The organism is Pseudomonas sp. SWRI111 (genome assembly GCF_014268555.1).
Taxonomy (GTDB): Bacteria; Pseudomonadota; Gammaproteobacteria; order Pseudomonadales; family Pseudomonadaceae; genus Aquipseudomonas; species Aquipseudomonas hamedanensis.
Genome location: NZ_JABWQQ010000009.1, coordinates 1 through 55,192, shown reverse-complemented (window position 1 = coordinate 55,192; position 55,192 = coordinate 1). Strand labels below are relative to the sequence as shown.

Annotated in this window: 56 protein-coding genes (1 of these 56 cut by a window edge); 33 read left to right on the top strand and 23 right to left on the bottom strand. The window is 60.4% G+C overall.

Annotation, left to right across the window (positions count from 1 at the left end):
* Window positions 1–250 carry the 5' portion of a hypothetical protein gene (locus tag HU755_RS12780; protein WP_238349990.1) on the bottom strand. The gene continues 1,346 nt to the left of window position 1, outside the view, so only the first 250 of its 1,596 coding nucleotides appear in the window; its start codon is at window positions 248–250; the stop codon falls past the left edge of the window.
* A gap of 424 nt (window positions 251–674) precedes the next feature.
* Here HU755_RS12780 and HU755_RS12775 point away from each other — a divergent pair, with 424 nt between their 5' ends.
* From HU755_RS12775 to fabF, 5 genes are all read left to right on the top strand, one after another.
* Window positions 675–1,646, top strand: coding sequence for an acyltransferase (locus HU755_RS12775; protein ID WP_186633069.1), 972 nt, complete (start codon window positions 675–677; stop codon window positions 1,644–1,646).
* 234 nt (window positions 1,647–1,880) lie between these two features.
* Window positions 1,881–2,909, top strand: a complete 1,029-nt coding sequence (locus tag HU755_RS12770) for a glycosyltransferase family 4 protein (RefSeq protein WP_186633066.1) — start codon at window positions 1,881–1,883, stop codon at window positions 2,907–2,909.
* An 82-nt stretch (window positions 2,910–2,991) separates the two neighbouring features.
* Window positions 2,992–4,989, top strand: a complete 1,998-nt coding sequence (locus HU755_RS12765; protein WP_186633348.1) for a polysaccharide biosynthesis protein — start codon at window positions 2,992–2,994, stop codon at window positions 4,987–4,989.
* 110 nt (window positions 4,990–5,099) lie between these two features.
* On the top strand, window positions 5,100–5,435 hold the full coding sequence (locus HU755_RS12760; RefSeq protein WP_186633063.1) for a ComEA family DNA-binding protein: 336 nt from the start codon (window positions 5,100–5,102) through the stop codon (window positions 5,433–5,435).
* Between the two features lie 282 nt (window positions 5,436–5,717).
* On the top strand, window positions 5,718–6,992 hold the full coding sequence (gene fabF, locus HU755_RS12755) for a beta-ketoacyl-ACP synthase II (protein WP_186633060.1): 1,275 nt from the start codon (window positions 5,718–5,720) through the stop codon (window positions 6,990–6,992).
* On the opposite strand, the gene HU755_RS12750 is transcribed toward fabF, so the two are convergent.
* From HU755_RS12750 to eat, 3 genes are all read right to left on the bottom strand, one after another.
* Window positions 6,989–7,546, bottom strand: coding sequence for a TetR/AcrR family transcriptional regulator (locus HU755_RS12750; protein WP_186633057.1), 558 nt, complete (start codon window positions 7,544–7,546; stop codon window positions 6,989–6,991). The genes fabF and HU755_RS12750 overlap by 4 nt on opposite strands.
* A 137-nt stretch (window positions 7,547–7,683) precedes the next feature.
* A complete protein-coding gene (locus tag HU755_RS12745) occupies window positions 7,684–7,851 on the bottom strand; it encodes a DUF2897 family protein (protein WP_016770901.1) in 168 nt (55 codons plus the stop codon).
* 129 nt (window positions 7,852–7,980) lie between these two features.
* Window positions 7,981–9,345 (bottom strand): ethanolamine permease, encoded by a 1,365-nt coding sequence (gene eat / locus HU755_RS12740; RefSeq protein WP_186633055.1) that lies wholly within the window; start codon window positions 9,343–9,345, stop codon window positions 7,981–7,983.
* Between the two features lie 394 nt (window positions 9,346–9,739).
* Between eat and kdpF the strand changes: the two genes are divergently transcribed.
* The 6 genes from kdpF to HU755_RS12710 all read left to right on the top strand — a co-directional run bounded on the left by kdpF (window position 9,740) and on the right by HU755_RS12710 (window position 17,899).
* Entirely contained in the window at window positions 9,740–9,829 is a 90-nt protein-coding gene (gene kdpF / locus HU755_RS12735) for a K(+)-transporting ATPase subunit F (RefSeq protein ID WP_032830911.1), read from the top strand.
* Between the two features lie 8 nt (window positions 9,830–9,837).
* Window positions 9,838–11,532, top strand: coding sequence for a potassium-transporting ATPase subunit KdpA (kdpA, locus tag HU755_RS12730; RefSeq protein WP_186633052.1), 1,695 nt, complete (start codon window positions 9,838–9,840; stop codon window positions 11,530–11,532).
* Between the two features lie 10 nt (window positions 11,533–11,542).
* Window positions 11,543–13,600 carry a potassium-transporting ATPase subunit KdpB gene (gene kdpB / locus HU755_RS12725; RefSeq protein ID WP_186633049.1) on the top strand — a complete coding sequence of 686 codons (2,058 nt, stop codon included), beginning with the start codon at window positions 11,543–11,545 and terminating at the stop codon, window positions 13,598–13,600.
* Window positions 13,601–13,802: 202 nt separating this feature from the next.
* Window positions 13,803–14,348, top strand: coding sequence for a potassium-transporting ATPase subunit KdpC (kdpC, locus tag HU755_RS12720; protein ID WP_186633046.1), 546 nt, complete (start codon window positions 13,803–13,805; stop codon window positions 14,346–14,348).
* A gap of 152 nt (window positions 14,349–14,500) precedes the next feature.
* Window positions 14,501–17,152, top strand: coding sequence for a sensor histidine kinase KdpD (locus HU755_RS12715; protein WP_186633043.1), 2,652 nt, complete (start codon window positions 14,501–14,503; stop codon window positions 17,150–17,152).
* Window positions 17,153–17,200: 48 nt separating this feature from the next.
* Window positions 17,201–17,899, top strand: a complete 699-nt coding sequence (locus tag HU755_RS12710; protein WP_186633040.1) for a response regulator — start codon at window positions 17,201–17,203, stop codon at window positions 17,897–17,899.
* A gap of 125 nt (window positions 17,900–18,024) precedes the next feature.
* Here the strand turns inward: HU755_RS12710 and HU755_RS12705 are convergent, their stop codons facing one another.
* A complete protein-coding gene (locus HU755_RS12705; RefSeq protein WP_186621586.1) occupies window positions 18,025–19,062 on the bottom strand; it encodes a patatin-like phospholipase family protein in 1,038 nt (345 codons plus the stop codon).
* 216 nt (window positions 19,063–19,278) lie between these two features.
* Between HU755_RS12705 and HU755_RS12700 the strand changes: the two genes are divergently transcribed.
* From HU755_RS12700 to HU755_RS12690, 3 genes are all read left to right on the top strand, one after another.
* Window positions 19,279–19,557 carry a hypothetical protein gene (locus HU755_RS12700; RefSeq protein ID WP_016770894.1) on the top strand — a complete coding sequence of 93 codons (279 nt, stop codon included), beginning with the start codon at window positions 19,279–19,281 and terminating at the stop codon, window positions 19,555–19,557.
* 103 nt (window positions 19,558–19,660) lie between these two features.
* Window positions 19,661–20,419 (top strand): CHAD domain-containing protein, encoded by a 759-nt coding sequence (locus tag HU755_RS12695; RefSeq protein ID WP_186633037.1) that lies wholly within the window; start codon window positions 19,661–19,663, stop codon window positions 20,417–20,419.
* A 233-nt stretch (window positions 20,420–20,652) separates the two neighbouring features.
* Window positions 20,653–21,447, top strand: a complete 795-nt coding sequence (locus HU755_RS12690; protein WP_186633034.1) for an acyl-CoA thioesterase II — start codon at window positions 20,653–20,655, stop codon at window positions 21,445–21,447.
* Window position 21,448: 1 nt separating this feature from the next.
* Here HU755_RS12690 and HU755_RS12685 read toward each other — a convergent pair whose 3' ends face one another.
* The 3 genes from HU755_RS12685 to HU755_RS12675 all read right to left on the bottom strand — a co-directional run bounded on the left by HU755_RS12685 (window position 21,449) and on the right by HU755_RS12675 (window position 24,523).
* Window positions 21,449–21,814 (bottom strand): Mpo1-like protein, encoded by a 366-nt coding sequence (locus tag HU755_RS12685; RefSeq protein ID WP_186547075.1) that lies wholly within the window; start codon window positions 21,812–21,814, stop codon window positions 21,449–21,451.
* 204 nt (window positions 21,815–22,018) lie between these two features.
* Window positions 22,019–23,500, bottom strand: a complete 1,482-nt coding sequence (locus HU755_RS12680) for a methyl-accepting chemotaxis protein (protein ID WP_186633031.1) — start codon at window positions 23,498–23,500, stop codon at window positions 22,019–22,021.
* Between the two features lie 216 nt (window positions 23,501–23,716).
* On the bottom strand, window positions 23,717–24,523 hold the full coding sequence (locus HU755_RS12675; RefSeq protein ID WP_186619144.1) for a TatD family hydrolase: 807 nt from the start codon (window positions 24,521–24,523) through the stop codon (window positions 23,717–23,719).
* Window positions 24,524–24,758: 235 nt separating this feature from the next.
* Here HU755_RS12675 and HU755_RS12670 point away from each other — a divergent pair, with 235 nt between their 5' ends.
* The 3 genes from HU755_RS12670 (at window position 24,759) to HU755_RS12660 (ending at window position 27,284) form a co-directional block, all read left to right on the top strand.
* Entirely contained in the window at window positions 24,759–26,180 is a 1,422-nt protein-coding gene (locus HU755_RS12670; RefSeq protein ID WP_186547078.1) for a transglycosylase SLT domain-containing protein, read from the top strand.
* 112 nt (window positions 26,181–26,292) lie between these two features.
* Window positions 26,293–26,727 carry a DoxX family protein gene (locus HU755_RS12665; protein WP_186547079.1) on the top strand — a complete coding sequence of 145 codons (435 nt, stop codon included), beginning with the start codon at window positions 26,293–26,295 and terminating at the stop codon, window positions 26,725–26,727.
* 248 nt (window positions 26,728–26,975) lie between these two features.
* Window positions 26,976–27,284, top strand: coding sequence for a class I SAM-dependent methyltransferase (locus HU755_RS12660; RefSeq protein ID WP_186547080.1), 309 nt, complete (start codon window positions 26,976–26,978; stop codon window positions 27,282–27,284).
* A gap of 6 nt (window positions 27,285–27,290) precedes the next feature.
* Here the strand turns inward: HU755_RS12660 and greB are convergent, their stop codons facing one another.
* The 3 genes from greB to HU755_RS12645 are packed head-to-tail and all read right to left on the bottom strand — an operon-like array spanning window position 27,291 to window position 31,011.
* Window positions 27,291–27,788, bottom strand: a complete 498-nt coding sequence (gene greB / locus HU755_RS12655) for a transcription elongation factor GreB (protein WP_071173132.1) — start codon at window positions 27,786–27,788, stop codon at window positions 27,291–27,293.
* A gap of 35 nt (window positions 27,789–27,823) precedes the next feature.
* Window positions 27,824–30,328 carry an ABC transporter permease gene (locus tag HU755_RS12650; protein ID WP_186633029.1) on the bottom strand — a complete coding sequence of 835 codons (2,505 nt, stop codon included), beginning with the start codon at window positions 30,326–30,328 and terminating at the stop codon, window positions 27,824–27,826.
* On the bottom strand, window positions 30,328–31,011 hold the full coding sequence (locus tag HU755_RS12645) for an ABC transporter ATP-binding protein (RefSeq protein ID WP_016770883.1): 684 nt from the start codon (window positions 31,009–31,011) through the stop codon (window positions 30,328–30,330). Before HU755_RS12645 ends, HU755_RS12650 begins: the two co-directional genes overlap by 1 nt.
* Window positions 31,012–31,021: 10 nt before the next feature.
* On the opposite strand from HU755_RS12645, the gene HU755_RS12640 reads away from it, so the two are divergent.
* From HU755_RS12640 to HU755_RS12630, 3 genes are all read left to right on the top strand, one after another.
* The gene (locus HU755_RS12640) at window positions 31,022–31,627 is read left to right on the top strand and encodes an arylesterase (RefSeq protein WP_186633026.1); all 606 of its coding nucleotides are present in this window, start codon (window positions 31,022–31,024) and stop codon (window positions 31,625–31,627) included.
* A 57-nt stretch (window positions 31,628–31,684) separates the two neighbouring features.
* The gene (locus HU755_RS12635; RefSeq protein ID WP_003226812.1) at window positions 31,685–31,978 is read left to right on the top strand and encodes a hypothetical protein; all 294 of its coding nucleotides are present in this window, start codon (window positions 31,685–31,687) and stop codon (window positions 31,976–31,978) included.
* A 222-nt stretch (window positions 31,979–32,200) separates the two neighbouring features.
* The gene (locus tag HU755_RS12630) at window positions 32,201–33,169 is read left to right on the top strand and encodes a L,D-transpeptidase family protein (protein WP_186547084.1); all 969 of its coding nucleotides are present in this window, start codon (window positions 32,201–32,203) and stop codon (window positions 33,167–33,169) included.
* A gap of 127 nt (window positions 33,170–33,296) precedes the next feature.
* Here HU755_RS12630 and oprI read toward each other — a convergent pair whose 3' ends face one another.
* Window positions 33,297–33,548, bottom strand: coding sequence for an outer membrane lipoprotei OprI (oprI, locus tag HU755_RS12625; protein WP_003199355.1), 252 nt, complete (start codon window positions 33,546–33,548; stop codon window positions 33,297–33,299).
* Between the two features lie 637 nt (window positions 33,549–34,185).
* Between oprI and HU755_RS12620 the strand changes: the two genes are divergently transcribed.
* On the top strand, window positions 34,186–34,467 hold the full coding sequence (locus HU755_RS12620) for a GNAT family N-acetyltransferase (protein WP_186547085.1): 282 nt from the start codon (window positions 34,186–34,188) through the stop codon (window positions 34,465–34,467).
* A 63-nt stretch (window positions 34,468–34,530) separates the two neighbouring features.
* Here the strand turns inward: HU755_RS12620 and HU755_RS12615 are convergent, their stop codons facing one another.
* Complete coding sequence (locus HU755_RS12615; RefSeq protein ID WP_186547086.1) at window positions 34,531–35,607, bottom strand: 3-deoxy-7-phosphoheptulonate synthase; 1,077 nt, start codon at window positions 35,605–35,607, stop codon at window positions 34,531–34,533.
* A gap of 129 nt (window positions 35,608–35,736) precedes the next feature.
* Window positions 35,737–36,180 carry a PilZ domain-containing protein gene (locus HU755_RS12610; protein WP_186547087.1) on the bottom strand — a complete coding sequence of 148 codons (444 nt, stop codon included), beginning with the start codon at window positions 36,178–36,180 and terminating at the stop codon, window positions 35,737–35,739.
* Between HU755_RS12610 and HU755_RS12605 the strand changes: the two genes are divergently transcribed.
* The 5 genes from HU755_RS12605 (at window position 36,179) to cysB (ending at window position 40,139) form a co-directional block, all read left to right on the top strand.
* Window positions 36,179–36,565 (top strand): co-chaperone YbbN, encoded by a 387-nt coding sequence (locus HU755_RS12605; protein ID WP_186633023.1) that lies wholly within the window; start codon window positions 36,179–36,181, stop codon window positions 36,563–36,565. The genes HU755_RS12610 and HU755_RS12605 overlap by 2 nt on opposite strands.
* Window positions 36,562–37,518, top strand: coding sequence for a putative 2-dehydropantoate 2-reductase (locus tag HU755_RS12600; protein WP_186633020.1), 957 nt, complete (start codon window positions 36,562–36,564; stop codon window positions 37,516–37,518). Before HU755_RS12605 ends, HU755_RS12600 begins: the two co-directional genes overlap by 4 nt.
* 27 nt (window positions 37,519–37,545) lie before the next feature.
* Complete coding sequence (locus HU755_RS12595; protein ID WP_186547090.1) at window positions 37,546–38,451, top strand: 5'-nucleotidase; 906 nt, start codon at window positions 37,546–37,548, stop codon at window positions 38,449–38,451.
* A gap of 97 nt (window positions 38,452–38,548) precedes the next feature.
* On the top strand, window positions 38,549–39,052 hold the full coding sequence (locus tag HU755_RS12590) for a universal stress protein (protein ID WP_186633017.1): 504 nt from the start codon (window positions 38,549–38,551) through the stop codon (window positions 39,050–39,052).
* Between the two features lie 112 nt (window positions 39,053–39,164).
* Window positions 39,165–40,139, top strand: a complete 975-nt coding sequence (gene cysB / locus HU755_RS12585) for an HTH-type transcriptional regulator CysB (protein WP_003183769.1) — start codon at window positions 39,165–39,167, stop codon at window positions 40,137–40,139.
* A gap of 9 nt (window positions 40,140–40,148) precedes the next feature.
* Here cysB and HU755_RS12580 read toward each other — a convergent pair whose 3' ends face one another.
* The gene (locus tag HU755_RS12580; protein ID WP_186547092.1) at window positions 40,149–40,631 is read right to left on the bottom strand and encodes a GreA/GreB family elongation factor; all 483 of its coding nucleotides are present in this window, start codon (window positions 40,629–40,631) and stop codon (window positions 40,149–40,151) included.
* 2 nt (window positions 40,632–40,633) lie between these two features.
* Window positions 40,634–41,056, bottom strand: coding sequence for a hypothetical protein (locus HU755_RS12575; protein WP_186619152.1), 423 nt, complete (start codon window positions 41,054–41,056; stop codon window positions 40,634–40,636).
* A gap of 126 nt (window positions 41,057–41,182) precedes the next feature.
* On the opposite strand from HU755_RS12575, the gene earP reads away from it, so the two are divergent.
* Window positions 41,183–42,325 carry an elongation factor P maturation arginine rhamnosyltransferase EarP gene (gene earP, locus HU755_RS12570; RefSeq protein WP_186633013.1) on the top strand — a complete coding sequence of 381 codons (1,143 nt, stop codon included), beginning with the start codon at window positions 41,183–41,185 and terminating at the stop codon, window positions 42,323–42,325.
* A 48-nt stretch (window positions 42,326–42,373) separates the two neighbouring features.
* Complete coding sequence (locus tag HU755_RS12565; protein ID WP_003226785.1) at window positions 42,374–42,943, top strand: elongation factor P; 570 nt, start codon at window positions 42,374–42,376, stop codon at window positions 42,941–42,943.
* A gap of 187 nt (window positions 42,944–43,130) precedes the next feature.
* Here the strand turns inward: HU755_RS12565 and HU755_RS12560 are convergent, their stop codons facing one another.
* The 4 genes from HU755_RS12560 to HU755_RS12545 all read right to left on the bottom strand — a co-directional run bounded on the left by HU755_RS12560 (window position 43,131) and on the right by HU755_RS12545 (window position 46,406).
* Complete coding sequence (locus HU755_RS12560) at window positions 43,131–44,141, bottom strand: alpha/beta hydrolase (protein ID WP_186547095.1); 1,011 nt, start codon at window positions 44,139–44,141, stop codon at window positions 43,131–43,133.
* A 36-nt stretch (window positions 44,142–44,177) separates the two neighbouring features.
* Window positions 44,178–44,597, bottom strand: coding sequence for an organic hydroperoxide resistance protein (locus HU755_RS12555; RefSeq protein ID WP_007940002.1), 420 nt, complete (start codon window positions 44,595–44,597; stop codon window positions 44,178–44,180).
* Window positions 44,598–44,920: 323 nt separating this feature from the next.
* A complete protein-coding gene (locus HU755_RS12550; protein WP_186547096.1) occupies window positions 44,921–45,376 on the bottom strand; it encodes a MarR family winged helix-turn-helix transcriptional regulator in 456 nt (151 codons plus the stop codon).
* A 73-nt stretch (window positions 45,377–45,449) separates the two neighbouring features.
* Window positions 45,450–46,406: a LysR substrate-binding domain-containing protein gene (locus HU755_RS12545; RefSeq protein ID WP_186633345.1), complete on the bottom strand. Its 957-nt coding sequence runs from the start codon at window positions 46,404–46,406 to the stop codon at window positions 45,450–45,452.
* Window positions 46,407–46,516: 110 nt separating this feature from the next.
* Here HU755_RS12545 and HU755_RS12540 point away from each other — a divergent pair, with 110 nt between their 5' ends.
* A complete protein-coding gene (locus HU755_RS12540; protein WP_186633010.1) occupies window positions 46,517–47,266 on the top strand; it encodes a TSUP family transporter in 750 nt (249 codons plus the stop codon).
* Here the strand turns inward: HU755_RS12540 and HU755_RS12535 are convergent.
* Window positions 47,256–48,110 (bottom strand): LysR substrate-binding domain-containing protein, encoded by an 855-nt coding sequence (locus HU755_RS12535; RefSeq protein WP_186633342.1) that lies wholly within the window; start codon window positions 48,108–48,110, stop codon window positions 47,256–47,258. The genes HU755_RS12540 and HU755_RS12535 overlap by 11 nt on opposite strands.
* A gap of 97 nt (window positions 48,111–48,207) precedes the next feature.
* Between HU755_RS12535 and HU755_RS12530 the strand changes: the two genes are divergently transcribed.
* Together HU755_RS12530 and HU755_RS12525 are read left to right on the top strand one after the other, a co-directional pair.
* Complete coding sequence (locus HU755_RS12530; RefSeq protein WP_186547098.1) at window positions 48,208–48,429, top strand: DUF1127 domain-containing protein; 222 nt, start codon at window positions 48,208–48,210, stop codon at window positions 48,427–48,429.
* Between the two features lie 64 nt (window positions 48,430–48,493).
* Window positions 48,494–49,720 carry a winged helix-turn-helix domain-containing protein gene (locus HU755_RS12525; protein WP_186633007.1) on the top strand — a complete coding sequence of 409 codons (1,227 nt, stop codon included), beginning with the start codon at window positions 48,494–48,496 and terminating at the stop codon, window positions 49,718–49,720.
* Window positions 49,721–49,810: 90 nt separating this feature from the next.
* Here the strand turns inward: HU755_RS12525 and HU755_RS12520 are convergent, their stop codons facing one another.
* Window positions 49,811–51,157 (bottom strand): class II 3-deoxy-7-phosphoheptulonate synthase, encoded by a 1,347-nt coding sequence (locus HU755_RS12520; RefSeq protein WP_186633339.1) that lies wholly within the window; start codon window positions 51,155–51,157, stop codon window positions 49,811–49,813.
* 151 nt (window positions 51,158–51,308) lie between these two features.
* Between HU755_RS12520 and HU755_RS12515 the strand changes: the two genes are divergently transcribed.
* Complete coding sequence (locus HU755_RS12515) at window positions 51,309–52,064, top strand: spermidine synthase (RefSeq protein ID WP_186547100.1); 756 nt, start codon at window positions 51,309–51,311, stop codon at window positions 52,062–52,064.
* 111 nt (window positions 52,065–52,175) lie between these two features.
* Here HU755_RS12515 and HU755_RS12510 read toward each other — a convergent pair whose 3' ends face one another.
* A complete protein-coding gene (locus HU755_RS12510; protein ID WP_186633004.1) occupies window positions 52,176–52,967 on the bottom strand; it encodes a crotonase/enoyl-CoA hydratase family protein in 792 nt (263 codons plus the stop codon).
* A gap of 420 nt (window positions 52,968–53,387) precedes the next feature.
* Between HU755_RS12510 and HU755_RS12505 the strand changes: the two genes are divergently transcribed.
* Window positions 53,388–55,061 (top strand): DEAD/DEAH box helicase, encoded by a 1,674-nt coding sequence (locus tag HU755_RS12505; RefSeq protein ID WP_186547102.1) that lies wholly within the window; start codon window positions 53,388–53,390, stop codon window positions 55,059–55,061.
* Window positions 55,062–55,192 lie beyond the last annotated feature (131 nt).

Sequence of the window (55,192 nt, the reverse complement as noted above, 5' to 3'; positions counted from 1 at the left end):
CCGCTGCGGACCAGTAATACCGTCCGGGGTCGTAGGCCATGAAGTCCCTTAGAGGCACCTCACCTTGCATGACACGCTGTGCGCCATACCACAAAAAGCCTTCATCCCAAAGGTTGAAGCCGATCTTCCCCTGCCAAGCGGATGAAATGATTACGATAAATGTTGACATGGCGAATGCGCAGATCAGATCGAATCGGGTGCTTTTGTGCTGGGCAAATGTCATCAGTGTCGTCTGCGCAAAAATGCGCATTTTAATCGCAATTACCTTTTGGCTGTAATTTTTCCTACACCTTCATCCTACAGGGCACCGAAAAGCCTTCCATTGATACCCATTCCGCCGCCGCGAGGCATCTGCATGAGCTTTCAAAATTTTTTTGCAGTGGACTGTGAATCTCTCACCTGTCGCGCATGCGCAGCAAAGCGTTAGCTCGAAAATCGGCTGAGCATGGATCCCAAAGCCGTGCACCTCATTCAGGCAAGAGGGCGGGCGTTGATACGCCCGATCTTATTTTGTCGACGTTCGGCTGGTCAGTAGGTAAAATGCGCGATCCTTTGGGTACCGGGGGAGGCCTCGTGTGCGCATCTGAACACACGCAGAAGAACGGGTTTTTGCTATTTTCGTTTAGTTTCCATTATGGAAATGTGGAACGCTCATCCAGGTAACGTACTCGCTGATGAATATGAGATATCCGAATTTTGATCTGCTTCGTCTGCTGCTCGCGGTTGAGGTGGCCTTTGTCCATGGTTGGGCGATGACAGATACCGCTTTCAATTGGGCGGGTTTTATCATGGCCGTTCCGGCCTTCCTGGCGATAAGTGGGTTTCTGGTACTCAAAAGTTATGAGGAGTCCGGGACGTGGGGTGTGTTCATTCGGAAGAGAGCGTTACGCCTTTTGCCCGCACTTCTGGTTTCACTGATTCTCTGTTGGGTGCTGTTTGACTGGTTTGCAGTTTATAACTCTCTTCTTAACTGGGTCACTGGCGGCTTGTATACACTGCCTGGTGTAGCGAACGGGCCGCTGTGGTCATTAATGTGGGAAGAGATCGCCTACGTCTGCCTCGCGCTTCTCTGGATGGCGGGTGCCTATAAGCACCGAGCGATCATCTGGTTGTTGTTGGCAATGTCCTTTGCAATAGTGTACTGGGCACGTGTGCTTGATGGGCATACACAAATGATCCTCTTTCTATTGCCATCCTTCTTTATTGGAAACCTGGCCTATCTGCACCGTACCAGCCTCCTGAAAGTACACCCTGTCATTCCTTGGTGCCTGCTTTTTGCGGTCATTTTTTCTTATCGAATTCCGTACTTCGGTCAACTTGTGCAGCTCAGTCCGGTGGGCTTCCAGGCGTTTGCAGTTGTGTGGGTAGGCATGGCCGGTTTGAATGCTGCCCCCTTCCGGTTTCCGGACATCAGCTACAGTGTTTACATCTACCATATGCCTATTGTTATTTACTTGATTCGACACGACATCGCCACTACGACATCAAGCATGGCGCTTTGGCTACCCTTGCCGCTGCTCGCGATTTGCCTCGCTAGTTGGTATCTGGTAGAGAAACCAGCGCTCAAGCTCAAACCGCCGGGGAAAACGACTGCTGCCAAATCGGCAACATGTGATGGCGCGTTAATCAAAGAGGGCGCTGCCTGATCCGGGAATTCGTTTGGCCATAATCCGCTTAGTCAAATGCCGGGCGGGTTACGCGTATGCATCAGCGCATGTCGCACTTCTCATATATTGCGCTGAAGCATGCGTGAGCATGCTGACGCCCAACAATCAATAGTCCTCACCCTGTTCGTTTTGCTCTGTGGTTCAAGTCCCCGGCTGTACCGGCTGGGCACGGGAGCGTCATGAAACGAAATCCGTTATGGAGTGATTTATCCCATGGTTTTCTGTTGGCTCATACCGGTAGTCTGCGGCTCTTCTTTCGTTTTGACCGCAGTATTACGTCGCTATGCGCTGGCACGCAGCATGCTGGATATTCCTAATGACCGCAGTTCGCATACCGTACCGACTCCGCGGGGAGGAGGTGTGTCTATGGTTGTGGTTTTTCTGGCTTCGCTGGGCTTTTTGAAGACCACTGGCATGATCGACCTGAGTTTTTTCATCGGTACGGCAGGTGCGGGACTGCTAGTGGCGATCATAGGATTCATGGATGATCACGGCCATATCGCCCCAAAGTGGCGACTATTGGGTCATTTCGGTGGCGCAATATGGGTACTGTTCTGGGCAGCGGGGCTGGCACCGATCGAGATCGCCGGTCATAACGTAGATCTGAGCTGGCCCGGTAACATCGCTGCTGTGATCTACCTCGCATGGATGCTGAATCTTTATAACTTTATGGACGGCATTGATGGTATTGCCAGCGTTCAGGCAATAACCGTATGTCTGGGGGCCTGTGTCCTCTACTGGATGGGCGGGCATTACGATCTGGTGTGGGGCCCGTTGTTACTCGCAAGTGCGGCGCTGGGTTTCCTGTTCTGGAATTTCCCCCCGGCAAAAATCTTTATGGGCGACGCGGCCAGCGGTTTTCTAGGCATCATGTTGGGGGCGTTTTCGCTCCAGGCGGCTTGGGCAGAGCCAAACCTTTTGTGGAGTTGGATAATCTTGATGGGTGTTTTCATCGTTGACGCGACGTTCACCTTGCTGAACCGACTGTTGCGGGGCGATAAAATCTTCGAGGCTCACAGAAGTCACGCCTATCAGTATGCCGCTCGTCAGCATGGCAGGCACCTGCCCGTCACCCTCGCGACCTTGCTGATCAACGTCTTCTGGTTGTTTCCGATAGCGCTTTCAGTGAATATTCTCGGGCTCGATGGGGCGCTGGGTGTTGTAATTGCCTATCTTCCATTGATTGCATTGGCGATCAGGTATCGTGCCGGAAAGCCGGAGAGCACGATCGCCAAATGTTGAGTATTGAAAAGAATCGGGTTCAGTTCGCATTATTTCGTGCAAGTCTTGATGGTTAACCAAGCGGTCGGCCTGTAGGTTGAGGATTATGGATAATTTACGTGCCTTTTTGTTAGCTTTGCCGCGCAGACAGAAACGATTACTTCAACTGGCCACGGATGTGCTCCTTGTTTGGTTGTCGCTTTGGCTCGCGTTTATCGTCCGCCTCGGCATTGACGACATGTACAACCCGTTGAAAGCCCATTTTTGGCTTTTTATCTGTGCGCCAATAATCGCCATTCCTCTTTTCGTTCGCTTTGGTATGTATCGTGCGGTCATGCGTTATTTTGGCAATGACGCGCTGATTGCCATTGTGAAAGCTGTCAGTCTCTCCTCACTTATTCTTGCGCTTGTGGTCTATTGGTATAGCAACCATCAGGCTGTTGTACCGCGCTCGATCATTTTTAACTATTGGTGGCTCAGTCTTGTAATTATCGGCGGTCTGCGTTTGTGCATGCGCCAGTATTTTATGGGTGACTGGTTTACGGCCGCGCAACACGTGCCATTTGCCAATCGTGATGATGGCCTGACAAAAGTAGCGATCTACGGTGCTGGGGTGGCAGGTAATCAATTGGTCGCTGCGCTCCGAATGGGGCGCGTTATGAGGCCGGTAGCCTTCATCGATGACGATACGGGTATTTCCGATCGGGCGATTTCCGGCTTGCAAGTTTATAAACCGAAACACATTCAGCAAATGATCGACGTGACCGGCGCGCAGGAAATTCTTCTCGCGCTGCCGTCTTCAACGCGAGCCCGACGTCGGGAAATTCTCAATCTGCTGGAAGGTTTTCCGTTGCATGTGCGTAGCGTCCCGAATTTTACCGACCTGGCCAGCGGTCGGGTGAAAGTCGAGGATATTCAAGAGGTCGATATCGCCGACTTACTCGGGCGCGACGCCGTGCCTGCGCAGCCGGACTTGTTGGAGCGTTGTATCAAGGGTAAAACGGTGATGGTGACCGGAGCGGGAGGATCCATTGGTTCGGAACTCTGTCGACAGATCTTTTCCCTGCGTCCGGGTACGCTTTTATTGTTCGAGCACAGCGAGTTCAACCTCTACAGCATTCTCAGCGAGTTGGAGCAACGCGGTAGCCGGGAGTCGATACAAGTCAGGTTACTGCCGATACTTGGCTCGATACGACATCAGGATAAGCTGCTTGACGTGATGAAAGCCTGGAAGGTCGACACCGTTTATCACGCGGCGGCTTACAAGCATGTCCCAATGGTCGAACACAATATGGCCGAAGGCATACTCAACAACATCATAGGTACTCTCAATACGGCGCAGGCGGCATTGCAGTGCGGCGTGTCGAACTTCGTTCTGATATCCACTGACAAAGCTGTGCGTCCGACCAACGTCATGGGCAGCACAAAGCGTCTCGCAGAGTTGACTCTGCAGGCTCTGAGCCGCGAGGTCGCCCCGGTTCTGTTTGGTGACAAATCCAACGTTTCCCGCGTCAATAAAACCCGCTTCACCATGGTTCGTTTCGGCAATGTGCTGGGTTCTTCCGGCTCGGTTATCCCGTTGTTCCATAGCCAAATCAGATCCGGTGGTCCGCTGACGGTTACCCATCCAAAAATCACCCGCTACTTCATGACAATCCCTGAAGCTGCGCAATTGGTCATCCAGGCCGGCTCCATGGGGCAGGGTGGAGATGTATTCGTCCTTGATATGGGCGAGCCGGTAAAAATTGTTGAGTTGGCAGAGAAAATGATCCACCTCTCCGGCTTGAGCATCCGTTCCGAGCGCAACCCGCAAGGGGATATTTCCATTGAATTTACGGGTCTGCGACCAGGCGAAAAACTCTACGAGGAATTGCTGATCGGGGACAACGTGTCGGCGACACAACATCCGATGATCATGTCCGCCAATGAAGATCACATACCTTGGGATGTCCTCAAGGCCCGGTTGAACGAACTGCTGCAAGCCGTCGAAGCCGACGACTATACCCGCGTCCGCCAGCTCCTGCGCGAAACCGTCTCCGGCTACACCCCCGACGGCGAGATCGTTGACTGGATCTATCAGCAACGTCGTCTCGAACCCTGATTGTTTCACATCCTGTAACGCTCGCATTTTTGACTTCCCCCCACCATGACCTACGTTTGGAGAGCAGCTTCGGAAAAGCTGCTTTCTCAAACGATGATGGAGCGTCACTTATGCGTACCGGTTACTTCTATTCGCTGATCTTTGCTTTCCTCACCAGCGCCTCGATTGCTGCGATTGCTGCCCCTGTTTCGCCCTCAGAAACAACCAAGGCACCTTTGCTGATGGACGCAACGGCGCCCTCGCCGAGCGCGAAGGTCGATCTCAACGGCGCGGATGCGGCGACGTTGCAGAAGGAGTTGGCGGGTGTAGGGGAGGCCAAGGCGCAGGCGATTGTTGCGTATCGTGATATAAACGGGCCGTTCGCATCGGTGGATGAGTTGCTGGAGGTGAAAGGGATTGGCAAGGCGATTCTGGATCGCAACCGTGAAAAGCTGGAAGTGAACTAAGCTGACAGTTCAACGCCGAGAGGCCGGTCATTGACCGGCCTTTTTTATTGAACGCCGATCGCCCGGACGTCTCAAAGCTGAGAATTATGGGTGTCATATTGTTATGGGATTATGCCTATAATAAAGTCCGGGCGGGATTGGCTCAGCACTTGGAGTGACGCCGAAGCGGCTGCGCCAGAGTGTCTGCTTACGATTGCGTCGCTGCCCGTCGCTGATGAATTGGCGGGTTTGCAGCGCAACCTCAGATGTCGAATATATGAATTGATAAGGGGGCACCACGATATGAACCAACGTCGAGTCGTCGTCACGGGCATGGGCCTGGTTTCACCCTTGGGCAGTGATGTTGAAATCGTCTGGCAGCGTCTGCTCGCCGGGCGCTCCGGGTTGCGTAATCTGCCCGACGCAGTGGTGGCTGACCTGGCGACCCGGGTAGGCGGCAGTGTGCCAACGGTGGAGGAAGATGCCGAGGCCGGTTTCGATCCGGATCGCGCAACGCCGCCCAAAGAACAGAAGAAGATGGATCGCTTCATCATGTTCGCCATGGAAGCGGCGCGGCAGGCGCTGGAGCAGGCCGGTTGGCATCCAGTAGACGCTGAAAAACAGGAGCGTACTGCGACAATCATCGGCTCGGGCGTCGGCGGCTTCGGTGCGATTGCCGATGCGGTGCGTACCACCGACAGTCGTGGCCCTCGGCGTTTGTCGCCGTTCACCATTCCATCGTTTCTCGTCAATCTCGCCGCCGGCCACGTGTCGATCCAGCATGGCCTCAAGGGACCGCTGGGCGCACCGGTTACCGCATGTGCCGCCGGTGTTCAGGCAATCGGCGATGCGGCGCGGTTGATCAGGGCGGGGGAGGCCGACATCGCAGTATGTGGCGGTGCGGAAGCTTCGATCGATCGTGTCAGTCTCGCCGGTTTCGCGGCGGCACGGGCGTTGTCCAGCGGCTACAACGATACCCCTGAAAAAGCCTCACGTCCCTTCGACAGCGGGCGCGATGGTTTCGTAATGGGTGAGGGCGCCGGTCTGCTGGTCATCGAGTCGCTGGAGCATGCGCTGGCTCGTGGTGCGACGCCGTTGGCCGAACTGGTCGGTTACGGCACCACGGCCGATGCCTACCACCTGACCGCCGGGCCGGAAGACGGCGGTGGCGCGCGGCGGGCGATGCAACTGGCGCTGGCTCAGGGAGGGGTGACACCGGAGCAGGTGCAGCATCTCAACGCCCACGCGACTTCGACGCCGGTCGGTGACTTGGGCGAGTTGGCGGCGATCAAGGCGTTGTTTGGCACGCAGAACAAGATCGCCGTAACGTCGACCAAATCCGCCACCGGTCATTTGCTTGGCGCTGCCGGCGGGCTGGAGGCGATTTTCACGTTGCTGGCTATCCGTGACCAGAGGGTGCCGCCGACACTCAACTTCGAAAACCCGGACCCTGCGAGCGCAGGGGTCGACATCGTTCATGGCGAAGCGCGGTCGATGCCGATCGAATATGCCTTGTCCAACGGCTTCGGTTTTGGCGGGGTCAATGCCAGCGTGCTGTTCAAGCGGTGGGAAGGTTAATCGGCCGATTGCTTGAGATGATTGCGGGTGACGTCGAGGATGCGCTGGCCGAAATCGGCATCTGCGACACTGCGTGATAGCAGCAGTGCGCCCGCGAGCGTCGCCATAATGACAATGCTGCGGTCAGCGCTATTCTCGCCTGCGAGCGTCCCTTGAATCTGCTCCAGGCGAGCGTTGAGAACCTCATCGCTGGTGGGGCTTGGCTGGCCGCGCAGGCCCAGCTCCGATGAGATGGTCAGCAGCGGACAGCCTTCGTGGGGCGAAGTCTGATGCCACTGCGACAGGTAGGTGTCGATGAACACCTGCAACGGGTTTTCCTGAGCGAAAATTTCCTCGCAGAGACCCGCGACTTGCTCGCCGGCCTCTTGCAGCGCTTTTTCCACCAGTTCTTCCTTAGATTTGAAGTGCGAGTAGAAACCGCCATGGGTCAGCCCGAGTGCTTTCATCAGCGGTTGCAGCCCGGTCGCGCCGATACCGTCCTTACGAAAGCGCGCCGAGGCTTCCTTGATGATGCGCTGATGGGTCTGGGCTTTGTGATCTGGCGAGTAACGCATGTGAAGCTCTCCGCGACGATGCTGCCATCTTAACCACGGAAGATTAAATGGTGACTGTACTTCTAAAATCTAAAAAGCCTGCTGTTAAGTCCGATTGCGCCGGGAAAACAAACCCCGCCGTTGCGGCGGGGTTGGTATCAGCGGTCCTGTGCGTCCTTGGCATCCGCTTCGGCATTGCGCTGTGCGACGCGCTTGCGTTCTTCATCGGTCAGTTCGACCTTGTTGGCGGTGTCGCGCAACATCATCAATCCGCCAACAATCGAGCCGATCGCAACGACCAGAATCAACCAGGCATACCAGGGCATAACGGCTCTCCTTAATGGCAGATCGACGGGCGAGGACTTCGCCGTGCGATGCTGCATACCACGTTTGAGCGAAACGACTTCGCAGTGGTTCCATTCTAGGCCGCTTATGCCCGGCACACCCGAACGGCGTTAAAGACCGGTCAACATCGCATCCGCCGGCGCAGCGGCACGCAGTTGCCCGGTCAGCATGAAGTAAGCAAACCCGACCGCCATGAAGCCCAGGAAAATCAAGCCAATCAGCGTGTTGAACCACGCCATTGCCACCAGGCAAACCACCGCCAGCACCAGCGCGATCAGCGGAACCAGCGGATAGCACGGCGCGCGGAAGGTACGCTCCAGGTTCGGTTCGGATTTACGCAGTTTGAACAGGCTGAGCATGCTCATGATGTACATGACGATCGCGCCGAACACGGCCATGGTAATCATCGCTGCGGTCAGCGTCATGCCGCCCAGGTTGATCAGGCCGTCGCTGTAAATAGCCGCGATGCCGATGATGCCGCCTACGATGATCGCGCGATGCGGCGTCTGGAAACGCGAGAGTTTTGCCAGCGAGGCGGGCAAGTAACCGGCGCGGGCGAGGGCGAAGAACTGCCGTGAATATCCAAGAATGATGCCGTGGAAACTCGCCACCAGGCCGAACAGGCCGATCCACACCAGCATGTGCAGCCACCCGGAGTTGTCGCCGACCACGGTTTTCATCGCTTGCGGCAGTGGGTCGTTGATGTTCGCCAGGGTGCGCCAGTCACCGACACCTCCGGCGAAGAACATCACGCCCATCGCCAGTACGACCAGCGTAAGAATGCCGCTGATATAGGCCTTGGGAATCGTGCGCTTCGGATCCTTGGCTTCTTCGGCGGCCATCGCCGCACCTTCGATGGCGAGGAAGAACCAGATCGCGAAGGGGATTGCGGCGAACATTCCGGCAATCGCCGGCGCGCCAAATACATCCGAACCGGCCCAGCCATTGAGGGCGAAGTTGCTGAAGCTGAACGCCGGCGCGACCACACCCATGAACACCAGCAGTTCAGCCACCGCCAGCACGCAGACGATCAATTCGAACGTCGCCGCCAGTTTCACCCCGAGAATGTTCAGGCCCATGAAGACGATATAAGCACCCACCGCGGCGTGCTTCGGATCGAGTGCCGGAAACTGCACGTTGAGGTAAGCGCCAATCGCCAAGGCAATCGCGGGTGGCGCGAAAACGAATTCGATCAGCGTCGCCAGCCCGGCAATCAATCCGCCTTTTTCACCAAAGGCGCGGCGACTGTAGGCAAAGGGCCCGCCCGCATGGGGAATTGCGGTGGTCAGTTCGGTGAAGCTGAAGATGAAGCAGGTGTACATGGTCGCGACCATGAACGAAGTCACCAGGAAACCCAGCGTACCGGCGACGCCCCAGCCGTAACTCCAGCCGAAATATTCCCCGGAAATCACCAGCCCCACGGCAATGCCCCACAGGTGCAACGTGCCCAGCGTGGGTTTGAGTTGTGTGTTCATGCGATTGCTCCCGCAACGGTTGGAAAGCTCGGGAGAGGGCGTGTGCAGTGGGCGTGCCATTGCGCTGAAACAAGTCGTAATGAGTTCGAAGCTGTCGCTGCGGGGATGATTGGTGCTGGATGTGCATGAACAGTGCGCCAGTTGGGTGCGATGTTGCCGGTAATGCCGCTATCGCGAGCAGGCTCACCTACAGGGGAACGCATTCCAACTGTAGGAGTGAGCCTGCTCGCGATGGGGCCTGTACAAACGCCTGAAATCTCCCCGTAACGCCCGCATAAACCCACTCTTTACGCTTTCTTTATGCCCCGCTGCCTGCCTCGCTCTCGTTCCTTTACAGCCTCCTTCCCGACAATCCCTGCACACACGGCAATACGCCGTAACACGGAGATCTTCCATGAGCGTTCTGGACGGGGTGTCACTGCTGCTGGCAGTGGGGCTGTTCATTTATCTGTTGGTTGCGCTGTTGCGCGCGGATCGGAGCTAGGAGCGGCTATGCACAGTTATGACTATTGGCTGATCCTCGGGTTTTTTGCGCTGGTCCTGCTGCCGGCGCCGTTCCTCGGGCGTTTCTACTACAAAGTGATGGAAGGCCAGCGCACTTGGCTGACGCCGGTTCTCGGTCCGGTCGAGCGCGGTTGCTATCGCCTCGCCGGGGTCGATCCGCAAAGTGAACAGAGCTGGCAGAAATACACCCTGGCACTGCTGGCGTTCAACCTCGCCGGGTTTCTGCTGCTGTTCGCGATTCTGCTGTTCCAGGATCATCTGCCGCTGAACCCGCAGAATCTGCCGGGCCAGGAATGGACGCAGGCGTTCAACACCGCGGTCAGTTTCATGACTAACACCAACTGGCAGTCCTATAGCGGCGAAGCGTCCCTCAGCTACCTCAGCCAGATGGTCGGCCTCACCGTGCAGAACTTTGTCAGCGCCGCCACCGGGCTGGCCGTGCTGGTTGCGTTGTGCCGCGGGATCGGGCGCAAGTCAGCGCAGACACTCGGCAACTTCTGGGTCGACATGACCCGCGCCACCCTCTACGGCTTGCTGCCGCTGTGCTTGCTGCTGGCGCTGTATCTGGTCTGGCAGGGCGTGCCGCAGACCTTCGCGCAGTATGTCAATGCGGTGACGATGCAGGGCGTTGACCAGGTGATTGCGCTCGGCCCCGCCGCCAGCCAGATTGCGATCAAGCAACTGGGCACCAACGGTGGCGGCTTTTTCGGCGTCAACTCGGCGCATCCGTTCGAGAACCCGACCGCGTGGAGCAACCTGTTCGAAGTCGCCTCGATCATTCTGATCCCGGTGGCGCTGGTATTTACCTTCGGCCATTACGTCAAGGATCTGCGCCAGAGCCGCGCGATCATCGCCTGTATGCTGGCGTTGTTTTTGATCGGCGGCGCGACATCGCTGTGGGCCGAATATCAGCCGAATCCGACCCTGAACAACGCTGCCGTCGAACAGACCGCGCCGCTGGAAGGCAAGGAGTCGCGCTTCGGCACCACCGCGACGGTGTTGTGGTCGGTGACCACGACAGCGGCCTCGAACGGTTCGGTCAATGGCATGCATGACAGCCTCAACCCGCTGAGCGGCATGGTCGCGCTGGTCAACATGATGGTCGGCGAAGTGATCTTCGGCGGCGTCGGTGCCGGGCTTTACGGCATGTTGCTCAATGTGTTGATCGCGGTGTTCCTCGCCGGGTTGATGATTGGCCGCACGCCGGAATACCTCGGCAAGAAGCTTCAAGCGCGTGAAGTGCAATTGCTCGTCGTGACCTTGTTGGTGATGCCGGTCGGTGTGCTGGTGCTGGGCGCGATTGCCGCCACGGTTCCCAGTGCTGCGGCAACCATCAGCAACCCCGGCCCGCACGGTTTCAGTCAGTTGCTCTACGCCTACACCTCGGCCAGCGCCAACAACGGCTCGGCGTTCGGTGGCCTGAGCGCGAACACACCGTTCCACAACCTGATGCTCGGCCTGGGCATGTTGATCGGCCGCTTCGGCTACATCCTGCCGGTGCTGGCACTGGCCGGCAGTCTGGCGATGAAGAAAAGCGCACCGGTCGGCCAGAACAGCTTTCCGACTCACGGTCCGCTGTTCGTGACCCTGTTGACTGTGACCATTTTGCTGGTGGGCGGCCTGACCTTTCTGCCGACCCTGGCGCTCGGTCCTATCGCCGAACATTTAAGTATGGGCTTCTAAGGAATCCATCATGAATATGCCTGCAATCAAACCGGCTGCCATCAAGGCACCGGAATCAGCAAAAACCGCGATCTCGGCGCTGTGGCGTCCGGCGCTGGTGCAAGCTTTCGTTAAACTCGACCCTCGGCAACTGGCGCGTTCGCCAGTGATGTTGGTGGTCGAACTGACGGCGATTTTCACCACCGTGCTGTGCTTCATTCCGGACGCCGATGTGCCGACCTTCGTCGCCGCACAAATCGCCTTGTGGCTGTGGTTTACCGTGCTGTTCGCCAACTTCGCCGAGGCCTTGGCCGAAGGTCGTGGCAAGGCCCGCGCCGACAGCCTCAAGGCCGGCAGCGAAGGCCTCAGTGCTCGCTGCCGCCAAGCCGATGGCAGCTTCAAGATTGTGCCCGCTGCCAATCTGCGCAAGGGCGATGTGGTGCGCGTCGAAGCAGGGGAAATGATCCCCGGTGACGGCGAAGTCATCGAAGGCATCGCGGCGGTCAACGAAGCGGCGATTACCGGTGAATCGGCGCCGGTGATCCGCGAATCCGGTGGCGACCGTTCTGCGGTCACCGGCAACACGCGACTGGTGTCCGACTGGCTGCTGGTGCGGATCACCGCCAACCCCGGCGAGTCGACCCTCGACCGCATGATCGCGCTGGTCGAAGGCGCCAAACGCCAGAAGACTCCGAACGAAGTCGCGCTGGACATCCTGCTGATCGGCCTGACCCTGATCTTTCTGCTGGTGGTCGTCACCCTGCAACCGTTCGCCCACTTCGCCAACGGTAGCCTGCCGCTGGTGTTCCTCGTGGCGTTATTGGTCACGCTGATCCCGACCACCATTGGCGGCTTGCTCTCGGCGATCGGTATCGCCGGGATGGACCGGCTGGTGCGTCTGAACGTCATTGCCAAGTCCGGTCGCGCCGTCGAAGCGGCCGGTGACGTGCATGTGCTGTTGCTCGATAAGACCGGCACCATCACCTTCGGCAACCGTCGCTGCAGCGCGGTGTACGCGGTGCCGGGCGTGACAGGCCGTGAACTCGCCGAAGGCGCGTTGTTCGCCTCCCTGGCGGACGAAACCGCTGAAGGCAAATCGATCGTCGAGTTCCTGCGCGGCCTGCACCCACAACCGGAGCCGGCGCCAGAAACCTTGACGGCCGTGCCGTTCAGCGCCGAAACCCGTTTGTCCGGCGTTGATTATCATGGACGCGTGTATCGCAAGGGCGCGGTGGATTCGCTGCTGGCGTTTCTCGGTCAGCAGCGCTCGGATCTGGCCCCGGCACTGGCGCGGGAAATCGACAAGATCGCCCAGAGCGGTGGCACGCCGTTGCTGGTCTGCGCCGACGGCAAACTGCTCGGCGCGATTCACCTCAAGGACGTGGTCAAGCCGGGCATTCGCGAGCGTTTTGCCGAACTGCGCAAGCTGGGCATTCGCACGGTGATGGTTACCGGCGACAACCCACTGACCGCGGCAGCAATCGCGGCGGAGGCGGGCGTTGATGACGTGCTTGCCGAGGCGACCCCAGAGAAAAAACTCGCGCGTATTCGTCATGAGCAAAACGACGGTCGCCTGGTCGCGATGTGCGGCGACGGCGCCAACGATGCCCCGGCGCTGGCTCAGGCAGACGTCGGCATGGCGATGAACGACGGCACGCAAGCCGCCCGCGAAGCGGCGAACATGGTCGATCTCGACAGCGACCCGACCAAGCTGCTCGACGTGGTGCAGATCGGCAAGGAGTTGCTGGTGACCCGCGGCGCGCTGACGACCTTTTCCATCGCCAACGACATCGCCAAATACTTCGCGATCCTGCCGGCGCTGTTCGCTTCGATTTATCCGCAACTGGGCGTGCTGAACATCATGCAATTGACCAGCCCGCAGAGCGCGATTCTCTCGGCCATCGTCTTCAACGCGTTGATCATCGTCGTGCTGATTCCGCTGGCCCTGCGCGGCGTGCGGGTGCAGGCGGCGAGTGCGGCGGCGTTGTTGCGGCGCAATCTGCTGATCTACGGAGTGGGCGGGATCGTGGTGCCGTTTGTGGGGATCAAGCTGATCGACATGCTGCTCACGGCACTGCATCTGGTTTGACAAGATCTCGGCGGTGCGTGGCCCTGGTGGCAAGGGAGCAAGCTTCCTTTGTGGCCAGAGAGCTTGCTCCCGCCGGGCTGCGAAGCGGTCTCAATCCGATTGACCGAGTTGCCGGTTTTTACGACTGCTGCGCCGCCGAGCGGGAGCAAGCTCCCTCGCCACAGGTGTCGCAGTGTTGCCCATTTGCAAGAGGATTTTGAAAATGTCCACAATGATACGCCCAGCCCTGAGCCTGTTAGTGCTGATGACCCTGATCACCGGCGTCGCCTATCCACTGGTGGTCACCGGCATCGCCCAGGTCGCCTTCCCGGCCCAGGCCAACGGCAGCCTGATCCACGACGCCGATGGCAAAGTCCGCGGCTCATCGCTGATCGCCCAGGATTTTACCGGTGACGGCTGGTTCCACCCGCGTCCTTCGGCGGGCGCGTTCGCCACGGTCGCCAGCAGTGCGAGCAACCTCGCACCGAGCAATCCGGCCCTCGCCACACGGGTGATCGACGACGCCAACAAACTGCAGGTTCCCGGCCAGGGCCCGGTGCCGTTAGCCTTGCTGACCACCTCCGCCAGCGGCCTCGATCCGCACTTGCCACCGGCAGCGATTGCCTATCAACTGGCGCGTGTCGCGGCGGCGCGAAACCTGCCGTTGTCGACCTTGCAGCAGCTGCTCGATAAGCACATCGAACAACCGCTGGTGGGTCCGCCGGTGGTCAATGTGCTGGAGTTGAATCTGGCACTGCAAAACTTGTAATTCAGCTAACACCGATCGTTCCCACGCTCTGCGTGGGAATGCATCAATAGACGCTCTGCGTCGGCTTTTATGGGACGCAGAGCGTCCCGGGCTGCATTCCCACGCAGAGCGTGGGAACGATCAAAACATCAGAAGAAAGTGAGCACCCCAGCATGAGCGACTCCGGCCGCGCCGACGCACTGTTAGCAGACCTGCCCCGGGACGGCCGTGGCCGCCTGAAGGTTTTCCTCGGCGCCGCCCCCGGCGTCGGCAAAACCTACGCTATGCTCCAGGCCGCGCACACGCAGTTGCGCCAGGGCGTGAAAGTCCTCGCCGGTGTCGTCGAAACCCATGGCCGCGCCGAAACCGAAGCGTTGCTCGGCGGCTTGCCGCAGCAACCGCTGGTGCGCTCGGAATACCGTGGTGTGATGCTCGAAGAAATGGATCTCGACGGCCTGCTTGCCGCGAAGCCGAAACTGGTGCTGGTCGACGAACTGGCCCACAGCAACGCCCCCGGCAGCCGTCACGCGAAACGCTGGCAAGACATTCAGGAGTTGCTCGCCGCCGGCATCGACGTGTTCACCACCGTCAACGTCCAGCATCTGGAAAGCCTTAACGATCAGGTGCGCGGTATCACCGGCGTGCAGGTGCGCGAAACGCTGCCCGACTGGGTGCTGCAAGAAGCCTTTGAGCTGCTGCTGATCGACCTGCCGCCACGGGAACTGCTTGAGCGGCTGCGCGAAGGCAAGGTCTACGTGCCGGAGCAGGCGCGTGCCGCCATCGATGCTTTTTTTACCCAGACCAATCTCACCGCGCTGCGCGAGCTGGCGATGCAGACGGCGGCGGCGCAGGTCGACAACGATCTCGCCCAGGGCTATCGCCAGCTCGGTCAGGCCGCGCCGGCTGTGCGCGGGCGCCTGCTGGTCGGCGTCGATGGTGACGCGCAGGCTGAACGCCTGGTGCGGCATGCCAGCCGCGTCGCTCAGCGTCGGCATTTGCCGTGGAGTCTGGTCCATGTCGATAACGGCAGCGTGCGCGATGAACAATCGCGGCTGCGTCTGCAAAGCGCTCAGCAATTGGCCGAGCGCCTCGGTGGCGAAGTGGTGTTGCTGCGTGCCGGCGAAGTGGCGAAGACCTTGATTCAGCACGCCAGCGAACGCCGCGCGAGTCTGCTGTTGGTCGGCCAGTCGCGGCCACGATTGCGTCGGCGCTTGTTCGGCGGTGGATTGGCGGCGCGGCTGCTGCGTCAGGCCCACGGTCTGGAAATCAACGTGCTCGACAGTGACCACGAACAGCACCCACCGCGCCCGCGCAATCCGATCACGCTGGTATGGTTCGACTACGCGCTGGCGCTGGTTGCCACGGTATTGGCAACTGCCTTGGCGTGGGCGGTGTCGAGCGTATTGCCGCTGCCGAACATCTCGCTGGTGTTTCTCGCCGCGGTGTTGCTGGTCGCGGTGCGCAGTAGCCTCGGCCCGGCGCTGGCGTGTGCGGCGCTGTCGTTTCTGACTTACGACTTTTTATTCATCCCGCCGAATTTCTCCTTCAGCATTCAGCGCGAAGAAGACGTGCTGACGCTGTTGTTCTTCCTGCTGATGGCGGCGCTCACCGGTAATCTCGCCGCGCGTCAGCGCCGGCAATTGCAGGCCCTGCGCGACACCCAGGAAGAGACCAGCGAACTGCTTGACCTGTCGCGCAAACTCACCGCCGCGACAGATCGTCAGGCGGTGGTCAGTGCGGCGGCGCAGCACCTCAACGGCTGGCACGACCTGCAACTGTGTCTGCTCAATCGCGACGGTCAGGGCGGCTGGAAGGTCGAGACCGGCGGCCCGCTGCAATTCAGCGAGGCAGAGCGTGCCGCCGCCGACTGGGCCTGGCAACACGATCAACCGGCGGGCATGGGCACCGGCACGCTGCCGTCCGGGCGTTGGTGGTGGTGGCCGTTGTCGGTCGACGACGGGCCGCTGGCGCTGCTCGGGGTCTGCGCCAAGGAGGGCCAGACCCTGAGCGGCCAGCGCCGACGCTTGCTCACCGCGTTGAGCCAGCCGCTCGCACAGGCGCTGGCGCGGGCGCAGTTGGCCGACGATCTGGAAGCCGCGCGCTTGCACGGCGAAACCGAGCAGTTGCGCAGCGCCTTGCTGGCGTCGGTGTCCCACGATTTGCGCACGCCACTGACCGCCATGCGCGGCAGCATCGACAGCCTGCTGGCGCTGGGCGAAGCGATCCCGCTGGAGGACCGCCGCGAACTGCTCGAAGGCACCCGCGATGAAGCCGAGCGCCTCGACCGCTATATCCAGAATTTGCTCGACATGACCCGCCTCGGCCATGGTGCATTGAAGCTGGCGCGGGACTGGGTGTCGCCGGCCGACATCGTCGGCAGTTCGCTCAATCGTCTGCGTGCGGTGCTGGCGCCGTTGCAGGTCAGCACCGATGTGCCGGCTGAATTACCGCTGCTGTTTGTGCATGCGGCGTTGATCGAACAGGCACTGGTCAATGTCGTGGAGAACGCCGCACGCTTCTCGCCAGCCAATGGTCGTTTGCAACTGCGTGCCGGGGCTGACGATCGGGAGATCTTTTTCGCGGTCAGCGATGAGGGACCCGGCATCCCCGAAGACGAGCGGGCGAAGATTTTCGACATGTTCTATACCGCCGCGCGCGGTGATCGTGGAGGGCAGGGCACGGGCCTGGGCCTGGCGATCTGTCAGGGCATGGTAGGCGCGCACGGCGGACGGATCAGCGTCGCCGACGGCATCGACGGGCGCGGCACGTGCATCACCCTGCACCTGCCGTTGCAGACGCAACCGGGGATGGACAATGAACCCTGAGTCCGTCTGCGCTACTCTCTTGTCACTCTTTTATATCGACGTGAATTCATGAGCCAGACCGCGACCATTTTGGTCATCGATGACGAACCGCAGATCCGCAAGTTCCTGCGCATCAGCCTCGCGTCTCAGGGATATAAAGTGCTGGAAGCGGGGACGGGGGCCGAGGGCCTGGCACAGGCCGCGTTGAACAAGCCGGACCTGCTGGTGCTCGACCTCGGCCTGCCGGACATGGACGGTCAGCAAGTGCTGCGCGAATTTCGCGAATGGGCCACGGCGCCGGTGTTGGTGTTGTCGGTGCGCGCCAGCGAAGGGCAAAAAGTCGAGGCGCTGGATGGCGGCGCCAACGACTACGTGACCAAACCGTTCGGCATCCAGGAATTCCTCGCCCGGGTACGCGCATTGTTGCGTCAGGCACCGGCGGGCGAGGCGCCGCAAGCGGCGCTGAATTTCGGCCCGTTGACCGTGGATCTGGCTTATCGGCGGGTGCTGCTCGACGGCGCGGAAGTGGCCCTGACCCGCAAGGAATATGCAGTGCTGGCGCAACTGGCGCGGCATCCGGGCCGGGTGATTACCCAGCAGCAACTGCTCAAGGATATCTGGGGACCGACGCACACCGAGGACAGTCATTATCTGCGCATCGTGGTCGGGCACCTGCGCCAGAAGCTGGCGGATGATCCGACCCGGCCGCGGTTTATCGTGACGGAAGCGGGGGTGGGGTATCGGTTGTTGGGTGCTGATGGTCTGTAGTTTTGTGGTGTCTGGTCTGGCCTCTTCGCGAGCAGGCTCACTCCTACAATGGATTTATGCACGACGCAAAACCTCTGTAGGAGTGAGCCTGCTCGCGATGACGGCCTGACAGCCAGCGCAGATTTTCAACCCTGCTCGCTCTCATACCGATCCAGCGTATCGCTGGCAATCTCGCGCCCCAGTGCGATCAATTCCGGTGCCTTGTAAAACTCGAAAAACCGGCACACCCGTTTCGGCACATTGATCAGGATATCCGGCGGATAGCCGGCAATCTTGTACTGCGCCAGCGAGGTCTGCATGACCTCGAAACTCTGGTTGATCAGGTCGAGCAGCGACGCCGGGCCGACGTTATCGATAATGAAAGAACCAGTGGCGGACTTCGGCGCGCCTTCACGCTCGGGCGCGGCCGCCGGCTGCTGACTTTCCGGTTCGACGCCTTCAACCCAGGGATTGATGTCCGCCGCTTCGGCACGCAGCGCTTCCTGTTCCAGCCGCAACAACTGCTCGGCCTGCTTGCGCCTGAACGGCATCTTCGAACCCAGCGAATTGAGCAGGCTGTCGAAGCGTGAACGAAAGGCTGGCGGGCGTTCGATTACCGGTAGTTTGTAATGCCGCTGGTTGGTCGAGTTGAGATTGACCGCGATGATCAGATCGCAGTGGCTGGACACCACCGGCACGATCGGCAAAGGATTGAGGATGCCGCCATCGACCAGCATGCGATTGCCTTGCATCACCGGAGTGAACAGGCTGGGAATCGCCGCCGACGCGCGCATGGCCTGGTGCAGGCAACCTTCCTGGAACCAGATTTCCTGCTGGTTGGTGAGGTCGGCGGCGACGGCGGTGTAAGGGATGCGCAGGTCTTCGATATTGATTTCGCCGACGATCTTGCGGATCTGCCCGAAGACTTTTTCGCCGCGAATCGCGCCGAGGCGAAAACTCACGTCGACCAGCCGCAGCACGTCGAGGTAATCGAGGCTTTCGATCCAGCGGCGATACTCATCGAGCTTGCCGGCGGCATAAATCCCACCGACCACCGCGCCCATCGAACAACCGGCGATGCAGGCGATGTCGTAGCCGCGTCTTTCCAGTTCTTCGATAACGCCAATATGGGCGTAGCCCCGGGCCCCCCCGGAACCCAGCACCAGTGCGACACGCTTTTTCATCCAACGTCCTCCCGACAAGGTTTCACAATGCACCCATCGAGGCAGCGGCTCAATCGCCGACGTCGTTCAGCACGCCAATGACGTCGTTTTTTCGATACTGTGCGATGCTTCGAGACTATCCTTTTCGCCAATGCAGTTTGCTGGGCGGGCAAGGCACTTTTTCGCCGCCCGACCGTCTTACCTGCACGACTGTTGACCTACCTTGAGGTGTGAGTGATGAAAGCCTGGATCTGTGTGCCGTTGATGGCCCTGGTATTGGCCGGTTGTGCCGGCAAAACCGCGTATCGCGACAGCTGCGGCAGCCAGCTCGACGCGGCGTGGCATGAACTGGATCTGGCCAAGGCGGAAGGCTTCGCCGGCACGGTCAGCTATTCCAAGGCGCTGTCGCTGCTGACCGCAGCCAAGACCCAGCAGCAATTCGAAGGCTTCGAAGGCTGCAGCAAGAAAGCCGAAAAAGCGCGTTTCTACATTCGCGAATCCCGCGCAGGACGTTAACAGCAACTGCAAGTTTTGAGCTGCAAGCTGCAAGCTTAAGGCGACCGCCTTCAGCCTGAAGCCTGCAGCTTGAAACTCGCAGCTGCCCATGGAGTAGCCCCCTATGATCGACCGGTTGGTGGCTCATCTGTTGAGCCTGGAAGTGCGCTTGCTGGCTTGCCAGGCGCGGTTGGCCGCGCGCACCGATCCCGAGGCCTTGCACGATTTGCGCACCACCGTGCGGCGCTTGCGCAGTCTGTTGCGGCCATTGAATGGGCTGCCGGGTGTCGAGCAACTGGAAGCCGCTGCCTCGGCGGTGGGTGATGTGACGACGCCGTGGCGCGATCGTGAGGTGCTGGCGGCGTATTTGCTCAAGCATGATCAAGGCGAAGCTGCCCAACGCCGCATGGCACAGATGGCCGAAGCGTATCCGGCACTGGCCGCCAGTGCGCAGTTGGCTTCGTTGCTGATGATCCTCGATGCCTTCCCGCGTTTCCTGCGTGCCGCGCAGCGTCAGGGCCTGCTCAAAGGCTTGGCCAAACGCATCGAAAAACGCTTGGGCAAACAGTGGCAGAAACTCGATGAAGCGCTGCACGACCCCGCCCATGACCGCCATCGTCTGCGCCTGCTGATCAAACGCGTGCGCTATGGCATCGAAGCCTATCCCGAGCTGGATCGCTTGCCGGAACCGGCGCTCAAACGCTTGAAGTCTGCGCAAGCTGCCCTGGGCGACTGGCACGACTGCTGGCAATGGCTGGCGCGTGCCGAGCAGGAAGCGGATCTGCAACCGTGCGTGGCGACGTGGCAGGCCGGCTTGATCAAAGCTGAACTGAAAGCCGATCAAGTGTTGGAAAAACTCAGCGCGACCTGCTTCAAATCCTGAGATCGCCGCGATCCCTGTAGGAGTGAGCCTGCTCGCGATAGCAATCTATCAGTCGCCAATTCATTGTCAGATAAATCGCTATCGCGAGCAGGCTCACTCCTACAGAGGATTGTCAGCGTGACGGATATTGGTCCAAGGCCTATCTGTCAGCCCATTTGACCGGAATAGACGCTGCGCCGCGGTGCCGGGCTGGTTAAAATCGCCGCATCCCTTTTTTGCTTGCCGAGGTTGCCATGCGCTTTTGCGATCTGCTCGATGCCGTCCGCCAACAACCTGAAGTGACCATTCCCGCCGAATGGGGACAGGGTCGGGCCAGTTTTGGTGGCCTGGTGGCTGCGCTGCAATTTGAAGCCATGCGCGCCAGAGTGCCGGGCGAGCGTCCCGTGCGGTCGCTGGCGATCACTTTCGTCGGCCCCGTCGAACCGCAAATCCCGGTGAGTTTCGAGGTCGAGGTGCTGCGCGAAGGCAAAGCCGTCAGCCAGGTATTGGGCCGAGCCATGCAGAAGGGTCAGGTGGTGACGATCATCCAGGGCAGCTTCGGTGCTTCACGGCCCTCGGAAGTGGCCGTTGACGCGTACCCGGCACCGACCATGAAACACTGGGATGAATGCCAGGAGCTGCCGTATATCAAAGGTGTGACCCCGGAGTTCATGCGTCATCTGGCGATGCGCTGGAGCGTCGGCGGCATGCCGTTCACCGGCACGCAGTCGCGGCAGATGGGCGGATGGGTGCGTTTGCGTGGAGACGTTCGGGAAGAGCCGGTCAATGAAGCGCATCTGCTGGCGCTGGTTGATGCGTGGCCACCGGCGCTGTTGCCGTACCTGAAGAAGCCGGCACCGGGCAGCACACTGACCTGGACCATCGAATTCGTTCAGCCGTTAAGGAATCTGAGTACGCTGGACTGGTGCCAATACCTGGCCGATATCGAATACGCTGCCGATGGCTACGGTCATGTCGCCGCAAAGCTGTGGAGCGCGGAGGGAGAGTTGATCGCCATGAGTCGCCAGACGGTGACGATCTTTGCCTGACTCAATGCCGACGGTGACGCTCACGCCAGGCGCGCCACCAACCGCCGCTGAGCAAGAAGCGCGGGAAAGTCAGGAACTGCTCGACCAGCAAGCGTGACACCGCGTCTTTACGATCACTGAACGGCTCGGAGGCTTGCGCCTCCAGGCTGTGGCCGTGGCGCTGCAGACCCAGCGCCGCGAGGATACCGATCACGCCGATGGCGACGCTGGCCAGACTCAGGCTGAACACCCCCGACACGATCAACAGAAAGGCCACGATAAACAGCGGCACGGCAATCAGGTGCAGCACCAGATTGGTCGGATGCTGGTGATTGCCCGGGTAGGCGCGCCATTGCCACGCGGGAAGGTTGGGGTGACGTTTGCCCATGTTGCTACTCCTTGATCCATGTTTGAACTCATGGTTGAAGAATAGGCGCGGGCGAGGAGGGCGGCGAATCAAGGTTGGCTATTGAAGTGATAGGGGCAATGGACAAATTGGATGTTGCCCAATCTGGCCCCATCGCGAGCAGGCTCACTCCTACATTTGGAACGCATTCCCCCTGTAGGAGTGAGCCTGCTCGCGATGGCGTCATCAAAGTTTCAACTGACCTATCGCCTTGTTAAGCGCCCCAGCCAACGTCGCCAACTCACTGCTCGTCGTCGCCGAATCCACCGTCTGCCGTACGGTGTTTTCAGTCACATCGCGAATACTCACCACTGCGCGGTTCATCTCCTCGGCGACCTGACTCTGCTGCTCCGCCGCCACGGCAATCTGCGTGTTGCTCTCACGCATCTGCGCCACCGCCCCGGTGATCTCAGCCAGTGCCTCACCGGCCTCCTGTGCCTGTTGCACGCAGTCGTCGGCCTTGTACGAACTCTCCTGCATGAAGTCCACCGCATCGCGGGTGCCGGCCTGCAGGGCGGACACCATGGTGGTGATCTCATCGGTCGAGGTTTGCACACGCTTGGCCAGATTGCGCACCTCATCGGCAACCACCGCAAAACCGCGGCCCATCTCGCCGGCGCGGGCCGCTTCGATGGCGGCGTTCAACGCGAGCAGGTTGGTCTGCTCGGCGATGCTGTGAATCACACTGACCACGCCGTTGATTTTCTGGCTGTCCTCGGCCAGCCGTTGAATCATCTCGGCGGTCTGCTGCACGCCGCTCGACAGCCCGGCAATCGACTGCTGCACCCGCGCCACTACCTGTTGGCCGCTGCCGGCGAGGCCGTCGGCGGTCTTTGACAGATCGCGGGTGGCACCGGCGTGCTGGGCGATGTGATAGACGGTGGCGGTCATCTCGTTGATTGCGGTGGCAGCCTGATCGGTCTCGCTCTGCTGGCCGAGCATGCCGTGACGCACTTCGTTCATGCTCGACGCCAGCCGTGCCGCACCGACGTCCAGTTGCCGCGCGGTGTTGGCGACGGTCGTGACCACACGCTGATAACCGGCCTGCATCGCATTGAAGGCATTGGCCATCTGCCCGACCTCGTCCTTGCCCGCCAACGGCACCCGGGCCGAGAGGTCGCCGGTTTTTTCGACGTGGAGCATGACGTCTTTCAACGTATTGAGTTGGCTGAGCAGAAAGCGGATCAGCAATTGCGAAGCGCCGAGCATCGCCAGCATCAGAATAAACACCGCGAATGCGTAGTTGGCGAAGCGCTCGCTGAACACTTGGCTCAGGCTTGGGGCGTAGGCGATGACCGCCACTTGTTCGCCATCGGCGCGGCTGAATACCTCGGCGCCCATTAACGGGTTGTCGCCGAACAGCGGCATTTCATTGATGGCATTCCAGCCGTTGCTGCCGCTGATTTCCAGCAGCGGTTGATCGTTGAGACGCGGCGCTTCACCGCGCTTGAAGGTCAGCACCTGAGCGGATTTGGGCAGCGCCCGCTCTGGCGGCCAGGCCTTGAGCAGTTGCGCCTGCGCCTGAGCGGAGGCCTGCGCGGCGTGGCTGCGGGCCTGTTGTTCAAGCTGGACGGCGTACAACACCAGCAGCAGGGTGGTGACAAAGGCGACCGCGTTGACCGCCCAGAATTTGTATTTCAGCGAGATATTGCTAAGCCAGGCACCCATGGAGGTCTTCTCTGATAGCGGAAACAGTTTTGGCAAGGTGCCATTATTGTGCCGCTATCCAGATGAGAAGACCTTGATATGAGTCAACAGACGCCGCTGCCCTGCTTTTCTGTAGGAGTGAGCCTGCTCGCGATAGCAGTGTGTCAGTCAATGCTGTAAGCAACTGACCCACCGCTATCGCGAGCAGGCTCACTCCTACAATGGGATTCGGTGGTGTCAGGAAACGATTGGCAAACCGTAGAATGCCCGGGCACATGCGGTGGTATGCGCCGCCAGCGCTTCTTCGGTCTCGCCGCGATGCAGCGCCACCTCGCGCAACACCTCAGTCAGATACGCCGGCTCATTGCGACCGTTTTTCGGTTTCGGCCGCAGCGTGCGCGGCAGCAGATACGGCGCATCGCTTTCCAGCATCAGCCGTCCCGGTTTGATCTCTTTGACCAGCGGATGCAGATGCGTGCCGCGGCGCTCGTCGCAGATCCAGCCGGTGATGCCGATGTGCAAGTCCAGATCCAGGTAGCTGAACAAGGCTTTTTGCTCGCCGGTGAAGCAATGCACCACGGCCGCGGGCAACTGATCGCGATAATCCCTGAGGATCTCCAGCAATCGCTGGCTGGCATCACGCTCATGCAGGAACACTGGCAATTGCAGCTCGACCGCCAACGCCAGGTGTTCTTCGAGGACTTTCTCCTGTTGCGGGCGCGGCGAGAAGTCGCGATTGAAGTCCAGCCCGCATTCGCCCACTGCAACGACATTGCCTTCCTGCAACAGGCTGCGCAGGCGCCGTGCACTGTCGGCATTCCAGTCGCTGGCCGAATGCGGGTGAATGCCGGCGGTAGCAAACAGTCGCTGACCGCTGTCATCGAGTTGCCGGCACAGTTCAAGCGCCTGTTCGCTGCCCTCGACGCTGGTGCCGGTCAGCACCAGCTGGCAGACCCCGGCGGCATAGGCGCGGTCGAGCACGGCCTGGTGTTTGTCGGCGAAACTGGGGTTGGTCAGGTTGACGCCGATATCGATGAGTTGCATGGTGCTACCTCGGGCCGAAGGCCGGAAAGCATATCAGAGCTGTAGATTTATAAGAAAAGCCAAGAACTACAACGGCTTATGGCTGTCTGTTGAGGCCGCGAGAGACCGGGGGTGGCGGTGATGCCATCACTGTGCCAGTCTTTCGCACTTTACCAGCGCTCCGAGCGCTCTGTTTTCCTCGGTGATTTCGCCACGGTTGTAGGCGCAAATCGCCCGTATTCTTTTCGGAGAGTGGATGCATCGTCCCTCGGTTTTGCTGCTGTTGTGTGGCGCGTTGCTGCTGCCGATGCCGGTGCTCGCCCGCTTGCCCGGGCCGCTGCAAGCCGTGCCGGCGACCAAGGTCCGCGACCTGTCCGAGATTCGCAGCAGCCGCGTGTTGCGGGTGCTGGTCAATCAGAGCCGCAACAGCTCTGGCGAAGTCCAGGGCCAGGCCATCGGTGTCGAATACCATCGCTTGCGTGCGTTCGAGCAATACCTCAATGGCCACGCCCGCGACGGTCAGGACGTCACCCTCAAGATTATCCCCAAAGCCAAGGATCAATTGCTCGGCGCCTTGCAGCGTGGCGAAGGCGACATGGTCGCGCCCGGCGAGTTGCTCGATTTGCCGTCGGGCTATGCGGTGTCCAGCAGTGAACCGATCGCCAGCAATGTGCCGTTGGTGCTGGTCGGCATCAAAGGCGAGCGGCGTTACACCAAGGTCGAGCAGCTCTCCGGGAAAACCCTGGCGTTGCCCACCGGCAGCGCGGCGGGGGAGGCGGTCAGCCAGTTGAATCAGAAACTGGCGCTGCACAAGCTGGCGCCGATCAATATCGAATGGGTCGATCCGACACTGGCGGTAGAGGACGTGCTGGAGATGGTCCAGGGCGGCATTTTCCACCTGACCATCGTCGAGCAACCGATTGCCGAGCGCTGGGGCAAGATCCTGCCCAAATTGCGCCTCGACCGGCAACTGAACCTTGGCGAACCGGGCGAGGAGCATTGGTTCGTGCGGCGCGACGCGTCGATGTTGCGTGCGAGCATCGACCGCTTTCTCACCGGTTACAAGAAACCGTCAAACGAAGATGCCGCGTTTCTGCGCATCTATCGCCGCCTGTATCAAGTCCATTACCCCTTGGCCAAGGCCGATCGCCAGCGTCTGGAAAAACTGCGTCCGACTTTGCAGAAGCACGCCGACGCGCAGAACATGGACTGGCTGAATCTGGCGGCGCTGGCGTTCAAGGAATCGCGCCTGCAACCCAACGCCCGCAGTGGCAGCGGCCCGACCGGGCTGATGCAGATCACGCCGTCCGCGGCGCAACGGGTCGGTGTCAGCAATATTCAGAATCTCGATGCCAATGTGCAGGCCGGGGCCAAATACCTGGCGATGATCCGTCGCAAGTTCTTCAACAGCCCGAAACTCAATGAGCGTGAACGCATGGCCTTCACGCTCGCCGCCTACAACATCGGCCCGGAGCGCGTGCAAGGCATGCGTGCCGAAGCGCGGCGACGTGGGCTGAATCCGAACCAGTGGTTCTTCCAGGTCGAGCGCATTGCCATGGAGCAGGTGGGAATGGGCGCCGTCAGCTATGTTAATAGCGTCAACAAGTATTACTTGGCATTCGACCGGGAGCGGGAGTCGCTGGAGCCGCGCGGGCAAAAAGTGGTCACACGGAAATAATCTAGTAATTCGATTGTTATGGCGCAATTTTTGCGCTTTAAACATAAAAGAAACTGATTAATATAGCGGCCAACCCAAACACACAACACCACTGCACAACAAGGAATGCCCCATGAGTTCTCTGATCAACAAGGTTCTGTTCACCCGTGCCGGTTACGGCCTGACTGTTCTGCGTATCGCTGTCGGCGTCATCTTCGCCGCGCACGGTGCACAAAAGCTCTTTGGTCTGTTCGGCGGCTACGGCCTGGCCGGCACTGCGCAATGGATGGAGAGCATCGGCCTGACCCCGGGCTACCTGATGGCGTCGCTGGCCGGCGGTACCGAGTTCTTTGCCGGTCTGGCGCTGATCATCGGCCTGCTGGTGCGCCCGGCGGCACTGGGTCTGGCGTTCCTTTCGCTGGTGGCGATCTTCTCGGTACACATCGGCAACGGTCTGTTCATGGCCAACAACGGTTATGAGTTCGCCCTGGCCCTGCTGGCCGGCAGCATTGCAGTACTGATCGAAGGGGCCGGCAAGCTCTCGGCGGATCGCGCCATCGCCGGTTAAGCGCTCTGGCTCAAGCCTGAGGCCCGCATTGTGCGGGCCTTTTTTGTTGCGGCTGATTCTTGACACTGGTCGGTCACGTTATCTAGGATGTTGCTCATGCGCCGATTTAAACAGCTACTTGCGGGGCGCCAGGTAACTCGATCAGTTACCGTCAGAAGCCGGAACAGGGCTTCGAAATACCGCTAAAGCGCTGGTTCGGTGTTGCCTCTCACCTGCCATGCAGACTTTTGAGGCAGAGACACGACACGATGAATGCACTACGCCCTCCAGCACGTCCCGCGCCGATCACGGCTCATATCACCCAGCGCAACCCGAAAATTCTCCTTGGCGGCAAACACCAGCCGACGCTGTTGCGTTATCTCGATGGCTGGCCACGTCGCAGCGGCGGTCCTGCCGCCTTCCTGATCCAGTTTGTTGATGACGGCGAGTCGCTGGCGCGTTTTGCCAGCGACAGTTTCGATCTGGCGGTGATTCAGGCGCCCAGCGCAGAAGAGGCGCCTGACATGATCAAGCAACTGACCCGCGTTGCACGGCAGGGTTTGATCACTCGCCGCTGATTCGGCTTACGGGTATTCGATCGCGACGATATAGACGAACTGCTCGCCGGTCGGCGTCTGTACCCGGACTTCCGCGTCAAGCGCTTTGCCGATCAACGCGCGAGCCAGTGGCGAGTCGATGCTGATCAGGCCTTGTTTCAGATCCAGTTCATCCGGGCCGACGATGCGGTAGCGCGATTGCTTTCCGTCTTCGTCTTCGATGGTCACCCAGGCGCCGAAGTAGACCTTGTTCGGATCGCTGGGTTTTTCGCTGACTACCTTGAGTGCTTCCAGGCGTTTGGTGAGGAAACGCACACGGCTGTCGATTTCGCGCAGCATTTTCTTGCCGTAGGTGTACTCGGCGTTTTCCGAACGGTCGCCCTGCGCCGCCGCCTCACTGACGGCTTGCGTGACTTGCGGGCGACGCACATGCCACAACTCATGAAATTCAGCGCGCATCCGCGCTTCACCCTCGGGGGTGATCAGCGCGGTGCCAGCGGTGCGGGGAGGGCGATAGCGGCTCATGGCAACTTCTTGTGATTAAGACGGCTTTGAGTCTATCAACCCTCGCGCAACACTGTCAGCGGGCTCGCGTTCAATGCCCGACGCGTACCGAACACACCGGCGCCACCAATCAGCGCTGCGCCAATCAACGGCAACACCAGCAACCACGGATGCGGGTGCCACGGCAGGTCGAAGGCGTAGCGATACAACACCAGACTCACCACCTCCGAACCGATCGCCGCGAGCAGACCGCTGACCGCACCGAGCAAACCGAACTCGATACGCCGCGCCTTGATCAGCAACTGCCGCTCGGCACCCAGCGCGCGTAACAGCGCACCCTGGCGAATGCGTTCATCCAGCGTCGCTTGCAGGCCGGAGAACAGCACCGCCATCCCCGCAGCCAGAACAAACAACAACACATATTCCACCGCCAAAGTGACCTGGGCGAGGATACTGCGCAGCTGTTCGAGCAAGGCCTCGACCTGCAGGATGGTCACCGCCGGGAACGTCCGCGACAGCTCGACGATCTGTTGATCGTGACCGGGAGCCAGATAGAAACTGGTCAGGTAGGTCGCTGGCAGATCCTTCAAGGTGCCGGGCTGGAAGATCATGAAAAAGTTCGGCTGGAAGTTGTCCCAGTTGATCTCGCGCAGGCTGGTGACCTTCGCTTCACGGTTGACCCCACCGACATTGAAGACCATGTGATCGCCGAGCTTGAGTTTCAGGCTTTCGGCGACTTTGCCTTCCACCGAGACGCCCGGTACATCGTCGGACGGCTGGCCGCTCCACCAGGAACCGGCGGTGAGCTTGTTGCCGGCCGGCAGGTCCGCGGCCCAGGTCAGGCTCAGGTCGCGTTGAATGGCGCGATCGCCCGCTGAATCCTTGCTGACGATTTGCTGTACCGCTTCGCCATTGATGCTGATCAGTCGCCCCGGCACCACCGGATACAGCGGCGCCGCTTGCGCGGACACCTTGATCAGGTGATCGGCGAAAGCCTGTTTATCTCCCGGCAGGATGTTCAGCGCAAAATAATTGGGCGCATTTTTCGGCAACTGGTTCTGCCAGGTATCGAGCAGTTCGCCGCGCAGCAGGGCGATCAATGCCATCGACAGCAGGATCAGTCCGAAGGCCAGCGATTGTCCGGCCGCTGCCAATGGATGACGCAGCAATTGCCCAAGGCCCAGACGCCAGGGCAGCGAGGCGCGGGCGAGCATCCGGCGCAGGCTTTGCAACAGCAACAGCAGCAAACCGCCAAGTACCAGCGCAGCGACCACGCCACCGCCGAGCAGAGCGAACGTCAGCAGCAGATCCAGGCTCAGGCGCCACATGATCAGGCCCAGCGCACCCAGCGCCGCGCCGTACACCATCCAGGTGCTCGACGGGATCGGCAGCATGTCGCGGCGCAACACCCGCAGCGGTGGCACCCGGCCCAGTGCCGCAAGTGGCGGCAAGGCAAAACCGGCCAGCGCCACCAGTCCGGTACCGATTCCGGCGATGGCCGGGAACAGGCCCCCCGGTGGCACATCACTGGGCAGCAAATCATGCAGCAAGGCGAACAGGCCCAGTTGCGCAAGCCAGCCGAGCAGGGCGCCGCTGATTGCGGCAACCAGCCCGAGCGCGGTGAGTTGCAGGCTGAACAGCACCATCGTTTCCCGGCGTGAAAGACCGAGGCAGCGCAGCAGGGCACTGGCATCGAAACGCCGACTGGCAAACCGATTGGCCGACAGCGCGACCGCCACACCGGCCAGTAACACCGCGACCAGACTGGCCATGTTCAGATAGCGCTCGGCCTTGCCCAAGGCACCGCCAATCTGTCGATTACCGTCACGGGCATCCTGAATTCTCTGGTTGGCGGCCAGGCCCGGTTTGATCAGTTCCCGATAGGTTTCCAGCGCCTGGGGTTCGCCGCGCCACAGTTCGCGATAGCTCACGCGGCTGCCCGGCTGCACCACGCCGGTGGCAGCGAGGTCTTCAAGGTTGATCAGCACCCGTGGCGTCAGGCTGTAGAAATTGCCGGCGCGGTCCGGCTCATAGGTCAGCACGCGCGTCATCTTCAGGGGCTTCATGCCGACATCGATGCTGTCGCCGATCTTCAGATCCAGCGCCGTCAGCAGACGCGCCTCGACCCACGCTTCGCCGGGCTGCGGCTCGCCGCCGACTTCTTCAGGGGCAAAGGGGGCGGGCGCACTTTTCAACTCGCCGCGTAATGGATAGGCGCGGTCGACAGCTTTGATGCTCGACAGTTGAATGCCGTTGTCGGTGGCGATGACGCTGGAAAACTCCACTACTTGCGCATGATTCAGGCGCAGTTCGCTGCCGCTGCGGATCTGCTCCTCGCGAGCCGGCGAGCTGCCTTCCAGCACCAGGTCGGCACCCAGAAATTCAGTAGCGCGTAGCATCATCGCGCCGTTGAGGCGGGCACCGAAGTAGCCAATCGCGGTGCTCGCCGCAACGGCGACCACCAGCGCAAAGAACAATACGCGCAACTCTCCTGCGCGGGCATCGCGGATGAGTTGACGAAGGGCAAGACTGAACAGGCGTAACAGCGGCAAACGTGCCATCAAGGCTCCAGAGGGGCGACCAGCAGCCCGGCTTCAAGACGGATCAGACGCCGGCAGCGATGGGCCAGGCGTTCGTCGTGGGTCACCAGCACCAGAGTGGTGCCGCGTTCCTTGTTCAATTCGAACAGCAGGTCGCTGATGCGCTCACCGGTGTGGCTGTCGAGGTTGCCGGTCGGTTCATCGGCAAACAGCACGTCAGGTTCGGCAGCGAAAGCCCGGGCAATGGCCACGCGTTGCTGTTCACCACCGGAGAGCTGACGCGGCGAGTGGGTCAGGCGCTGGCCGAGGCCGACGCGCTGGAGCAATTGCGTGGCGCGTTCGCGGGCGTCTTTGCGGCCATCGAGTTCGAGCGGCAGCATGACGTTTTCCAGCGCGTTGAGGCTGTCGAGCAACTGGAAGGACTGGAAGACAAAACCGACGTGCTCGGCACGAATACGCGCGCGCTGGTCTTCATCGAGATTGCTCAGGCCCTGGCCGGCGAGGGTGACTTCGCCGCTGCTGGGCAGGTCAAGCCCGGCGAGCAGACCGAGGAGGGTGGATTTACCGGAACCGGAAGCGCCAACGATGGCCAGGCTGTCGCCCTTGTTCAGTTCCAGGCTGAGTTCGTGCAGGATAGTCAGTTCACCTTCCGCGCTAGGGACCACTTTGCTGAGGTTCTTCGCGGTGAGAATGCTTGCGCCCATGGAGAATCCGATGCGTGTATGGTTTTTGAGTGCTGGTCTGGCCTTGATGTGCATGGCCCAGAACGCAGCGGCGGGTACTGTCCTGATCGTTGGCGATAGTATCAGCGCCGGTTTCGGACTGGATACCCGCCTGGGGTGGGTGTCGTTGCTTGAGCAACGGCTCAAACAGGAGGGTTTCGACGATAAAGTGGTCAACGCCTCCATCAGTGGCGACACCAGTGCCGGAGGCCTGGCGCGGCTGCCGGCGCTGCTTGCAGAGCATAAGCCAGAGTTGGTGATCCTCGAACTTGGAGGTAACGATGGCCTGCGCGGAATGCCGCCAACACAATTGCAACAAAATCTTGCCTCGATGATCGATCGTTCCCTCCAGAGCGGTGCAAAAGTGCTCTTGCTCGGCATGCAGTTGCCTCCCAATTACGGCAAGCGTTACACCGATTCCTTTGCCGAGGTCTACGGCAAGCTTGCCGACGCGAAAAACATCCCGCTGGTGCCGTTTTTCCTCGAGGGCGTCGGTGGCCATCCAGACTTGATGCAGGCCGACGGTCTGCACCCGGCCGCCGGGGCTCAGGCCAAGTTGCTGGAAAATGTCTGGCCGACGCTAAAACCGCTGCTATGAGGCTTTTCTAGTGGCAGGCTTTCGGCTAATGTGGCGCCCCCTAATTTGGAGCCCCCGATGCCGCGTCCTGCCTGGTCCCTGTTTGCCTACCAACTGATCGAGCCTGACGAGCAGCTGGACCTGTTCGCCTGCCAGGAAGTGCGGGTGCATCTGGTGACGCGTCAGCTGGAACTCGGCGGCTCGGCCGATCGCACCCTGTGCGGCAGCCTGCTGCCAGCGCAGCCGCGCTGGTCCAGCGTGGACCGTCGGGTGTTTCAGGATCAGCGCCTGTGTTCGCTGTGCCGGGCGATTCTCGAATCGCAGAAGCGCGGCACGTCGCCGATCTGGCCGGAGCTGCGTTTCGAACTTTGACGTCACCCAAATCCCCTGTGGCGAGGGAGCTTGCTCCCGCTCGGCAGCGCAGCCGTCGCAAAATTGCCGGATACTTGTCTGACTGAAAAGCCAAGAGGGCCTGCTGCGCAGTCCAGCGGGAGCAAGCTCCCTCGCCACAGGTCTTGAGTCTCCCCGAAATTTCAAAGTGCGGTGTACAATCGCGCCCTTATACCCTTGATGATCATGCGAAGGATTTTCCGGATGTTGCCGCGCTTTCCTGCCGTCACCCGCTGCCTGTCACTTGCCGCCCTGTGTGTGGCCGGTCCCGTTGCTGCATTGGAGCTTCCCCTGCCACCGCCTGGCGAAGACATCGTCGGCCAGGTGCAGGTAATCAAAGCCAAGTACGAAGACACATTCGCCGATCTCGGCACGACCTACGACCTGGGCTATTCGGAAATGGTCGCAGCCAACCCGGGCGTCGATGCCTGGTTGCCCGGTGCCGGTACCGAAATCGTTTTGCCGACGCGTTTCATCCTGCCGCCGGGACCGCGCGAGGGCATCGTCATCAACCTGGCTGAATACCGCCTCTACTACTACCCGAAAGGCCGGAACGTGGTGTACACCTTCCCGCTGGGTATCGGTCGTGAGGGTTGGGGGTCGCCGATCGCTCATACCTCGATCATCGCCAAGACGCCGAACCCGACCTGGACGCCTCCGGCCTCGATCAAGGCCGAACACGCCGCCGATGGTGATCCGCTGCCGAATGTCGTGCCGGCGGGGCCTGACAATCCGCTGGGGCCGTTCAAGTTCACGCTTGGCACACCGGGTTACCTGATTCACGGTTCGAACAAGAAATTCGGCATCGGCATGCGCACCAGCCACGGCTGCTTCCGCATGTTCAACAACAACGTGCTGGAGATGGCCAGCATGGTGCCGGTCGGGACTTCGGTGCGCATCATCAACGATGCGTACAAGCTCGGCAGCAGCGGTGGCAAGGTCTATCTGGAAGCGCACACGCCGATCGACGACAAGGGCAACCCGTCGGTGGTCGACAAACACACCGCGGTCATCAATGCGATGCTCAAGCGTGAAGACGTCACCAGTAACTTGCGGGTGAATTGGGACGTGGTGCGCGATGTGGTCGCGGCCGAAGATGGCCTGCCAACCGAAATCGGTACGCCGGGTACTTCCGCGCCGATGGTCTCGAGTGCGCCGATCGACTTGCAGTAAGTCGCCAGTCGCGAACCCGTCGATGCGTTAAGCGTCGGCGGGTTTTTTTGTGCCCGGGCAAAAGCGTCGGGCACAAAAAAGCCGACCCGAAGAATCGGGTCGGCTCGATAACAACCCCGAAGGATTATTACTTGCGGCTAGCTTTGTCCAGCATGCGCAGAGCACGCTCGTTAGCTTCGTCAGCAGTCTGTTGTGCTTTTTGAGCAGCAGCCAGAGCTTCATCAGCTTTACGGTAAGCTTCGTCTGCACGAGCCTGGGAGCGAGCAGCTGCGTCTTCAGTAGCGGTCAGACGTGCTTCGGTTTCTTTCGATGCGCTGCTGCAACCGGTAGCCAGAACTGCGGCCAGAGCCAGAGCAGAGAATTTCAGAACGTTGTTCATCGTGTTCCCCTTCAAGGACTTTCAAATTAAGTAGCTGTCTCCTCACGATTGAGGAAATAGCCGGCGTACATACTACCCATTACTTGTAGTAAGTAAACTGACGTAGCGCAAGAAGCAAAAAAAATTGTAGGCGTTGATTCTTTTTCGAGCAACTTTTAACGTTGCTGTATAAAAAGTATCCAGCTGCAAGCCCCGCCCTGAGTGACTCGATCAGAAAAAGTTCCCGCCGCTGCGCAGTGTTTTTGTTGCTTTCGGTAAAAGTCTGCGTAGATGAATACGTCCACACTTTTATTCCGATTTTGTGCACGGCTTCGCTTATCTTTGCCCATGTTGAGGTGACTTTAAAAAAGCGCGCACGTCTTAAGTCTCAACATTCGGCAATGTTCAGGTGAGCGGCCCGGGAAGAGCGTTACCCGGCCCACCCTGCGTCCATCGGAGCCACCCCCGCCAGCCCCTCGATGACGAGTGCACCTTGAGCATTTTTGCCAATGGTGCCTACTATTTATCAGGTGCCCGGTTGCGCGGGATCGGTGTGGCTCTTCTCGGTGCCCAACAGGCACGGGGTGGCGTAGATGTTCCTTCGCCGGAAAAACATCGGTAAGGTAGGGTCAGAATTCAAGACCCGCGAGGAGTAGTGATGAGCGAGGCGTTGTCCATCCACCATGACCAGGCTGGTCATCAGTTCGAGACCAGTGTGGACGGTCATCGTGCCTACCTGACGTACATGGATCTGGGGAAACAGACCCTGGATATCTATCGCACGTTTGTGCCCAATGCCTTGCGTGGCCGTGGCATTGCCGCCGCGCTGACCGAAAGGGCGCTGCAATACGCCGAGGAAATGGGCTACACGGTGATCCCGTCGTGCTCCTACGTCGAGCGCTACATGGAACGCCATCAGCGTCGCGCCGCAAAGATCTGAAGCGCGTACACACAAAAACGCCGGGCAAATGCCCGGCGTTTTTTTATGCGTGCGAAACCCTGCTTAAGTACGCTGGCGCTTCGGCAATACGTCCTTGAGCTTGGCATGCATGCTGCGCAAGGTGTTTTCGGTAGCGGACCAGTCGATGCAGGCATCGGTGATCGACACGCCGTATTGCAGGTCGGCAAGGTCTTTGGGGATCGCCTGGCAGCCCCAGTTCAGATGGCTCTCGACCATCAGGCCGATGATCGACTGATTGCCTTCGAGGATCTGGTTGGCGACGTTTTCCATCACCAGCGGCTGCAGGGCCGGGTCCTTGTTGGAGTTGGCGTGGCTGCAGTCGACCATGATGTTCGGCTTGATCTTCGCCTTGTTCAACGCCTGCTCGCACAGGGCGACGCTGACCGAATCGTAGTTCGGCTTGCCGTTACCGCCACGCAACACCACGTGACCGTAGGCATTGCCCTTGGTGGTGACGATCGACACGCCACCTTCCTGGTTGATGCCGAGGAAACGGTGCGGGCTGGACACCGACTGCAAGGCGTTGATCGCCACGGTCAGGCCGCCGTCGGTGCCGTTCTTGAAGCCGACGGCCGAGGACAGGCCGGAGGCCATCTCGCGGTGAGTCTGCGATTCGGTGGTACGCGCGCCGATGGCCGACCAACTGATCAGGTCCTGCAGATACTGCGGGGAGATCGGGTCAAGGGCTTCGGTGGCGGTCGGCAGACCTTTTTCGGCCAGATCCAGCAGCAACTGGCGACCGATGTGCAGACCATCCTGAATCTTGAACGAGTCATCCAGGTACGGATCGTTGATCAGGCCTTTCCAGCCGACGGTGGTACGTGGCTTCTCGAAATACACGCGCATGACCAGATACAGGGTATCGGCAACTTCCTCGGCCAGTACCTTGAGACGATCGGCGTATTCGTGGGCGGCCTTGATGTCGTGGATCGAGCACGGGCCGATCACGACGAACAGACGGTGGTCGGTGCCATCGAGAATGTTGCGAATGACTTCGCGGCCCTTGGTGACGGTGCGCAAGGCGGCGTCGCTCAGGGGGATATCACGCTTGAGCTGATCGGGAGTGATCAGGGTCTCGTTAGAGGCGACGTTTAGGTCGTTGATCGGTAAATCAGCCATCGTTTACTCGTCAGGTCACGGGTGCCGGCCGCCAGCGATCCCCGCGCGGCGGAGCACAGCAGATTTAGCGCGTCGGGGGAGCCGAACCTTAGCGCGTCAGACGCGGCTCGACAATGGGCAAACGGTGCTTTAGTCCAGTGCTGGCTGCGTAAAAGCCTCGCGCAGGCGATCATCGGAGAACTCGTCGGCGTGTTGCTCGACCCATTGCAGGGCCAGTTGCTGAATGGCCTGGAGATCATCGTGGGGGTCATTCTGGCGACAGAAGCGCTCGATCTGACACACCTGCTCACCCATTCTTGCGCTGAACAGCGTCTGTTCATCGGTAAAGGCGATCCCCACCAGATAGCCCTTTTTGCGCCGCAGGCACCAGGCGACGAAGCCTGCAAAGCAGATGTCGGCGTGCAGCGTCGGCAGGCGTACCTGCAAGGCGGTGCCATGGCGCCAGGCACGGTGGTAATTGCAAGCGATGCCGCCGAGGCTGATAGTGTGCAGCTGTTGTCGGGAAATGCACTCAGGCTTGAGCAAGGTTAATTCAACCGGCACTTCCTCCGGATGAGGTATGAAACGTCCCATGAGCACAGACTCCCTGTGTCGGCCATCTGACATTGTTTCCCCCAGTATAGTGGTCGAATCCGAGCTGACCGATTTCGACGCCGACCAGCAGCTGTTGGCGATGAGCGGTGTTTCGCTGGTGATTTTTACCAGCGTCGGCTGCGCCAGTTGTCGCTATGCCCGCGAAGTTTTGCCGGGAATGGCGCTGGCGGTTGATCGCCTGTGCTGGATCGATGCTGGCGAGAACGGCGGATTGGTGCAGCGCTACCAGGTGTTTCATTTGCCGGCGCTGTTTGTGGTGCGCGACGGCGCATTCTTCGGCGCCTTGCACACGCGCCTGACGGTCGATGACTTGAACCAGGCCGTGGCTCACGCGCTGGGTCGAACTGCAGAGGAGTTGCCATGAGCGAGACAGTGAACAAACCGGTGGTGGGCATTATTGGCACCGGTGCGATCGGTGGGTTTTACGGGGTGATGCTGGCGCGTGCCGGTTTCGATGTGCACTTTCTGTTGCGCAGCGAATTTTGCGCAGTGGCTGAGCGCGGTTTGCAGATCAACAGTGCGGTGCACGGCCCGTTGACGCTGCATCCGGCCAATACCTACTCCGCCGCCGAAGATATGCCGCCCTGCGACTGGTTGCTGGTCGGCACGAAAACCACCAGCAACGTCGGTCTGGCACCGGCGATCATTCAAGCGGCCAAACCCGATGCAAAAGTGCTGTTGCTGCAAAACGGTCTTGATGTCGAAGACAGTCTGCGGCCGTTGTTACCGGATTCGCTGCATCTGCTTGGTGGTCTGTGCCTGATCTGCGTGCACCGCGACGGCCCGGGGCTGATAACCCATCAGGCCCTCGGCGCGGTGAACGTCGGTTATCACAGCGGCCCGGCCATCGCTGACGCGGCGCGTCAGGCGATTGTCGAGGAGGGCGCCGGGCTGTTCCGCGCTGCCGGCATCGATTCCCAGGCGATGGCTAACCTGCATCAGGCGCGCTGGCAGAAACTGGTCTGGAATATTCCCTACAACGGTCTTTCGGTTCTGCTGGGCGCCGGCACCACGCCGCTGATGGCCGATGCCGACAGCCGCGTGCTGATTCAGGCGCTGATGGCCGAAGTGGTGGAGGGCGCCAAGGCCTGCGGTCACGACATTGCGCCGGGATACGCTGACTACCTGTTCACCATGACGGAAAAAATGCCCGACTATTGGCCGAGCATGTACCACGATTTCCGACATAAACGACCACTGGAGCTGGAGGCGATTTACGCTCGGCCACTGGCGGCGGCAAAAGCGGCAGGCTGTGAATTGCCGCGCATAGATGCGTTGTATCGCAGTCTGTGTTTTATCGATCGTGGCAATCTTTGAGTTTTTCTGGGCAAGGCGGGGGAAGGCATGGCCAACAATATCGATGACAAACTGGTGCTGGCGATTTCGTCGCGTGCGCTGTTCGACCTGAGCGAAAGTCACAAGGTCTATCTGTCGAGCGGCGTCGAAGCCTATCGGCAATACCAGATCGAACACGAAGACGAGATTCTCGCGCCGGGCGATGCCTTCCCGCTGGTGGAAAAACTGCTGAGCCTCAACAGCCGCCTCGGCCGTGCGCGGGTCGAGGTGATTCTGGTGTCGCGCAACAGCGCCGACACCGGGCTGCGCGTGTTCAACTCGATTCACCATTACGGCCTGGCGATTTCCCGGGCGGCGTTCGTGGGCGGGCGCAGTCCGTATCCCTACCTGAAAGCGTTTGGTTGTGATTTGTTTCTGTCGACTCATGCCGAGGACGTACGCGCCGCCCTCGACGCCGGCTTCGCCGCGGCGACGATCCTGTCCGGCGGCGCGAGCCGTGCGGCCAGCGATGAACTGCGCATTGCCTTCGACGGCGACGCAGTGATCTTCTCCGACGAATCGGAACGCATTTATCAGTCCGGCGGGCTCGAAGCGTTTCAGGCCAAAGAGCGCGAATCGGCCCGCGAGCCGTTGCGGGGCGGGCCGTTCAAAGGTTTCCTGGCGGCGCTCAATCTGTTGCAGCGCGAGTTCCCCGACGATGCCTGCCCGATCCGCACGGCGCTGGTCACCGCGCGTTCGGCGCCAGCCCATGAACGGGTGATTCGCACGTTGCGGGAATGGGACATCCGCCTCGATGAATCGCTGTTTCTTGGTGGTCTGACCAAATCCGCATTCCTTGAAGCGTTCGCCGCTGACGTGTTCTTCGATGATCAGACCGGCCACTGCGAACTGGCCCGAGAGGTGGTCGCCACCGGCCATGTGCCGCACGGCATCAGCAACGAACCGTCGATCTAGAGCCTTCTGGTTCAGGACATTGCGTCACACGTCGTACTCGCCGAGGCACTGCTAAGCTGAATCAATCTCCGCCATCGTTGGCTCGCGAGGAGGTCCCATGATTCGCTCAATGCTGTATGCCACCGACCTCGGTCTTTACGCACCGTTCGTGATGCAGCATGCCCTGGCGCTGGCGCGAACATTCAATGCCGATCTGTATGTGGTGCATGCGGTGGAACCCATGGGCCTGTTTGCCGAGTCGGTGTTGCAGAGCTACCTCGACGAACAGGCATTGAACGAATTCCATAGTCAGGGTCTGAAAACTGTCATCGCCAACATCGAGCGGCGGGTGCTGGACAGCTTCCGCGAAGAGCTGGGGGACGAGGGCGAGCAGGACTTGCAGCGCATTCGCGCGGTGCGCGTGCTGCAGGGTGATCCGTCGCAGGTGATTCTCGACCAGGTGCAGAAACTCTCCGTCGATTTACTGATCGTAGGGAGTCACAGCCACGGGGTCGGTGCGGAAACACCGTTGGGGCGCACCGCGGCGCGGGTCCTGCAATTGGCCAAGGTACCGGTGTATCTGGTGCCGTTAGTGGAGCGCCGGCGCCGGGAGGATCGCTGAGGCAGAATAATGGCGCTTTGATAAAAAAGTTCTAGATTTATTATCCAAACCATTAATATAGTTATATACCGTCGCTGATGCCCGTGGCGTCTTTCTGCTTTGAGGGATTCATATGAAGCTTCAACAATTGCGCTACATCTGGGAAGTGGCGCACCACGACCTCAACGTTTCCGCTACCGCCCAAAGCCTCTACACCTCGCAACCGGGCATCAGTAAACAGATTCGCCTGCTGGAAGACGAACTGGGCGTCGAAGTATTTGCCCGCAGCGGCAAGCACCTGACCCGCGTCACCCCGGCCGGTGAGCGCATCATCACCACCGCCGGCGAGATTCTGCGCAAGGTCGAAAGCATCAAACAGATTGCCCAGGAATTCTCCAACGAGAAGAAAGGCACCCTGTCGATTGCCACTACTCACACCCAGGCGCGTTACGCCCTGCCGCCGGTGATCAGCAATTTCATCAAGCAATACCCGGACGTGGCGCTGCACATGCATCAGGGCTCGCCGATGCAGATCGCCGAAATGGCCGCTGATGGCACCGTCGATTTCGCCATCGCCACCGAAGCGCTGGAACTGTTCGGCGATCTGGTGATGATGCCGTGCTACCGCTGGAACCGCTGCGTGGTCGTGCCCCAGGGCCATCCGCTGACCAAACTGCCGAAGCTGACTCTTGAAGCCTTGGCCGAATACCCGATCGTGACTTATGTGTTCGGCTTCACCGGCCGTTCGAAACTCGACGAAGCTTTCAGCCATCGCGGCCTGACGCCGAAAGTGGTGTTCACTGCCGCTGACGCCGACGTGATCAAAACCTACGTGCGTCTGGGCCTGGGTGTGGGCATCGTGGCGAAAATGGCCGTCGACACCAAGCTCGATAACGACCTGGTGGTGCTGGATGCCAGTGAACTGTTCGAGTCGAGCGTGACCAAGATCGGTTTCCGTCGCGGCACTTTCCTGCGTGGTTTCATGTGCGACTTCATCGAGAAGTTTGCCCCGCACCTGACCCGGGAAGTCATGGCCAAGGCCATTCAATGCCACAACAAGCAGGAACTGGAAGAACTGTTCGACGGCGTCGAACTGCCGGTTCACTGATCCGCTGCTTCAAAGCACCTCGGTGACAGCAAACTGTTGCCGGGTGCCCGCCACCAGAATCTCCACCTCATCGCCCTCGAACTTGCCTAGCAGGCTTTTGCCCAGCGGCGAGCGCGGGGTGATGACGGTAATCGGCTGACCGACCACGTCGACTTTCAGGCCTGCCGCATCCGGCGCCAGAAACAGCCATTGCTCGCGCCCCTTTTCGTCCTCCAGACCGAGCAGGGCGCCGACTTCGATCCCGCGATTTTCATCGTAGGCGCGCAACGTCAGGTTTTGGCACAACGCCAGTGACTGGCGGATTTCCTCGACCCGTTTCGCCTGGCCCGCCGCCAGATAGGACGCCTCCAGCCCCAGGGTGTCGTACTTGTTTTCAGCGATGTTCTCTTCGTGGGTCGCGGTTTCGTAAGCGGTCTGCGCAGCACGCTCGGCGATGTCGAGATCGATGCGCAGCTTGTCGAGAATCAATTGGTGGACGGTCTGTTTGTTCATGGTCAATCGCAGAATTGCAAAACGTTGGCGCGGCTCTTTTCAGTCGGCGCGGTCTGGTCCTGTTGCAGCCAGAACTGGCATTTGGGGTTGGAAGCATTACGTGAATTGGCGCGCGCCTGATCCAGCCGGGCCTGTTGTTCGTTCTTGCGCAGGTTTTCTTCGTACTGTTGGAACAGTGGACTTTGCGCCGGGATGTCCGGCTGAACTTGCACGGGTACTGGCGCCGTCGCGGGTGGATTGACTCTCTGCTGCACCGCTTGGGCGACAGGCGCCAGTTGCTCGGGGAAGATAAAACGCGACAGCAGCCAGCAGGTCAGTGCGATGGCGACGAAGCCCAGCCACAGGCCCAAAGCTATGCTGCCGATCAAATGCAGCGCGCTAAGCTGAACAGGCAAGGGGCGACGCGGATTGGGGCGGTAGGGCATGGCTGCCTCCTGGCGATGATTGCGGGCAAGTGCCGCGATTGTCGCACGAAGATTAATCGCCGTCGGCTCTTCTGCACGAGGTCATTTATGCGGACAATCAGCGTTTTTGCCAACGGGGAGTCTTGAATGCCGCAACCGAAAACCCGCTGGGATATTTTCTGCACCGTGGTCGACAACTTCGGCGACATCGGCGTCACCTGGCGTCTGGCCCGGCAACTGGTGGCCGAACATGCCTTGCCGGTGCGCTTGTGGGTCGATGATTTGCGCGCGTTCGAGCGCATCTGCCCAGAGATCGACGTCGATCTTGCGCAGCAATGGCAGCAGGGTGTCGAAGTGCGTCACTGGCCGAGCGAGTGGGTCCACGCCGAGGCCGCCGATGTGGTGATCGCTGCCTTCGCCTGCCAGTTGCCCGCCGATTACATGGACAGCATGGCCGCGCGGGAAACACCGCCGCTGTGGCTCAACCTCGATTATCTCAGCGCCGAAGACTGGGTAACCGGCTGTCACGGCTTGCCATCGGTGAAATACAAAACGGTGCAAAAGTTCTTCTTCTTTCCGGGCTTCAAGCCGGAGACGGGTGGCCTGCTGCGTGAACGCGGATTGCTCGAACGGCGTCGGCAGTTTCAGCAGGATCGGTCGGCGCAGCGACAATTCCTGCAAGGGTTGGGCATTGATCCCGCGCCCGGTGCGCAGTTGATCTCGCTGTTTGCTTACGAAAATACCGGATTGGCCAGTTGGCTTGACGTGCTGGCCGGGGACGCGACGCCGACCCACCTGCTGGTACCGGAAGGGCGGATTCTCGGCGATGTGGCGCGCTGGCTGGGCGTGGAAACGCTCACCGTCGGCGCGATTCATGTGCGCCAGACGCTGACCGTGCAGGTGCTGCCGTTCGTCCGCCAGGATCAATACGACCACTTGCTCTGGTGCTGCGATTTCAACGCGGTGCGCGGCGAAGATTCCTTCGTGCGGGCGCAATGGGCGGGGCGGCCGATGCTCTGGCACATCTATCAGCAGGATGACGACATCCACCTTGACAAGCTCGACGCCTTCCTCGCGCTCTATACCAAAGGCCTGCCACCGGAAGCCGCCCAGGCGATGAACGGTCTCTGGCGCGCCTGGAACGCTGGTCAACCGATCGGCGAGCACTGGCTGGCAGCCCGCAAACATTGGCCACCACTGCAGGAAAACGCCGAGACATGGTGTCTGGAACAGGCCTTGCAGGCCGATCTTGCCACGGCGCTGGTACAGTTTTATGTAAATTGGATATGATACGCGGCCTAGATTTTTGTAAATCCCATCCAAATTCGGATATTCGCAATGAAAACTGGTAAAGAACTCAAACCCGGTACCGTGATCCGTATCGACAACGATCCTTGGCTGGTTCAGAAAGCTGAATTCACCAAGTCGGGCCGTAACAGCGCGATCATGAAGACCAAGCTGAAGAACCTGCTGACCGGTTACAAGACCGAAACCGTTTACGGTGCGGACGACAAACTGGACGACGTGATCCTGGATCGTAAAGAAGCCACCCTGTCGTTCATCAGCGGTGACACTTACACGTTCATGGACACCACTGACTACACCATGTACGAACTGAACGCCGAAGACATCGAAAGCGTTCTGCCTTTCGTTGAAGAAGGCATGACCGACGTTTGCGAAGCCGTGTTCTTCGAAGAGCGTCTGGTTTCCGTAGAATTGCCGACCACCATCGTGCGTCAGGTTGACTACACCGAAGGCTCCGCTCGCGGTGACACTTCCGGCAAGGTGATGAAGCCTGCCAAACTGAAGAACGGTACCGAGCTGTCGGTAGCTGACTTCATCGAAATCGGCGACATGATCGAGATCGATACCCGCGAAGGCGGTTCCTACAAAGGCCGTGCCAAATAAGCACTGCTTTTTACGGAAAGAAAAAACCCGACCATTGAGTCGGGTTTTTTTGTGCCTGCGGTTCGTGCAACAACGCAAATCCCCTGTAGGAGTGAGCCTGCTCGCGATGGCGGTGATTCAGTCACCAAAGCGGTCGACTGAAATGACGCTATCGCGAGCAGGCTCACTCCTACAGGGGGGATGGGGATTATTTCAGATGTTCCTTCAGCTCTTGCGAAGCCTGCAACATCGCCGACCGCACCGCCGGCACCTGGCTGACCACGTTGAGCAAACCGTAATCGTGGATCATGCCGTTGTACCGCACCGCCGTCACCGGCACACCCGCTTCGTCGAGTTTGCGTGCGTAAGCCTCGCCCTCATCACGCAGCACGTCGGCGCTGGCGGTCTGTACCAGCGCAGGCGGCAAGCCTTTGAGTTGTGCGGTGGTGGCGCGCAGCGGCGAGGCGTAGATCTCGTTACGCTGCCTGGCATCGGTGGTGTAGTTGTCCCAGAACCACTTCATCATGTTACGCGTGAGGAAGTGACCTTCGGCGTACTGGTTATACGAACCGGTGTCGAAGTTGGCATCGGTCACTGGCCACAGCAGCACCTGGAATTTGATCGCCGGCGTGCCTTTGTCTTTCGCCATCAGCGCTACAACCGCCGCCATATTGCCGCCGACGCTGTTGCCGGCCACGGCCAGACGCTTGCCATCGACGTTGATCTCTTTGCCGTGTTCCGCCACCCATTTGGTCGCGGCGTAGGCCTGGTTGATCGCCACCGGGTAATGCGCTTCCGGTGAAGGGGTGTAATTGACGAACACCGCCGCCGCCCCCGAACCGACCACCAGATCCCGCACCAGGCGTTCGTGCGTCGGGAAATCCCCCAGCACCCAGCCGCCGCCGTGGAAGAACATGAACACCGGCAGCTCACCCTTGACCCCGGCCGGCCGGACGATGGTCAGGCTCAACGATTGACCATCGACCTGCACGGTCTTTTCGCTGACGTCGGCTTTGGGCAGCGTCAACTTGACCCCGGACTGCGCGCCGACCAGCACGGCGCGGGCATCCTTGGGCGACAGCTGCTCGATCGGCTTGCCGCTGCCTGAATTCAGCACATCGAGAAAGGCCTGGGTGTTGTGTTCGACATCACCGGCAAAAGCGCTGTGCACCGAGAGGGCGAGAAGGGTACCGGTCAAGACTTTGCTGAAAGTGTTCATGTTCAATTTCCTTGTTCGGGCCGGGGGCTTGAGTGATTACACGGTGACGTGCAGGCGGACATCGACGTTGCCACGGGTGGCGTTGGAGTACGGGCAGACCTGGTGAGCCGCGTCGACCAGCGACTGCGCATCGGCTTGTTCCAGGCCCGGCAGGCTGATGTGCAAATCGATGTCCAGACCGAAACCGCCAGGGATCTGGCCTATGCCGACGTGGGCGGTGATCGACGCGTCGTCAGGAATCTTGCGCTTGGTCTGGCTGGCGACGAATTTCAACGCGCCGATGAAGCAGGCCGAGTAACCGGCAGCGAACAGTTGTTCCGGATTGGTCGCCGCGCCGCCGGCACCGCCGAGTTCTTTGGGGGTGGCGAGTTTGACGTCAAGCACGTTGTCGCTGGAGATCGCACGACCGTCACGGCCGCCAGTGGAAGTTGCGATTGCGGTGTAGAGAGTTTGCATGGTGTGAGCCTCGTTGGTTGTGGTGTTGTGCGCTAATTGTTTGCGCGCTAAGTAGGTGTGAAGAGAATGTATAGCGCTAATGTTTAGCGCGCAAGATAAATTTTTGAGAAAATTTGAAATAACGTGACTGTCGAGAGATCAATCAGCTTGAAAGGGTTGAGATAGAAGGCTCGGAGGGGTTTTGAAGGCGAAAGATATTTTCAGGCGAAGGAGCTCTACTGTAGGAGTGAGCCTGCTCGCGATAGCGTTCTGTCAGGCAACATATGCGGTGACTGGAATACCGCTATCGCGAGCAGGCTCACTCCTACAGGGGACTGTGGCGTTCAGTTGAGGCTGTCTTGCAGATGCCCCCGCAGTGCCTGCAATTCGGCCTGCAGCTTCTGCAAACGTTCAAGGGTGAAGCCGCTGGCGCCCAAAATGCACTGCGGCACGGTTTGCGCCTTGTCGCGCAAGGCCCGGCCCGCTTCGGTCAGCTCGACAATCACCACGCGTTCATCCGCTTTGCTGCGGGTGCGGCTAAGCAGGCCTTCCGCTTCCAGGCGTTTGAGCAGCGGGGTCAGCGATCCCGGATCGGTGAGCAGACGAGCGCTGATTTCCCCCACGGTCAAACCATCTTGCTCCCACAGCACCATCATCGCCAGATACTGCGGATAGGTCAGCCCCAGCGCCTGCAACAGCGGTTTGTAGACCTTGGTCATCATCAGCGACGTCGAGTGCAGGGCGAAGCACGCCTGGTTGTCGAGCAGCAAGTCGTCGCAGTTGTCGCGTTCGGAAGTCATGTCAAAACCTTGATCGTTGATCGTTTTAAATCTAGCGCTCGAATCTTTAATGCGCCAGATAAATATGCCCGGGTCAGTGTCGAGCGAATTGCCGTTGCAAAGCCAGGTCCCAAGGCGGCACCGGGCTGAAGCGGGTTTTCAGGTACTCCAGCAACAAACGACTGCGCGAATGAATCTGCTGTTCCATCCGCAGCGCATAAATGCCGGTGGACTCCGGCGGCGGCAGGCCGTGCTCACAAAACAGCGGCAGCAACTCGCCGCGCAGCAGGTATTCGCTGGCCAGCCAGGTTGGCAGGTGTGCGACGCCCAGTCCCGCCGCCGCGCCACACGCCAGGGCTTCGGCATTGTTGGCGCTCAGGCGTATGCGCGACGGACGATGCAATTGCGTCTGCCCGTCCACCTCGAATTTCCAGGCAAAGGGCGGCGCAAGGCCTTCCCAGTCCAGACCGTCGTGTTCGTTCAACTGCGCAGGGTGATTGGGAACGCCACGGCGCTTCAGATAGTCGGGACTGGCGCAGGCGACACGGACCATGCTTGCCAGCGGTGTCGCGACCAATCGGGTGTCGGCGAGTTGGCCGGCACGCAGCACCAGGTCGACCTTGCCCAGATTGGCGCCGGCCATGTCGATGAAGCTGTCGATCAGGTGCATCTGCACGTCGAGTCCGGGGTAGAGCAAAAGAAAATCGGCAATCACTGGCGCCAGATGCCGACGTCCGAAGGCCGCGGGTGCGTCGATGCGGATCAGCCCTTCAGGTGCGCTGCTCAGGGACACGGCTTCGGCGCGTGCCAGTTGCAGCTCGGCGATGATCCGTCGCGCTCGTTCGGCAAACGCCATGCCGGCCGAGGTCGGGAGTACGGCATGAGTGCTGCGCACGAACAACTGGCTACCCACCGCACTTTCCAGGCTGTCGATGCGCCGCGCCACGGCGGAAGGCGTCAGCGGATGGCGACGCGAAGCGGCCGAAAAGCTGCCGCTCTCCAATACATCAAGGAACAAGCCGAGCTGGTCGGTCAATTGGTTGGGATTCATCAGAAAAACACGCTTGTGCAAAATCGGCATAGCCATTGTGCGTTGCTGTGCGTTTCCCCGCTAGGCGCGACTGCGTAGCATTGCTCACTTGACGCTTGAGGATGACGGTTGTGATGGAGCTTTTGTTGTACCTGTTGTTTGGCGCCGCCCTGGGCACCTTGGGCGGAATCTTCGGCATCGGCGGTGGCTTGATCGCCATTCCCTTGCTCGGCGTATGGTTCGGACTGGATCAACAGATCGCCCAAGGCACCGCGCTGGTGATGGTGGTACCGAATGTGATGCTGGCGCTGTGGCGCTATCACCAACGCAATCGCATCGAACTGCGTCATGCGCTGCCGTTGGCGGTGATGGGCTTTTGCTTTGCCTGGCTCGGTTCGATCTGGGCGGTGGGCATCGATGCGCAAACCATGCGCATCGGCTTCGTCGCGTTTCTGGTGGCGCTGTCGGCTTATAACCTGCTGAAAATGTTCGGCCGGCGACCCGCGCCGAGCGCCGAGATGCGCTATTCCTGGCCGTGGCTCGGCGTGCTTGGCGCAGCGTCCGGGACCATGGGCGGGTTGTTCGGCGTCGGCGGCGCCGTGGTGGCCACGCCTGTGTTGACCAGCCTGTTCGGCACCACGCAAGTGGTGGCGCAAGGTCTGTCGCTGGCGCTGGCATTGCCAAGCACCGGCGTGACCCTGGTCACTTACGCGGTGCACCACGAAGTCGACTGGATGATCGGCTTGCCTTTGGCCATCGGCGGTCTGGCCAGCATCAGTTGGGGCGTGAAAGTCGCCCACGCCTTGCCGGAAAAACTGCTGCGGGGGCTGTTCTGCGGTTTTCTGGTGCTGTGTGCGGTGATGCTCGCGTTTAAAGTTTGAAGCCCTCGACGATGTGCTCGGCCAGGCACTCGGTGATCGGCGACGGGTTGTTGAGGTTGCGGATCAGCATGATGCTCGCCTCGGGCAGCAGTGGCAGGTCTTCGGCGGCGCCAAGGATGCGCATGTCCGGGGTGATCAGGCTCTCCAGTTGCGCGGTTATCGCCAGACCTGCGCTGACCACGGCCATCAGCGCCGACAAACTGCTGCTGTTGTAGGCGATGCGGTAATCGCGGCCCATCGCATCCAGTGCGTTACATGCCCACAAGCGGCAAAAGCAATCACTGTTGAACATCGCCAGCGGCAGCGGCGTCTGCTCGTGCGCGCTGAAATTCTGCGCTTCGGCCCAGACAAACCGCTCCTTGCGCAATAGCTGTCCAAGCTCGTTGCCTGGCTCTCGCGTAACGATCGACAAATCCAGATCGGTGCGTTGCAACAACTGCTTGCTCGACTCGCAATGCACTTCGATCTGAATCAGCGGATAGAACTGCGCGAACCGCGACAGGATACCCGGCAGAAAGCGCATCACGTAATCGTCCGGCGTGCCGATCCGGACGGTGCCGACCATGTGCGGCTCGCGCAAAGTGTTGAACACCTCGCTGTGCAACTTGAGGATGCGCCGCGCATAGCCGAGCAACACTTGGCCCTCGGCAGTCAGCCGCACCTGGCGGCCGTCGCGCTCAAACAGCTGGCGCTGCAACACGTCTTCTTCCAGCCGCTTCATTTGCATGCTCACCGCCGATTGCGTGCGGTTGACCATCTCGCCGGCGCGGGTGAAACCGCCTTGATCGGCAATGGCGACAAAGGTGCGCAGGACATCGGTATCGATACTGGGGTAGGCCGACAATTGATGAATCTCCGTGATGCATGCCATCAGAAACATTCGTTGGATTGATCTTAGCGCCAGCGCGAGACTTGAGCCATCCACAAAAGGAGGCAACACGATGAAAGGTCAAAGAGAGTATCCAGGCGATGTAGAACATGCCGGCCACGGCCATATTGTTTCCGACCTGCTGCACAAGTTTAGCCGCTGGTACGAATTGCACCGCGAGCGTGAATTGCTGGCCAGTCTCAGCGACGAAGCGCTGAAGGACATCGGCGTCAGTCGTGCCGATGTCGAGCACGAGTCGGTGCGGCCGTTCTGGGACGACCCGATGCATAAATGATCAAGCGAACGCTACACAAACCACTTTCGGCTGAGGTAGGTTGCGAGCAGACAAGGAGATGCTCATGCCCGCGACACTGGCCTTATCGCTCAAACAGGCGCGACGTCTGGCGCTGGCCGCCCAAGGATTCAACGGGCGCCAGCCGCCAACCGTCAACGCTGCGCACCTCAACCGGCTGATCGAACGGCTGGGCCTGCTGCAAATCGACTCCGTCAACGCCGTGGTGCGCTCGCACTACCTGCCGCTGTTCTCTCGTCTCGGTGCGTATTCTTCGGATCTGCTCGACCAGGCTGCCTGGAGCTCGGGCCGTCGGCGTACGCTTTTCGAATACTGGGGACATGAAGCCTCGTTGCTGCCGCTGTCGATGTATCCGCTGATGCGGTGGCGCATGCAGCGCGCCAGGTGTGGCGAGGACATCTATCGGCAGTTGGCAACGTTCGGCCGCGAGCGCCAGGACGTCATTCGCCGGGTGCTGGGCGCGGTTCAAGAGCAGGGCGCGTTGGGCGCGGGCAGTCTGTCGACCCGCCAGGACAAGGCGGGGCCATGGTGGGACTGGAGTGTGGAAAAACTTGCGCTGGAATGGTTGTTCGCAACCGGCGAGGTGACGGTGGCAGGGCGGCGGGGTTTTGAGCGTTTGTACGATTTACCCGAGCGGGTGTTTCCCGCAGCAATTTTGCAACAGACAATGCCTGACGAGGCTCAGGCCCAGCGTGGTTTGCTGCTGCACGCGGCGCAAGCGTTGGGCGTCGCTACGGAGAAAGACCTGCGTGATTATTTCCGCCTGAATCCTGCGGATGCGCGCCCGCGCCTGGCGGAACTGGTGGAGGCTGGTCAATTGCACACCTGCGAAGTTGCCGGTTGGCGGCAGATCGCCTATTGCCTGCCGGCGCCGAAGATACCGCGTAAAGTTTCGGCGAGCGCGCTGCTGTCGCCGTTCGATTCGTTGATCTGGGAGCGCAGCCGCACCGAGCGTCTGTTCGATTTTCGCTATCGGCTGGAGATTTATACGCCGCAGCACAAACGGGTTTATGGCTATTACGTGTTGCCGTTTTTGCACAACGAGCGGATTGCCGCGCGCGTTGACCTGCGTGCCGAGCGAGCGGCGGGGCAGTTGGCGGTGCATGCGGTGCACGAAGAGGCGCCGGGACTGGACGAGGCGGGGATGCTGGCGCTGGCCGTCAATTTGTGGCGGATGGCCGATTGGTTGGGGCTGGCGAGGGTGCAGTTGAATTGTCAGCGCGAGAGTGCGGCTCGGTTGCGGGTGGCATTGGCGCAGGTTGATGGAAGCTGAAACGGCCTCATCGCGAGCAGGCTCACTCCTACAGGGGGAACGCATTCCAAGTGTAGGAGTGAGCCTGCTCGCGATCCGGGGCGACTCGGTCTAGCGCCGAACCTGCTTCAAGGTCTCGGCAATCAAAAACGCCAACTCCAGCGACTGATCGGCATTCATCCGAGGATCACAGTGGGTGTGATAACGGTCCGACAAGCCATCTTCGGTAATCGGCCGCGCGCCGCCGATGCACTCGGTGACGTTCTGCCCGGTCATCTCGATATGAATGCCGCCAGCGTAACTGCCTTCCGCTTCGTGCACCTGGAAGAACTGTTTTACCTCACCGAGGATCTGCGCAAAGTCGCGGGTCTTGTAGCCGCTGCTGGCCTTGATCGTATTGCCGTGCATCGGGTCGGAACTCCACAGCACCTGTTTGCCTTCGCGCTGCACTGCGCGGATCAGTGCCGGCAGGTGGTCGCCGACCTTGTTCGCGCCCATCCGCGCGATCAGGTTAAGCCGGCCCGGGTCGTTGTCCGGGTTGAGCACGTCGATCAGACGAATCAGGTCGTCAGGGTTCATGCTTGGGCCGACCTTGACGCCGATCGGGTTGTTCACCCCGCGCAGGAACTCAACGTGGGCGCCGTCGAGCTGACGGGTGCGGTCGCCGATCCATAACATGTGCGCCGAGCAATCGTAGTAATCGTTGGTCAGGCTGTCGCGGCGCACGAAGGCTTCTTCGTAGTTCAGCAGCAAGGCCTCGTGAGCGGTGAAAAAACTGGTTTCGCGCAGTTGCGGCGAGCTGTCCATGCCGCAGGCGCGCATGAACGCCAGGGTTTCATCGATGCGGTCGGCGAGGTGGCTGTATTTCTCGGCAAGCGCCGAGTTGGCGATGAAGTCCAGGTTCCACTTGTGCACCTGATGCAGATCGGCAAAGCCGCCTTGGGCGAAGGCGCGCAGCAGGTTCAGGGTTGCGGTGGACTGGTGATAGGACTGCAACAGCCGTTCCGGGTCCGGCACGCGGCTTTTCTCGTCGAAGCCGATGCCATTGACGATGTCGCCACGGTAGGCCGGCAGAGTCATGCCGCCGATGGTCTCGTCATTGGCCGAGCGCGGCTTGGCGAACTGACCGGCCATGCGCCCGACCTTGACCACCGGGCAGCCGGCGGCGAAGGTCATGACAATCGCCATTTGCAGCAGCACTTTGAACGTGTCACGAATCTTCGCCGCAGAGAATTCGGCAAAGCTTTCTGCGCAATCGCCGCCCTGCAGCAGGAACGCCCGGCCCTGAGTGACTTCGGCGAACTGGCGGCGCAGCTCGCGTGCCTCGCCAGCGAACACCAGCGGCGGATAGCTGGCCAGGGTCTGCTCGACCTGGCGCAGGTGCGCGGCGTCGGGGTATTGCGGTTGTTGCTGGATCGGCAAAGCGCGCCAGCTGTCAGGGCTCCACGGTTGGCTCATCACGGTCTCGAAGTTCATACGCAGGGGAACGCCATGGTAGCAGCAATTAGTGCGTGACCTGCTGCCACCCCTTCGCCGACAATCGGCGCTTTGCCACGGCGCCATAGCGGTGCCATCGCGTCACCGCGCCCGGTGACCATCAGGAGACGAAATGACTGAGGAGCGCGTCGAGCATCTGCTCGCCGAAGTACAGGACGAGTTCGGCGTGATTCGTGTGCTGGAAGTGGCCGATTACCGGTTTCTTGAATTTGGCGATGCGATCGAGCAGAGCTGCGTGTTTACCGCTGATCCGAGCTGGCTGGAGTACGACTACACCCGCGCGATGCTGATTGGCGCGCTGTGCCATGAGCAGCCGGAGAGTGCGCTGTTTCTTGGCCTGGGCGCCGGCACGCTGACCCAGGCGTGCCTGAAGTTTCTCCCGCTGGAAGACGTCGAAGCCATCGAACTGCGGCCCGACGTACCGCGCCTGGCGATCGAATACCTGGGGCTGGATGACGATCCGCGGCTGTACATCCGCGTCGGCGATGCCCTCGAGTTGCTGCCGAGCGCCGAGCCGGCGGACCTGATTTTCGTCGACCTGTACACCGATGTCGGCCCGGGTGTCGGGCATCTGGCGTGGAGTTTCCTCGGCGACTGCCAGAAACGCCTGAATCCGGGCGGCTGGCTGGTGATCAATCAGTGGGCCACCGACGACGGCAAGCCGCTGGGCGCGGCGTTGTTGCGCGGGCTCTACCACCGGCATTACTGGGAGCTGCCGGTGAAGGAGGGCAACGTGATTCTGATCGTACCGGCGGATCTCGATCAGGACCTGGACATGCAGGCGCTGACCCAACGGGCCGAGGCGCTGGCGCCGCGGTTGGGGTATTCGTTGCAGTCGTTGATCAAGGCGATTCGCCCTGCGACCTGAAGCGAGGGCCGTGCCGGCCCTATCGCGAGCAGGCTCACTCCCACAGGGGATTGCATTCCAAGTGTAGGAGTGAGCCTGCTCGCGATGGCGCCTTGGTAGGCGCCAAACTTCTCAAACCCCTTTGAAAACCCCTGGCCGCCGCTCCACCAACGACCGCACCCCCTCCCGAGCATCTTCAGTCGCCAACAACTTCTTCACCAGCACCGGCAACCCCTGCGCTGCCGCCGTCTCACCCTCATAACGCGCCTGCCGTGCCGACAGCAACGTCGCCTGCACCCCCAGCGGCGCCTGTCGGGCGATCCGCTCAGCCAGTTCAATGGCTCGCGGCATCAGGTCTTCACTGGCCATCACTTCCTGCACCAGGCCCAGGTGCAACGCGTCATGGGCGTCAAACTCATCACCGGTGAGCAGCCAGCGCATCGCATTGCCCCAGCCGGCGATCTGCTGGAAACGTAACGTCGCGCCACCAAACGGAAAGATCCCACGCTGCACTTCCATCTGCGCGAAGCGGGTATTGCTCGCACACAGGTTGATATCAGCGGCCAGCATCAACTCGATGCCGATGGTCAGGCAATAGCCCTGCGCGGCGATGATCACCGGTTTGCTCACCCGTGGCCCGACGAAAACGCCCCACGGATCGCAACCGCCGGTCGGAACCTGCCAGCCTTCGGCCAGAGCGGCACTGGCGTTGACCAGATCGAGCCCGGCGGTAAAGTGCTCGCCGTGGCCAAACACCACGGCCACCCGCGCTTCGCGGTCGGCTTCGAACTCGCCGTAAGCCAGGCTCAGGTCATTGAGCAGATCAAGGTCGAAGGCGTTGCGCTTGGCCGCCCGATCGAGGCCGATCAGGTGCACGTGACCACGACGTTCTCGGCTGACGCGGCCGGCGCAGGGCTGATTCATGGCGAAATCCTCGAACGCGAAGGGCGGGTGCGCGGCGCTTTGCCGCAGGTCGGTGAACCGTTTAAGCGTGATCGCCCGCAGGGACGGGCCTTTGCAAAATAGACCGTTGCGCGATTATCCGCAAAACCCCGTTACACAGCGGTGACACATGGATTGCGGCGATAAAAAAAGCTCCCTTTTTGGGCGAAATCCGGTATAGTGCGCGCCGGCCTTTAACCGGGCCGCGTTTAGGTAGCGCAATTTCCCGAAGTCAGCTTCGGCTGCACGTCCGCATTGCGGGCTCTTCCTTGACGATCCATCTTCATTCATTCGTTTTCGCAAATCCCCGCCGACAAAGCTGCCAGGGCGACTCTTGAGTCTCAACACGGCATGCGCAGCTTTGGAGCATGGGTCTTTGCGGATGCACTTAGAGGCAGACCCATGACCCAGGAAACCGGCGGATTCGCCGCTTTTAATCTTAATCCGAATATTCTTGCAGCCGTCGCAGCGACCGGCTACGAAGAGCCTTCGGCGATTCAGCAGCAATCGATCCCGATCATCATGGCCGGCCAGGACATGATTGGCCAGGCGCAAACCGGTACCGGTAAAACCGCCGCGTTCGCCCTGCCTATTCTGCACTGCATCGATCCTGCCAAGCGCGAACCGCAAGCCCTGATCCTGGCGCCAACCCGAGAGTTGGCGCTGCAAGTAGCAACCGCTTTTGAAACCTACGCCAAGCAAATGCCAGGCGTTACTGTCGTGGCCGTTTACGGCGGCGCGCCGATGGGCCCGCAACTCAAGGCAATCCGTAATGGCGCACAGATCGTTGTCGCCACCCCGGGTCGTCTGTGTGACCACCTGCGTCGCGACGAGAAAGTCCTGTCGACCGTGAACCACCTGGTTCTCGACGAAGCTGACGAAATGTTGAAGCTGGGCTTCATGGATGACCTGGAAGTCATCTTCAAGGCTCTGCCAGCGACCCGTCAGACCGTTTTGTTCTCGGCGACCCTGCCGCAGTCGATCCGCGCCATTGCCGAACGCCACCTGCGCGATCCGCAACACGTCAAGATCCAGACCAAGACCCAGACCGTTACCGCGATCGAACAGGCTCACCTGTTGGTTCACGCTGACCAGAAAACCTCGGCCGTGCTCAGCCTGCTGGAAGTCGAAGACTTCGATGCACTGATCATGTTCGTGCGCACCAAGCAAGCGACCCTGGATCTGGCCAGCGCCCTCGACGCCAAAGGCTACAAAGCCGCCGCGTTGAACGGTGACATCGCCCAGAACCAGCGTGAGCGCGTAATCGATTCGCTGAAAGATGGCCGTCTGGACATCGTTGTGGCGACCGACGTTGCTGCCCGTGGTCTGGACGTTCCGCGCATCACTCACGTGTTCAACGTGGACATGCCGTACGATCCGGAATCCTACGTGCACCGTATCGGCCGTACCGGCCGTGCCGGTCGCGAAGGTCGTGCACTGCTGCTGGTCACGCCACGTGAGCGCCGCATGCTGCAAGTGATCGAGCGTGTGACCGGTCAGAAGGTTGCCGAAGTGCGTCTGCCGGATGCTCAGGCAGTGCTTGATGCGCGCATCAAGAAACTGACCAACAGCCTGTCGCCGCTGGTTGCCGATGCCGAATCGACCCACGGTGATCTGCTCGATCGCCTGACCGCCGACATTGGTTGCACCCCGCGTGCACTGGCCGCAGCGCTGCTGCGCAAAGCCACCAATGGTCAAGCGCTGACCTTGGCAGCGATCGAGAAGGAACGTCCATTGGTGCCGAACAACGCACCGCGTGGCGACCGTCCAGAGCGTTCCGGCGATCGTCCGGACCGTGGTGATCGCGAGCGTCGCGCGCCAATGCCGCTGGGCGAAGGCCGTGCTCGTTGCCGTACCGCGCTGGGCGCGCGTGACGGTATCGCCGCGAAAAACCTGCTGGGCGCCATTCTCAATGAAGGCGGTCTGGCCCGTGAAGCGATCGGTCGCATCCAGGTGCGCGACAGCTTCAGCCTCGTCGAGCTGCCGGAAGAAGGTCTGGAGAAACTCCTGACCAAGCTGAAGGACACTCGCGTGGCCGGTAAGCAGCTCAAGCTGCGTCGCTACCGCGAAGATTGATCCGCCCTCGGGCTGATTGATCGCACATAAAAAATCCCCGACTGGTTCGGGGATTTTTTTTGCGTGCGCCAGGCATGGCGCGTTGCGCGTAAGCGCAACCAGCTTGGCTGTGGTGGCCTCGCTGGTGACTT

What these genes read in the sequence shown, in the direction of transcription:
- HU755_RS12775 (WP_186633069.1), top strand. Translation starts at nt 675, where the DNA reads ATGAATATGAGATATCCGAATTTTGATCTGCTTCGTCTGCTGCTCGCG.
- HU755_RS12770 (WP_186633066.1), top strand. Translation starts at nt 1,881, where the DNA reads ATGGTTTTCTGTTGGCTCATACCGGTAGTCTGCGGCTCTTCTTTCGTT.
- HU755_RS12760 (WP_186633063.1), top strand. Translation starts at nt 5,100, where the DNA reads ATGCGTACCGGTTACTTCTATTCGCTGATCTTTGCTTTCCTCACCAGC.
- fabF (WP_186633060.1), top strand. Translation starts at nt 5,718, where the DNA reads ATGAACCAACGTCGAGTCGTCGTCACGGGCATGGGCCTGGTTTCACCC.
- HU755_RS12750 (WP_186633057.1), bottom strand. Translation starts at nt 7,546, where the DNA reads ATGCGTTACTCGCCAGATCACAAAGCCCAGACCCATCAGCGCATCATC.
- HU755_RS12745 (WP_016770901.1), bottom strand. Translation starts at nt 7,851, where the DNA reads ATGCCCTGGTATGCCTGGTTGATTCTGGTCGTTGCGATCGGCTCGATT.
- eat (WP_186633055.1), bottom strand. Translation starts at nt 9,345, where the DNA reads ATGAACACACAACTCAAACCCACGCTGGGCACGTTGCACCTGTGGGGC.
- kdpF (WP_032830911.1), top strand. Translation starts at nt 9,740, where the DNA reads ATGAGCGTTCTGGACGGGGTGTCACTGCTGCTGGCAGTGGGGCTGTTC.
- kdpA (WP_186633052.1), top strand. Translation starts at nt 9,838, where the DNA reads ATGCACAGTTATGACTATTGGCTGATCCTCGGGTTTTTTGCGCTGGTC.
- kdpB (WP_186633049.1), top strand. Translation starts at nt 11,543, where the DNA reads ATGAATATGCCTGCAATCAAACCGGCTGCCATCAAGGCACCGGAATCA.
- kdpC (WP_186633046.1), top strand. Translation starts at nt 13,803, where the DNA reads ATGTCCACAATGATACGCCCAGCCCTGAGCCTGTTAGTGCTGATGACC.
- HU755_RS12715 (WP_186633043.1), top strand. Translation starts at nt 14,501, where the DNA reads ATGAGCGACTCCGGCCGCGCCGACGCACTGTTAGCAGACCTGCCCCGG.
- HU755_RS12710 (WP_186633040.1), top strand. Translation starts at nt 17,201, where the DNA reads ATGAGCCAGACCGCGACCATTTTGGTCATCGATGACGAACCGCAGATC.
- HU755_RS12705 (WP_186621586.1), bottom strand. Translation starts at nt 19,062, where the DNA reads ATGAAAAAGCGTGTCGCACTGGTGCTGGGTTCCGGGGGGGCCCGGGGC.
- HU755_RS12700 (WP_016770894.1), top strand. Translation starts at nt 19,279, where the DNA reads ATGAAAGCCTGGATCTGTGTGCCGTTGATGGCCCTGGTATTGGCCGGT.
- HU755_RS12695 (WP_186633037.1), top strand. Translation starts at nt 19,661, where the DNA reads ATGATCGACCGGTTGGTGGCTCATCTGTTGAGCCTGGAAGTGCGCTTG.
- HU755_RS12690 (WP_186633034.1), top strand. Translation starts at nt 20,653, where the DNA reads ATGCGCTTTTGCGATCTGCTCGATGCCGTCCGCCAACAACCTGAAGTG.
- HU755_RS12685 (WP_186547075.1), bottom strand. Translation starts at nt 21,814, where the DNA reads ATGGGCAAACGTCACCCCAACCTTCCCGCGTGGCAATGGCGCGCCTAC.
- HU755_RS12680 (WP_186633031.1), bottom strand. Translation starts at nt 23,500, where the DNA reads ATGGGTGCCTGGCTTAGCAATATCTCGCTGAAATACAAATTCTGGGCG.
- HU755_RS12675 (WP_186619144.1), bottom strand. Translation starts at nt 24,523, where the DNA reads ATGCAACTCATCGATATCGGCGTCAACCTGACCAACCCCAGTTTCGCC.
- HU755_RS12670 (WP_186547078.1), top strand. Translation starts at nt 24,759, where the DNA reads ATGCATCGTCCCTCGGTTTTGCTGCTGTTGTGTGGCGCGTTGCTGCTG.
- HU755_RS12665 (WP_186547079.1), top strand. Translation starts at nt 26,293, where the DNA reads ATGAGTTCTCTGATCAACAAGGTTCTGTTCACCCGTGCCGGTTACGGC.
- HU755_RS12660 (WP_186547080.1), top strand. Translation starts at nt 26,976, where the DNA reads ATGAATGCACTACGCCCTCCAGCACGTCCCGCGCCGATCACGGCTCAT.
- greB (WP_071173132.1), bottom strand. Translation starts at nt 27,788, where the DNA reads ATGAGCCGCTATCGCCCTCCCCGCACCGCTGGCACCGCGCTGATCACC.
- HU755_RS12650 (WP_186633029.1), bottom strand. Translation starts at nt 30,328, where the DNA reads ATGGCACGTTTGCCGCTGTTACGCCTGTTCAGTCTTGCCCTTCGTCAA.
- HU755_RS12645 (WP_016770883.1), bottom strand. Translation starts at nt 31,011, where the DNA reads ATGGGCGCAAGCATTCTCACCGCGAAGAACCTCAGCAAAGTGGTCCCT.
- HU755_RS12640 (WP_186633026.1), top strand. Translation starts at nt 31,022, where the DNA reads ATGCGTGTATGGTTTTTGAGTGCTGGTCTGGCCTTGATGTGCATGGCC.
- HU755_RS12635 (WP_003226812.1), top strand. Translation starts at nt 31,685, where the DNA reads ATGCCGCGTCCTGCCTGGTCCCTGTTTGCCTACCAACTGATCGAGCCT.
- HU755_RS12630 (WP_186547084.1), top strand. Translation starts at nt 32,201, where the DNA reads ATGTTGCCGCGCTTTCCTGCCGTCACCCGCTGCCTGTCACTTGCCGCC.
- oprI (WP_003199355.1), bottom strand. Translation starts at nt 33,548, where the DNA reads ATGAACAACGTTCTGAAATTCTCTGCTCTGGCTCTGGCCGCAGTTCTG.
- HU755_RS12620 (WP_186547085.1), top strand. Translation starts at nt 34,186, where the DNA reads ATGAGCGAGGCGTTGTCCATCCACCATGACCAGGCTGGTCATCAGTTC.
- HU755_RS12615 (WP_186547086.1), bottom strand. Translation starts at nt 35,607, where the DNA reads ATGGCTGATTTACCGATCAACGACCTAAACGTCGCCTCTAACGAGACC.
- HU755_RS12605 (WP_186633023.1), top strand. Translation starts at nt 36,179, where the DNA reads ATGAGCACAGACTCCCTGTGTCGGCCATCTGACATTGTTTCCCCCAGT.
- HU755_RS12610 (WP_186547087.1), bottom strand. Translation starts at nt 36,180, where the DNA reads ATGGGACGTTTCATACCTCATCCGGAGGAAGTGCCGGTTGAATTAACC.
- HU755_RS12600 (WP_186633020.1), top strand. Translation starts at nt 36,562, where the DNA reads ATGAGCGAGACAGTGAACAAACCGGTGGTGGGCATTATTGGCACCGGT.
- HU755_RS12595 (WP_186547090.1), top strand. Translation starts at nt 37,546, where the DNA reads ATGGCCAACAATATCGATGACAAACTGGTGCTGGCGATTTCGTCGCGT.
- HU755_RS12590 (WP_186633017.1), top strand. Translation starts at nt 38,549, where the DNA reads ATGATTCGCTCAATGCTGTATGCCACCGACCTCGGTCTTTACGCACCG.
- cysB (WP_003183769.1), top strand. Translation starts at nt 39,165, where the DNA reads ATGAAGCTTCAACAATTGCGCTACATCTGGGAAGTGGCGCACCACGAC.
- HU755_RS12580 (WP_186547092.1), bottom strand. Translation starts at nt 40,631, where the DNA reads ATGAACAAACAGACCGTCCACCAATTGATTCTCGACAAGCTGCGCATC.
- HU755_RS12575 (WP_186619152.1), bottom strand. Translation starts at nt 41,056, where the DNA reads ATGCCCTACCGCCCCAATCCGCGTCGCCCCTTGCCTGTTCAGCTTAGC.
- earP (WP_186633013.1), top strand. Translation starts at nt 41,183, where the DNA reads ATGCCGCAACCGAAAACCCGCTGGGATATTTTCTGCACCGTGGTCGAC.
- HU755_RS12565 (WP_003226785.1), top strand. Translation starts at nt 42,374, where the DNA reads ATGAAAACTGGTAAAGAACTCAAACCCGGTACCGTGATCCGTATCGAC.
- HU755_RS12560 (WP_186547095.1), bottom strand. Translation starts at nt 44,141, where the DNA reads ATGAACACTTTCAGCAAAGTCTTGACCGGTACCCTTCTCGCCCTCTCG.
- HU755_RS12555 (WP_007940002.1), bottom strand. Translation starts at nt 44,597, where the DNA reads ATGCAAACTCTCTACACCGCAATCGCAACTTCCACTGGCGGCCGTGAC.
- HU755_RS12550 (WP_186547096.1), bottom strand. Translation starts at nt 45,376, where the DNA reads ATGACTTCCGAACGCGACAACTGCGACGACTTGCTGCTCGACAACCAG.
- HU755_RS12545 (WP_186633345.1), bottom strand. Translation starts at nt 46,406, where the DNA reads ATGAATCCCAACCAATTGACCGACCAGCTCGGCTTGTTCCTTGATGTA.
- HU755_RS12530 (WP_186547098.1), top strand. Translation starts at nt 48,208, where the DNA reads ATGAAAGGTCAAAGAGAGTATCCAGGCGATGTAGAACATGCCGGCCAC.
- HU755_RS12525 (WP_186633007.1), top strand. Translation starts at nt 48,494, where the DNA reads ATGCCCGCGACACTGGCCTTATCGCTCAAACAGGCGCGACGTCTGGCG.
- HU755_RS12520 (WP_186633339.1), bottom strand. Translation starts at nt 51,157, where the DNA reads ATGAGCCAACCGTGGAGCCCTGACAGCTGGCGCGCTTTGCCGATCCAG.
- HU755_RS12515 (WP_186547100.1), top strand. Translation starts at nt 51,309, where the DNA reads ATGACTGAGGAGCGCGTCGAGCATCTGCTCGCCGAAGTACAGGACGAG.
- HU755_RS12510 (WP_186633004.1), bottom strand. Translation starts at nt 52,967, where the DNA reads ATGAATCAGCCCTGCGCCGGCCGCGTCAGCCGAGAACGTCGTGGTCAC.
- HU755_RS12505 (WP_186547102.1), top strand. Translation starts at nt 53,388, where the DNA reads ATGACCCAGGAAACCGGCGGATTCGCCGCTTTTAATCTTAATCCGAAT.